41 protein-coding genes and 1 pseudogene (1 of these 42 running past the window's edge) are annotated in these 57,671 nt (G+C 74.4%); 12 read left to right on the forward strand and 30 right to left on the reverse strand.

What is annotated here, in order from left to right; translation table 11 throughout:
* The 3 genes from ACZ407_RS18425 to ACZ407_RS18435 all read right to left on the reverse strand — a co-directional run.
* Positions 1 to 140, reverse strand: a 140-nt coding sequence (locus ACZ407_RS18425; RefSeq protein ID WP_208785519.1) for a biotin carboxylase N-terminal domain-containing protein, incomplete at its 3' end; no start/stop codon positions are given.
* A 244-nt stretch (positions 141 to 384) separates the two neighbouring features.
* Positions 385 to 1,320, reverse strand: a complete 936-nt coding sequence (locus tag ACZ407_RS18430; protein WP_468129347.1) for an NAD-dependent epimerase/dehydratase family protein — start codon at positions 1,318 to 1,320, stop codon at positions 385 to 387.
* A gap of 26 nt (positions 1,321 to 1,346) precedes the next feature.
* A complete protein-coding gene (locus ACZ407_RS18435; protein WP_468129349.1) occupies positions 1,347 to 2,378 on the reverse strand; it encodes a ScbA/BarX family gamma-butyrolactone biosynthesis protein in 1,032 nt (343 codons plus the stop codon).
* A 554-nt stretch (positions 2,379 to 2,932) separates the two neighbouring features.
* Here ACZ407_RS18435 and ACZ407_RS18440 point away from each other — a divergent pair.
* Both ACZ407_RS18440 and ACZ407_RS18445 read left to right on the forward strand, forming a co-directional pair.
* Positions 2,933 to 3,721: a response regulator transcription factor gene (locus ACZ407_RS18440; protein ID WP_468129351.1), complete on the forward strand. Its 789-nt coding sequence runs from the start codon at positions 2,933 to 2,935 to the stop codon at positions 3,719 to 3,721.
* A 137-nt stretch (positions 3,722 to 3,858) separates the two neighbouring features.
* Entirely contained in the window at positions 3,859 to 4,530 is a 672-nt protein-coding gene (locus ACZ407_RS18445) for a ScbR family autoregulator-binding transcription factor (protein ID WP_468129353.1), read from the forward strand.
* A gap of 47 nt (positions 4,531 to 4,577) precedes the next feature.
* On the opposite strand, the gene ACZ407_RS18450 is transcribed toward ACZ407_RS18445, so the two are convergent.
* A complete protein-coding gene (locus ACZ407_RS18450; RefSeq protein WP_468129355.1) occupies positions 4,578 to 5,207 on the reverse strand; it encodes a TetR family transcriptional regulator in 630 nt (209 codons plus the stop codon).
* Positions 5,208 to 5,496: 289 nt separating this feature from the next.
* Between ACZ407_RS18450 and ACZ407_RS18455 the strand changes: the two genes are divergently transcribed.
* On the forward strand, positions 5,497 to 6,744 hold the full coding sequence (locus ACZ407_RS18455) for a sensor histidine kinase (protein WP_468129357.1): 1,248 nt from the start codon (positions 5,497 to 5,499) through the stop codon (positions 6,742 to 6,744).
* A 397-nt stretch (positions 6,745 to 7,141) separates the two neighbouring features.
* Here ACZ407_RS18455 and ACZ407_RS18460 read toward each other — a convergent pair whose 3' ends face one another.
* On the reverse strand, positions 7,142 to 7,606 hold the full coding sequence (locus tag ACZ407_RS18460) for a MarR family winged helix-turn-helix transcriptional regulator (protein WP_468129359.1): 465 nt from the start codon (positions 7,604 to 7,606) through the stop codon (positions 7,142 to 7,144).
* A gap of 154 nt (positions 7,607 to 7,760) precedes the next feature.
* Between ACZ407_RS18460 and ACZ407_RS18465 the strand changes: the two genes are divergently transcribed.
* Positions 7,761 to 8,627, forward strand: a complete 867-nt coding sequence (locus ACZ407_RS18465; RefSeq protein WP_468129361.1) for an SDR family oxidoreductase — start codon at positions 7,761 to 7,763, stop codon at positions 8,625 to 8,627.
* Positions 8,628 to 8,655: 28 nt separating this feature from the next.
* Here the strand turns inward: ACZ407_RS18465 and ACZ407_RS18470 are convergent, their stop codons facing one another.
* Entirely contained in the window at positions 8,656 to 9,198 is a 543-nt protein-coding gene (locus ACZ407_RS18470; protein ID WP_468129363.1) for a hypothetical protein, read from the reverse strand.
* A gap of 88 nt (positions 9,199 to 9,286) precedes the next feature.
* Between ACZ407_RS18470 and ACZ407_RS18475 the strand changes: the two genes are divergently transcribed.
* The 4 genes from ACZ407_RS18475 (at position 9,287) to ACZ407_RS18490 (ending at position 11,505) form a co-directional block, all read left to right on the forward strand.
* Entirely contained in the window at positions 9,287 to 9,697 is a 411-nt protein-coding gene (locus ACZ407_RS18475) for a VOC family protein (protein WP_468129365.1), read from the forward strand.
* Between the two features lie 28 nt (positions 9,698 to 9,725).
* A complete protein-coding gene (locus tag ACZ407_RS18480) occupies positions 9,726 to 10,268 on the forward strand; it encodes a helix-turn-helix transcriptional regulator (protein WP_468129367.1) in 543 nt (180 codons plus the stop codon).
* Between the two features lie 5 nt (positions 10,269 to 10,273).
* Entirely contained in the window at positions 10,274 to 10,924 is a 651-nt protein-coding gene (locus tag ACZ407_RS18485; protein ID WP_468129369.1) for a VOC family protein, read from the forward strand.
* Between the two features lie 98 nt (positions 10,925 to 11,022).
* Positions 11,023 to 11,505, forward strand: coding sequence for an iron chaperone (locus tag ACZ407_RS18490; RefSeq protein ID WP_468129371.1), 483 nt, complete (start codon positions 11,023 to 11,025; stop codon positions 11,503 to 11,505).
* Positions 11,506 to 11,664: 159 nt separating this feature from the next.
* On the opposite strand, the gene ACZ407_RS18495 is transcribed toward ACZ407_RS18490, so the two are convergent.
* The 3 genes from ACZ407_RS18495 to ACZ407_RS18505 all read right to left on the reverse strand — a co-directional run bounded on the left by ACZ407_RS18495 (position 11,665) and on the right by ACZ407_RS18505 (position 15,864).
* Complete coding sequence (locus ACZ407_RS18495; protein ID WP_468129373.1) at positions 11,665 to 13,944, reverse strand: MMPL family transporter; 2,280 nt, start codon at positions 13,942 to 13,944, stop codon at positions 11,665 to 11,667.
* A gap of 242 nt (positions 13,945 to 14,186) precedes the next feature.
* Positions 14,187 to 14,954 carry a thioesterase II family protein gene (locus ACZ407_RS18500; protein ID WP_468129375.1) on the reverse strand — a complete coding sequence of 256 codons (768 nt, stop codon included), beginning with the start codon at positions 14,952 to 14,954 and terminating at the stop codon, positions 14,187 to 14,189.
* 46 nt (positions 14,955 to 15,000) lie between these two features.
* Positions 15,001 to 15,864 (reverse strand): AfsR/SARP family transcriptional regulator, encoded by an 864-nt coding sequence (locus ACZ407_RS18505; RefSeq protein ID WP_468129377.1) that lies wholly within the window; start codon positions 15,862 to 15,864, stop codon positions 15,001 to 15,003.
* A 248-nt stretch (positions 15,865 to 16,112) separates the two neighbouring features.
* Here ACZ407_RS18505 and ACZ407_RS18510 point away from each other — a divergent pair, with 248 nt between their 5' ends.
* Complete coding sequence (locus ACZ407_RS18510; RefSeq protein ID WP_468129379.1) at positions 16,113 to 17,189, forward strand: AfsR/SARP family transcriptional regulator; 1,077 nt, start codon at positions 16,113 to 16,115, stop codon at positions 17,187 to 17,189.
* Between the two features lie 89 nt (positions 17,190 to 17,278).
* Here ACZ407_RS18510 and ACZ407_RS18515 read toward each other — a convergent pair whose 3' ends face one another.
* The 7 genes from ACZ407_RS18515 to ACZ407_RS18545 form a co-directional block, all read right to left on the reverse strand.
* Entirely contained in the window at positions 17,279 to 18,205 is a 927-nt protein-coding gene (locus ACZ407_RS18515) for an MBL fold metallo-hydrolase (RefSeq protein ID WP_468129381.1), read from the reverse strand.
* Positions 18,206 to 18,442: 237 nt separating this feature from the next.
* On the reverse strand, positions 18,443 to 19,264 hold the full coding sequence (locus ACZ407_RS18520) for a 4'-phosphopantetheinyl transferase family protein (RefSeq protein ID WP_468129383.1): 822 nt from the start codon (positions 19,262 to 19,264) through the stop codon (positions 18,443 to 18,445).
* A complete protein-coding gene (locus ACZ407_RS18525; protein ID WP_468129385.1) occupies positions 19,261 to 21,210 on the reverse strand; it encodes a beta-ketoacyl [acyl carrier protein] synthase domain-containing protein in 1,950 nt (649 codons plus the stop codon). Before ACZ407_RS18525 ends, ACZ407_RS18520 begins: the two co-directional genes overlap by 4 nt.
* A gap of 32 nt (positions 21,211 to 21,242) precedes the next feature.
* Positions 21,243 to 22,121: a phosphopantetheine-binding protein gene (locus ACZ407_RS18530; protein WP_468129387.1), complete on the reverse strand. Its 879-nt coding sequence runs from the start codon at positions 22,119 to 22,121 to the stop codon at positions 21,243 to 21,245.
* 32 nt (positions 22,122 to 22,153) lie between these two features.
* Positions 22,154 to 22,864, reverse strand: coding sequence for a ScbR family autoregulator-binding transcription factor (locus tag ACZ407_RS18535; protein WP_468129389.1), 711 nt, complete (start codon positions 22,862 to 22,864; stop codon positions 22,154 to 22,156).
* 87 nt (positions 22,865 to 22,951) lie between these two features.
* A complete protein-coding gene (locus ACZ407_RS18540) occupies positions 22,952 to 23,791 on the reverse strand; it encodes an AfsR/SARP family transcriptional regulator (RefSeq protein ID WP_468129391.1) in 840 nt (279 codons plus the stop codon).
* A 331-nt stretch (positions 23,792 to 24,122) separates the two neighbouring features.
* The gene (locus ACZ407_RS18545; RefSeq protein WP_468129393.1) at positions 24,123 to 24,749 is read right to left on the reverse strand and encodes a ScbR family autoregulator-binding transcription factor; all 627 of its coding nucleotides are present in this window, start codon (positions 24,747 to 24,749) and stop codon (positions 24,123 to 24,125) included.
* Between the two features lie 202 nt (positions 24,750 to 24,951).
* Here ACZ407_RS18545 and ACZ407_RS18550 point away from each other — a divergent pair, with 202 nt between their 5' ends.
* Together ACZ407_RS18550 and ACZ407_RS18555 are read left to right on the forward strand one after the other, a co-directional pair.
* Positions 24,952 to 25,155 (forward strand): hypothetical protein, encoded by a 204-nt coding sequence (locus ACZ407_RS18550; protein ID WP_468129395.1) that lies wholly within the window; start codon positions 24,952 to 24,954, stop codon positions 25,153 to 25,155.
* 4 nt (positions 25,156 to 25,159) lie between these two features.
* Positions 25,160 to 25,936, forward strand: coding sequence for a MerR family transcriptional regulator (locus ACZ407_RS18555; RefSeq protein WP_468129397.1), 777 nt, complete (start codon positions 25,160 to 25,162; stop codon positions 25,934 to 25,936).
* Between the two features lie 27 nt (positions 25,937 to 25,963).
* On the opposite strand, the gene ACZ407_RS18560 is transcribed toward ACZ407_RS18555, so the two are convergent.
* The 11 genes and pseudogenes from ACZ407_RS18560 to ACZ407_RS18610 form a co-directional block, all read right to left on the reverse strand.
* On the reverse strand, positions 25,964 to 26,848 hold the full coding sequence (locus ACZ407_RS18560; protein WP_468129399.1) for a 3-hydroxybutyryl-CoA dehydrogenase: 885 nt from the start codon (positions 26,846 to 26,848) through the stop codon (positions 25,964 to 25,966).
* Positions 26,845 to 27,834, reverse strand: a complete 990-nt coding sequence (locus tag ACZ407_RS18565; RefSeq protein ID WP_468129401.1) for a 3-oxoacyl-ACP synthase III family protein — start codon at positions 27,832 to 27,834, stop codon at positions 26,845 to 26,847. Before ACZ407_RS18565 ends, ACZ407_RS18560 begins: the two co-directional genes overlap by 4 nt.
* Before the next feature lies 1 nt (position 27,835).
* On the reverse strand, positions 27,836 to 29,194 hold the full coding sequence (ccrA, locus tag ACZ407_RS18570) for a crotonyl-CoA carboxylase/reductase (RefSeq protein ID WP_468129403.1): 1,359 nt from the start codon (positions 29,192 to 29,194) through the stop codon (positions 27,836 to 27,838).
* 104 nt (positions 29,195 to 29,298) lie between these two features.
* Positions 29,299 to 32,568 (reverse strand): AMP-binding protein, encoded by a 3,270-nt coding sequence (locus tag ACZ407_RS18575; protein ID WP_468129405.1) that lies wholly within the window; start codon positions 32,566 to 32,568, stop codon positions 29,299 to 29,301.
* A 143-nt stretch (positions 32,569 to 32,711) separates the two neighbouring features.
* Positions 32,712 to 35,822, reverse strand: a complete 3,111-nt coding sequence (locus ACZ407_RS18580; protein ID WP_468129407.1) for a type I polyketide synthase — start codon at positions 35,820 to 35,822, stop codon at positions 32,712 to 32,714.
* Between the two features lie 5 nt (positions 35,823 to 35,827).
* Positions 35,828 to 42,397: a type I polyketide synthase gene (locus tag ACZ407_RS18585; RefSeq protein ID WP_468129409.1), complete on the reverse strand. Its 6,570-nt coding sequence runs from the start codon at positions 42,395 to 42,397 to the stop codon at positions 35,828 to 35,830.
* 13 nt (positions 42,398 to 42,410) lie between these two features.
* Positions 42,411 to 47,912: pseudogene (locus tag ACZ407_RS18590) on the reverse strand (type I polyketide synthase); the annotation flags it as partial.
* 81 nt (positions 47,913 to 47,993) lie between these two features.
* Positions 47,994 to 51,098, reverse strand: a complete 3,105-nt coding sequence (locus ACZ407_RS18595) for a type I polyketide synthase (RefSeq protein WP_468129411.1) — start codon at positions 51,096 to 51,098, stop codon at positions 47,994 to 47,996.
* A gap of 52 nt (positions 51,099 to 51,150) precedes the next feature.
* The gene (locus ACZ407_RS18600) at positions 51,151 to 51,888 is read right to left on the reverse strand and encodes a thioesterase II family protein (protein ID WP_468129413.1); all 738 of its coding nucleotides are present in this window, start codon (positions 51,886 to 51,888) and stop codon (positions 51,151 to 51,153) included.
* Positions 51,885 to 53,135 (reverse strand): cytochrome P450, encoded by a 1,251-nt coding sequence (locus tag ACZ407_RS18605; RefSeq protein WP_468129415.1) that lies wholly within the window; start codon positions 53,133 to 53,135, stop codon positions 51,885 to 51,887. The genes ACZ407_RS18600 and ACZ407_RS18605 overlap by 4 nt, the downstream gene beginning before the upstream one ends.
* On the reverse strand, positions 53,132 to 53,377 hold the full coding sequence (locus ACZ407_RS18610) for a phosphopantetheine-binding protein (protein WP_468129417.1): 246 nt from the start codon (positions 53,375 to 53,377) through the stop codon (positions 53,132 to 53,134). Before ACZ407_RS18610 ends, ACZ407_RS18605 begins: the two co-directional genes overlap by 4 nt.
* A gap of 401 nt (positions 53,378 to 53,778) precedes the next feature.
* Between ACZ407_RS18610 and ACZ407_RS18615 the strand changes: the two genes are divergently transcribed.
* Entirely contained in the window at positions 53,779 to 55,299 is a 1,521-nt protein-coding gene (locus ACZ407_RS18615; RefSeq protein ID WP_468129419.1) for an FAD-dependent monooxygenase, read from the forward strand.
* 298 nt (positions 55,300 to 55,597) lie between these two features.
* Here ACZ407_RS18615 and ACZ407_RS18620 read toward each other — a convergent pair whose 3' ends face one another.
* The 3 genes from ACZ407_RS18620 to ACZ407_RS18630 form a co-directional block, all read right to left on the reverse strand.
* The gene (locus ACZ407_RS18620; RefSeq protein WP_468129421.1) at positions 55,598 to 56,359 is read right to left on the reverse strand and encodes an ABC transporter permease; all 762 of its coding nucleotides are present in this window, start codon (positions 56,357 to 56,359) and stop codon (positions 55,598 to 55,600) included.
* Positions 56,356 to 57,303 carry an ATP-binding cassette domain-containing protein gene (locus ACZ407_RS18625; protein WP_468129423.1) on the reverse strand — a complete coding sequence of 316 codons (948 nt, stop codon included), beginning with the start codon at positions 57,301 to 57,303 and terminating at the stop codon, positions 56,356 to 56,358. The genes ACZ407_RS18620 and ACZ407_RS18625 overlap by 4 nt, the downstream gene beginning before the upstream one ends.
* Positions 57,304 to 57,413: 110 nt before the next feature.
* Positions 57,414 to 57,671, reverse strand: partial view of a thioesterase II family protein gene (locus tag ACZ407_RS18630; RefSeq protein WP_468129425.1) — the 3' portion only. The gene runs 477 nt beyond the window's last position; the window shows 258 of its 735 coding nt (coding positions 478-735); the start codon falls outside the window, past its right edge — the gene reads right to left on this strand; its stop codon occupies positions 57,414 to 57,416.

Raw genomic sequence — 57,671 nt, forward strand, 5'->3', positions numbered from 1 at the left:
GCTTCATCGGCCGCACGGACATGCAGAGCATCCCGGTCCGGATCCGCGTAAACGGCAACGCTCGCGATCCCCGCATCCCGGCAGGCCCGCGCAACGCGGACAGCAATTTCGCCTCGGTTGGCGATGAGCACCTTGCGCACGTGAGCCTCTCCCCCGTGACTTTCTCGGAGTCACCAGGGTGTTCGATTCACGGGCACGCATTCAACACGACCGGATTCAGGAGTAGGTCAGAATTTCCAGGCCGCCGCCGGAACGTCCGGGGGAAGTGAGCGGCGGGTCAGGAATACGTCAGAGGGCGGACCCGGCGGAAAAGGGGCTGCATCATGGCGTGTGCGCCGGCAGCCGGTTCCGCCGGACCCGCCCGGGGCCTGCGGGCGGGGGGATTCAGGCGGCGCGGACCGCACCCGCGTACCAGGACCGGTTCGAGGCGAAATCCTCCTCGAAGGCGGGGCCGGGCTCCTCCCCCAGGTCGGCCCACAGCGGGGAGCCGTCGAACCAGTGGTCGGTGGCCAGCATGTCCAGACCGCGCGCGGACTGCCCGCGGGCTTCGAGCAGGGCGCGCGCCTGCGCCTGCGTCAGCTGCCGCCGGGGGCCCGGCAGGTCCGCGCAGCCGGCGACCGTCCGCAGCAGCCGGGCCGCGCTCACCGGCTCCGGGTGGGCGGCGTGGTACACCCGGGCGCTCAGGGTGCCGGCCGGGGCGAGGGCCGCACCGAGCAGCAGGCGGCCCAGGTCGGACGCGGAGATCAGCGATAACAGGGCCTCGCCGCCGAGGAGTTCGCCCTGGAGGAGGCGCATCAGCCCGAGGAGTCCCGGTACCACCCAGGCATCGCCCTCGCCGTAGACGAGGTGGGGGCGCAGCACGACGCCCCCGGCGGCGAGGACGGCGTCCTCGGCGGCCGCGCGGGTCGAAGAGGTGGGCGAGCCCGGTTGCCGGGTGAGGCCTTCGGGACGGACCCCGGTGAAGGTGCCGCGGCCGTACACGGACGCCGTGCTCAGGTAGACGATGCGGGACACCCCGGCGCGGCGGGCCTCGGCGACGAGCGCGGTGGTGCCGCGGTCGTTGACGGCCTCGTTGGCCTCGGGGGTGCCGCCGATCTGCGAGGCGCAGTGGACCAGTACGTCCACTCCCTCGCAGACGCCGTGCAGGGTGTGCGGGTCGGCGAGGTCGGCGGTGACGGTGCGGACGCCGGCGGTGCGGCCGGGTGCGGCGGGCGGCCGGCGGTGGCCCATCAGGGTGAGGGCGGTGTCCCGTCGGGCGGCGGCCCGGACCACGTGGCCGCCGATGAACCCGGAGGCTCCGGTGATCATGGTGTGAAGCACGCAACACGCTCCTGTCCGATAGGGGTTCAGCGGGTCCGGGGGCGCAGCACCAGGTCGGCGGCGAAGACGGCGCGGTCCTCCTGGAACCCGCAGACCTGTACGAGGGTGTCGCCGGCGGCGTCGGGCAGGCCGGGCATGGCCTCGATCCGGCAGGGGGCGTCGAGTTCGGCGTACCGGGCGAAGGTGCTGTCGAGGCCGACGACGAGGGCGTCCGGGAGGCCGGTGGAGGCGTGCGCGGCCTGCCGGGCCGCCTCCAGGAGCATCATGCCGGGCACGTGGTCCACGGGGTGGTCGAAGAAGATCGGGTGGTCGGTGTCCACGTGCAGCAGCCAGCGGTGTTCCAGCGGCCCGGCGCCGGGGTCGGCGGCGAGCACGACGTGCTCGGGGTCGGTACGGCCGACCCGGGCGGGGGCGATGGGTCCGCGGGTGTACGGGGTGGCGGTGGTGGGGCGGCTGCCGCGCAGCCGCCGGTGGACCGCCGGGCTGGTGCAGCTGAGGGCGGCGCCCGCGGTGGCGAGGGCGACACCGCCGACGGAGGCGGTGACGTCGTAGCGCATGCTCGCCAGGTTACGGCCGCGGCGGACCACTTCGCTGCACACGGTGCTCAGTTCGAGCTCGGTGGGGACCGGGCCGGCGACGAGCAGGTCCGGGGTGGTCGCGAAGGAGATGTCCCACATCAGGAACTGGTGGCCGAAGGGGACGCCGAACTCGGCGTGGGAGAGCAGGGCCCCGATCTGGCGGACGGACTCGATCAGCAGCATCGGGTCCTGGAAGCCGGCGGCCCGGGAGAAGACGGAGTGGCCCCGGGGCCACTGGGCGCGGACCACGAAGGACTCGGGGTACCCCTCGGGGCCGGCCGGGGCGGCTTCCCAGCCGGTGAGCAGGACTTCGGAGACGGCCGCCCGGTGCACGTACTCGCGCGGCACGGTGGTGGTCAGGCGGGATGCGGAGCCGGCTGCGGCCGGGAGGCCGGCTCCGCCCGCCGGGCCTAAGCCGGCGGCCGGGGACAGGACGTCCGTGCTGCTGGACGGGTGCGGTGCGGAGGCGGAGAAGGTCATGTTCGGCACTCCCTGAGACTGGTCCGGGCAGGGGTGTGCACGCCGAACGCCTGCAGCCACCCCCCGTGGCAGACGACTTTCAGGCCCCAAGATACAGACATGTCGGTTCGGTTACTCAAGTAAAGGTTTGGTCTAGCACGGAAAGAGTTGCGCGGACGACTGCCGGCACCGCCCGGCTTCGCAACGGGCGGCGCGGCGCAGCGCGTTCGGCCCCCGCAGAGGAGGGCCCTGACGTGCGCCGCTTCCGGATTCAGGGCTTCCATACCGGGTGACCTGGGACGTTGCGAGAAAAACATACAACCCTGCCTGCTAAGAGACGGCGAACTCATCCCGAGCCTGAGGCCCACCCGGGCCCGAAGGAAGCCGACACGCCGCCCAACTCCCCTTTGAAACCCGGCTATTACCGGGCAAGACTGACCTGGCGGGTCATCGTTGCCGCCACGCGCCGCCACTCAAGGATCCATTGACAATCAGACAAGTCTGTTTGCTATCTTCGGCAAGCGTGAGCATCGCCCGCAGTCCGCGATGCCACGCCCGCGCCTCAGGAGGAGCAGATGAACCGGCAGGCCGTAGATCTTCTCGAACCCCGGACCGAGCGGTACCGCCCCCTCATCCCGCAGCACCGGCCCGTGCCCGTGCGCACCGCTCCCCCGGCGGCCGCCGCCCCGGAGCGCGAGGTGCTCCGCGTCCTGGTCGTGGAGCCCGAGGCGCGGGCCGCCGACGCCCTGGTCCAGGGGCTGCTGCGGCAGGGCCACCTGGCCGAGAGCGTGGCCACGGGCGGAAAGGCGCTCCAGGCGCATGCGCAGGCGGATCTCGTCCTGCTCGACCTGGACCTGCCCGATCTGGACGGGCTGGAGGTCTGCCGGGGCATCAGGGCGATGGGCAGCACGCCGGTCATCGCCGTCACCGCCCGCGGCAGCGAACTCGACCGGGTGCTGGGCTTACAGGCCGGCGCGGACGACTACATGGTCAAGCCGTACGGCTTCCGCGAGCTGCTGGCCCGTATCGAGGCGGTGATGCGCCGGTCCCGGCCGCAGCAGGCCGCGGCGGCCCGCACCATCGAGCACGGGCCGCTGGTCATCGACCCCACCACCCGCGAGACCACCCTCGACGGCCGGTCCGTGGACCTCACCCGCAAGGAGTTCGACCTGCTGCACCTGCTGGCCTCGCAGCCCGGTGCGGTCATCTCCCGGCGCCAGCTGATGACCCAGGTCTGGGATGATGCCTGGTCACACCGTGGGCGCACGATCGACACCCACGTCAGCAGCCTGCGCGGCAAGCTCGGTTCGAGCAGCTGGATCATCACCGTCCGGGGAGTCGGCTTCCGTCTCGGCCACCCCTGACCCGGGCGGTGGTGCTCCGGTCCGCCGCCGCCGGACCGCAGCCCGGGGAATCCCGGCCTTCGGTGCTGACGTTGCGTCTACCCGCCCCATAGGATGCAGACAAGTCGGTTCGATTCAGCTGAGTGCAAGGACTCGGGATGGCACAACAGGAACGCGGTACACGCTCGAAGCGCTCGATCCTCGAGGCGGCCGCACGCGTCTTCGACCTCCGCGGCTACGACGCCGCGAGCACCAACGAGATCCTCGCGAGCACCGGGCTGACCAGAGGGGCTCTGTACCACCACTTCCCCTCCAAGGAGGCCATCGCGGTGGCCCTGGTGGCCGCGCACAGCGAAGCGCTGGTCATCCCGGAGCAGCCGGTGAAGCTCCAGGCGGTCATCGACCTCACGATGGGCTTCGCCTTCCGCCTCCAGCGCGACCCGGTGCTGCGCGCCGCGGTCCGGCTGGCCGTGGAGCAGACCTCGTTCCCGCGCCCGGTGACCACTCCGTACGAGCAGTCCACGGCAGCCATCCACGGGCTGCTCAAGCAGGCCCAGGAGCAGGGCGAGATCCTGCCCGGCGTGGACCTGGACGCGGCGACGTCCATCATCATCGGCTCGTTCACGGGCATGCAGGTGATGTCGCAGGTGTACACCAACCGCCGGGACCTGCCCGAGCGCATCAGCATGCTCTGGCGCTTCCTGCTGCCCGGGCTGACCAGCCCCGGCATGATCGGCCACCTGCGGATCGCCCCGCCGCCGGCCCCTCCCGAGGAGGAGGACGCGGCCCTGGTGCCGTCCGCGGCCGGGGGGCAGCCGGTCGCGCACTGACCCCCGGGGGCTGCGGGTCCCGTACCCCGCCGGGGGCCGGGCCGGGCTCAGGCCGCCGGGCCGGCGGTGGTGAACAGCGGCCGCAGGGTGTCCCAGATCCGGCCGCTGGTCTTGGGGTCCCACCAGGTGGCGTCGGCGTGGCCCAGCGTTTCCAGACCCGCCGTCACCACCACCGCCAGGTCGGCGAGATCGGCGCGGTGCGCGGGGTCGGCGGGAGTGCCGGGCTCCGCGTCCGCCGCGGCCCCGGCCGGGGTCCGGTCGGCACCGGCACCGGCACCGGCGTCGGCTGCGGCGATCCGGTCGTGCACCAGCGCCAGGAGTTCCTCGCGCAGCCGTGACGGACCCTCGGTGCCGTCGGCCCCGATCCGCATGCCCGCCCGGACCAGGGGCTCCTCGCGCATCGCCCGGCCCAGCGCGATGCCGAAGCGGGCCGCGGCCGTGTCCGCCGGGCCGGCCAGCGCCTCTTCCGCGAGGACCAGGGCCCGGGCCCTGGCCTGCGCCAGGACCTCCGCCAGCAGCTCGGCCACGGAGGGGAAATGGTGGTAGAGGGCGCCGCGGCTCACGTCGGCCAGCCGGCAGATGCTCACGAGTCCGGCGTCGGAGAACGAGCCGTTCGCAATGAGTTCCGCGGCCGCGCGGACGAGAGCCTGGCGGGTCTGCTCGGACCGCTTCTGCATCAGGACTGCACCTGTCTTCTCCTGCTGGGGGCACACAGAGGCGAGGGCACGGCCAACCGGCCTCCCTCCAAGTGGAATCGTACAACCCTGCCTGTTTCATTCAACAGCCCTCGGTGCGGATCCTTTGGTCTTTCAGCTGCACGATGCTGCAACTTCCGGCCATAACGGCCTCTTCAGCGGCACCACCCCATCAACTCGCCGTCAATAGCGACTGCTTGACAATCAGACAGGTCTGTTTGTTAGGTTCGGCGAAGTCATCAGCGCCACCCCGAAGTCGAGGAGATTCCCGATGGACAGCGCGACCGCCGGTGTGGTGGCGAGCGGCTTCAGCGAGGCCCTGAACGAGGGGCTGCTGCGCGCCGCCACCCGGCTGACCCGGCCGCGGAGCGCCGCCGCGGCCGCCGCCCGGCGCGCCCCCGCGCTGCCGGGCGGGCACGGGCCCGCCGCGACCGGCCCGGTGCTGTGGACCTGGGAGACCGAAGCGGTCCTGGAGCGGTTCGCCGAGCGGCTGCCCTCGGTGCTGTCGCCCGCGGAGGCCGAGGCCCCGGGGGTGCGGCCCGCCCTGGAGGCCTTCGCCCGCGGGGTCCTCCAGCAGGTGGCCACCGCCGGCGCGGCGGGCGCCGGGGCGGCGGGCGCCGGGGCGGCGGGCGCCGGGGCGGCGGGCGCCGGGGCGGCGGCAGACGGGGCGGCGGCAGACGGGGACGGGGCACCCGGCTCCCCCGGACCGGCCGGCTCCCCCGTCCCGGCCGCCCCGCCCGCCGCCGCCCCGCACCAGCTGGTGGCCGCCGCCTCGCTGCTCTACGAGTGCGGACTGCTGCACGTACTGGAGTACGGGATCGCCCACAACGGGACCGGGCTGCTGCGGGCGGTGGCCGTGGTGCAGCACCTCGGCGAGGCCATGCGGGAGGCGGGCGCGGGCTTCTGGGAGGGCGACGGCGGCCGCGGGGACTGCCGGCGGCTGGCCCGGCAGCTGCACGACGAGCTCGGCGGGTCCCTGGCCGCCGCCCGGCGCAGCATAGGGCTGGCCGGACGCGAGGGTGCGGACGGCGCCGCCCGCACGGCCCACCTGGCGGACGCGCGGCGGGCCCTGGACGAGGCGGCCGAGGAGAGCCGGGCGCTGGCCGACGGCCTGCGGCGGCGCTCCCAGCTGCCGCCGCTCGCCGAGGCCCTGGACGCCTTCCTGGCGCTGGCCCGCCCGGCCGCGCAGGTCACCGTGCGGATCGCGGGGGACGAGCGGGCCGCCCCCGAGCGCCACCGGCAGGAGGTCTTCCTCGTCCTGCGCGAGGCGCTGCGCAACTGCATCGCCCACTCCGGGGCCCAGCGGATCGAGGTCGGGGTGCGCACCACCCGGCGCTGGCTGTACGCGAAGGTGGAGGACGACGGGGCCGGCCTGCCCGCGGACGGCGGGGCGCGCGGCCGGGGCCTGCAGTCGATGACGGAGCGCCTGGAGGACCTGGGCGGCCGGCTGCGCCTCTCCCCCGGCCCCGGGACCGGCACCTGCGTGGAGATCCACCTGCCGCTCGGACCGCGCGGCTAGTGGTGGCCGCGGTCGCGTCGCGGACGGTCGGGCAGGTCACCCGCGGGCCGGCCGGGGTCGGTGATCGTGATGCGCTCAAGGGCCGTCGGATCGCCGGCGCAGCCATCCGCCCGCCGGTCTAGGTCGTGTCTTTCGGATAGTGCCGGTCAAGCCCGCGGCGTCTGGTGCCACTGCGTTCGCTGCGCTCACTCCGTCTCGGCTCTCTGAGCCTTCCTTCGGATGCCGAGCGCATCGCAAGGCGGAGGGTGGACCGCCGTACTGGACGTACTTGGTCTGCCCGACAGCTCGGCATCCAAGGGCCTTCAAGAAGAGCCGAGACGAAGCGAGCGGAGCGAGCGCAGTGCGGCGAGGCGCGGTGCCAGGCGTCGCGGGTCAGGCAAGATCCGGAAGACACGGCCTAGTGCGGGGACCCCTTGGCGGCCTTCAGCTTGTGCCAGACGCGGCTCAGGGCCTCCAGGTCCTCCGGGTCGAGGAGGTCGGTGAAGGGCGCGGCGAGGGCCTCGCGGCGGGTCGCGTCCGCGGCGGCGAAGAGGGCGCGCCCCGCCTCCGTGAGGGAGACCTCGACCGAGCGGGCGTCGCGCGCCGAGGGGGTGCGCACCACCAGGCCGCGGCTCTGGAGGGTGTCCAGGACCCGGGAGACCTGGCTGCGGCTGAGCAGGGTGCTGTTGCCGAGGGTGGAGGCGGGGACCGGCTCGGGGCTGGCCGCCAGCCACAGCATCACCTCGAACCAGGACACGGGGAGGTCGTGGGCCTTGGTGAGGGCCTTGTCCACGCGGTCGGTCAGCGTCGCCCCGGCCCAGACGAGCCCGTAGAAGGCGTGGTCGGCCGTGGGCATCTCGGCTGCGGTGAGCTTCTTCGGCATGGCTCCCAGTCTAGGGGTTGCGTGTGCACGCACATGAATTTAAAGTGTGTGTACACGCACATAGTTTCTGCTCCGTGCGGCCCGCGCCCTCCGCGGGATCCGCGCCCTCCCGAGACTCCCGGAACCCCCGGAACCCCCCGAAAAGAGGCCCCCCATGTCCGCCCAGCCCACCGCCTCCGGCGCCCCCACCGTCCTGATCACCGGCACCTCCTCCGGCATCGGCCTGGCCGCCGCCGTGGCCGCCGCCCGCGCCGGCTGGCGCACCGTGGCCACCCTGCGCGACCCGGCCCGGGCCGGCGCCCTGCGCAAGGCCGCCGCCGAGGCGGGCGTGGAGATCGACGTCCGGCAGCTGGACGTCGTCGACGAGGCCTCCGTGGCCGCCGCCGTGGACGGGGTCCTCGCCGACTACGGGCGCCTGGACGCGGTCGTGAACAACGCGGGCGCCGGGCACGTCGGCACCCTCGAACTCGAAACCGTCGCCGAGGTCCGCGAGGTCATGGAGGTCAACTTCTTCGGCGTGCTGAACGTCTCCAAGGCGGCCCTGCCCCACCTGCGCGCCTCCGGCGGCCGCCTGATCACCGTCACCAGCGTGGGCGGGGTCGTCGGCCAGCCCTTCAACGAGGCCTACTGCGCCGCGAAGTTCGCGGTCGAGGGCTACATGGAGAGCCTGGCCCCCGTCGCGGCCGCCCTCGGCGTGAGCGTGTCCGTGGTCGAGCCGGGCGCGGTGGCCACCGAGTTCGTCAACAACATCGGGCTCGACCTGGAGGCCGAGATCGCGGCCGCCGGCCCGTACGCGGACGCCCTGAGCCACTACGTCGAGCGCACCGTCGCCCAGTTCACCGCGGACGCCGCGCAGACCCCGGCCGGTGCGGCCGAGGCGGTCATGGAGGCGCTGACCGCCGAGCGCCCCGCCTTCCGCATCCAGACCTCCGAGTGGGCCCGGGCGTTCACCGCGACGAAGCTGGCCGACGGGGACGGCTCGGCGGTCCTCGGCATGACGGGTGCCTGGGTCGCCGCCTGACCCGGGGGCCGCGTCCCCGCGGGCCGGATCAGAGCCGGGTGGTCGGGGGCAGGTCCCCCGGCCCCGCGTGGGGGCGGTCGCCGGACAGCCGCCAGCGGCCGTCCGCCCCGCGCGCGAAGGTGAGCGTGTGGGTGAGCGCGTACCCCTCGTACGGGGGTGCGCCCGCCGCCCGGCCCTCGTGGAACAGCCGGGCGCTCTCCTCGGCCACCAGGGTGGCGGTGTCCCCGGTCACCTCGGCCACCCCGGCCACCGGGTCCACCTCCGCGCGCGCGTAGCCGGAGCCGCTCGCGTGCAGGGCCCGGCCGCGCGCGGCCAGGGCGTCGAACTCGCCGCGCGCGGCGGCGGCCAGGGGCGCGGTGAGCACCTCGGCGGGCACCCGGCCGCGGGCCGCGGTGACGGCGGCCGCCCGCTGCCCGAGGTAGGTGCGGGCGACGCTCCGCAGCTCCCGGAGGTCCGCCGCGTCAGGCCGCTCCGGCCCGCCGCGGGCCTGCCCGGCGAGCGCGGTGCCGCCGGCCGCGGCGAGGGCCGCGGCGGCCAGGACCGCCAGGCCGGGTCCGGTGGGGATGCGCATCGTCTCTCCTCGGGGTGCGGGGCCGGGGGTACAGGATCTCCCCCGTGAATACGCCACGACGCGGTCGCGCGGTTCTAGCCTGCTGTCCATGGACATCACCATTCACACCACGGTCCTTCCGCACGACGACCCGGACGCCTCGGTCGCCTTCTACCGCGACGTGCTCGGCTTCGAGGTCCGCAGCGACGTCGGTCAGGGCACCATGCGCTGGATCACGGTCGGTCCGGCCGGGCAGCCGGGCACCTCGATCCTCCTGGCGCCGCCCGCCGCCGACCCCGGCATCACCGAGGCCGAGCGCCGCACGATCACCGAGATGATGGCCAAGGGCACCTACGGCTGGATCCTGCTGGCCACCCCGGACCTCGACGCCGTCTTCGAGAAGGTGCAGGCCCGGGACGCGGAGGTGGTCCAGGAGCCCACCGACCAGCCGTACGGGGTCCGCGACTGCGCGTTCCGCGACCCCGCGGGCAACCTGGTCCGCATCCAGGAACTGCGCTGACACCGGACGAAGGGGAGGGAGGCTTGCGATGTGCCAGGCCGAATGGCGGCGTGCGCGGGTCGAGGCCCAGCGCCTGGCCGATCTCGCACGGCTGCGCCGCGTACGCGACCGGATCGACCGGGAGTACGCGCAGCCGCTGAACGTGGAGGCGCTCGCCCACGAGGTGAACATGTCCGCCGGGCACCTGAGCCGGCAGTTCCGGGCCGCGTACGGGGAGTCCCCGTACTCCTACCTGATGACGCGCCGCATCGAGCGGGCCACGGCGCTGCTGCGGCGGGGCGACCTGAGCGTCACGGAGGTCTGCTTCGAGGTCGGCTGCGCCTCGCTGGGCACGTTCACCACGCGCTTCACCGAGCTGGTCGGCATGCCCCCCGGGGCCTTCCGGCGCCAGGCGGCGGAGGCGGAGGGGGCGGCGGACGACCCCTCCGGCGGTGACGGCGCCGGCGCCGGGGCGGCCCCCGGGGCGGGTCCGGCGATCAGGGTGGAGGGGATGCCGGCGTGCGTGGCGAAGCAGGTCTCCAGACCGGTCAGGAATCGAGAAGCCCCGGAAGGCGCCCGGCCCCTAGCGTGAGGGACATGGCAACCACCGCTTCCCCCGCAGCCCGCGCCTCGCTCTCCTCGGTCACCCTGGAGGTGGCCGACCCCGAGGCCGCCCTCCGCTTCCACCGCGCCCTCGGCGTGGACGGCCTCGTCCGCGTGCGGGCGTCCGAGGCGCCCACCACCGGCTTCCGCGGCTTCACGCTGGGGCTCACGGTGTCCGGCCCGGCCACCGTGGACGCCTTCTTCGGCGCCGCCGTCGCGGCCGGCGCCACGGTCCTGAAGCCCGCCGCGAAGTCCCTCTGGGGCTACAGCGGCGTGGTGCAGGCCCCGGACGGCACGATCTGGAAGATCGCGACCTCGGCGAAGAAGGACACCGGTCCCGCGACCCGCGAGATCGACGAGATCGTCCTGCTGATCGGCGTCGAGAGCGTGAAGGCCACCCGGGAGTTCTACGTCGGCCGGGGCCTGACCGTGGCCAGGAGCTTCGGCGGCAAGTACGCCGAGTTCGCCGCCGCCCCGGACGCCTCCGGGCCGGCCGCCCCCAAGCTGGCGCTGTACAAGCGCCGGGCCCTGGCCAAGGACCTCGGCGTCCCCGTCGACGGCAGCGGCTCGCACCGGGTCGTCCTCGGCGGCACCGCCGGCAGCTTCACCGACCCGGACGGCTTCGCCTGGGAGGCCGCCGCGTAGCGCCCGCGCCGCCCCGGCCCGGCCCCCGGCCCCCGGCCCCCGGCCCCCCGGATCATCCCCACTCCCGCCGCTCGACCCCGTACGAAAGGAAACGTGCCATGTCCGCCACGAAGCCCTCCGCCGAGTCCGCCCGGGCCGCGGAGAAGTACGACGGATTCACCGCCGAGGAGCGCGCCGCGATGAAGGCGCACGCCCAGGACGAGAAGAAGGCGGCCGCGCGGCGCGGACTGTCCCGGGCGGAGAAGGAGGCGGCGGCGGAGCAGGACGTGCTCGCGAAGATCGCCGAGATGCCGGAGGCGGACCGCGTCCTCGCCGGGCGGATCCACGAGATCGTCAGGGCCGCCGCTCCGGACCTCGCGCCCAGGCTCTGGTACGGGATGCCCGCGTACGCCAGGGACGGCAAGATCGTCTGCCACTTCCAGTGCGCGGACAAGTTCAAGACCCGGTACGCCACGCTGGGCTTCAGCGACCGGGCGGCGCTCGACGAGGGCGCCCTGTGGCCGACCTCCTTCGCCGTGGCGGAGCTGACCGCGGCCGTGGAGGAGCAGATCGAGGCGCTGGTACGGAAGGCGGCGGGCTGAGGGCCGAGGGGACGGCCGCGGCGCAGGCCGGTCCGGGCGCCGCCGGAACCGCCGCGGCGGCCGGGACACGGCACCGGCCCGGGTGCGCTGTGCGCCACCGGGCCGGGCCGTCCTGAGGCCTGCCGGGCCCAGGGGGACGGGCGCCGGCAGCCGTGCGGGTCAGTCCACGAGCTGGTGCTCGCGGGCCGGGGTGCGGCCGGCCGGGACGGCTCCGGCCGGGGTCAGGCGGTTCAGCTTCTCGCCCTCGACGTCGACGTTCGGCAGGGCCTTGTCGAGCCAGCGCGGCAGCCACCAGGCGGCGTTGCCCAGGAGGGCGAACAGCGCGGGGACTATGGCCATGCGGACCACGAAGGCGTCGAAGAGGACGGCCGTGGCCAGGCCGAAGCCGATCATCTGGATCATGTCGTTCGAGTCCAGGATGAAGCCGGAGAACACGCTGATCATGATGGCCGCGGCGGCGGTGACCACCCGGCCGCTGTAGCGGAAGCCGGTGACGACGGCCTCGTCCGGGCCGGCGCCGTGGGCGTACGCCTCGCGCATCCGGGAGACCAGGAACACCTCGTAGTCCATGGCGAGGCCGAAGACGATGCCGATCATGAAGATGGGCATGGTGCTCATGATCGGACCGGTCTGGTCGATGCCGAACACGTCCTTGAGCCAGCCCCACTGGAAGACCGCGACGACGGCACCGAGGGAGGCGCTGACCGACAGGAGGAAGCCGAGGGCCGCCTTCAGCGGGACGAGCAGCGAGCGGAAGACCAGGACCAGCAGGATGAAGGCGAGGCCCACGACCAGCGCCAGGTAGGGCACGAACGCGTCGTCCAGCGTCTTCGAGAAGTCGATGAGCATCGCGGTCTGACCGGTGATCAGCACCTCGCCGCCGGTCTGCTTCTCCAGGCCGCCCGCGAGCGCGCGCAGCTCGTGGACGAGGTCCTCGGTCTTCTTGTCGGCCGGGCCGGTGGCCGGGACCACGGTGACGATGGCGGCGTCGCCGGCCTGGTTGGCGACGGCCGGGGAGACCGAGGCCACCCCGTCCTGCCCGGCGAAGGCCTTGCCGACCTGCTCGCCCGCGGACTTGGCGTCCTTGGCGCTGACCGTGACCGTCAGCGGGCCGTTGAAGCCGGCGCCGAAGGACTCGGACAGCATGTCGTACGCCTTGCGCTGGGTGGTCTCCTCCGCCATGGTGCCCTCGCCCGGCAGGCCGAGCTCCAGGCTCGCGGCGGGCACCGCGAGGGCGCCGAGGCTCACGACGCCGACCAGCAGGACGGCGATCGGGTGGCGCAGGACGTAACCGGCCCAGCGGGAGCCGAGGTTCGGCCGGTTCGGGTCCTTCTTCCCGGCGCGCTTGGCGGCCTTGGCGCTGCGCTTGGCGGCCGCGCGCTCCTTGCGGGGCTTGAGCGGCTGGGGCCAGAACAGGTGGCGCTCGCGGCGGCTGAGGACCTTGAACGGGGCGAAGCCGATCAGGGCCGGGACCAGGGTGAGCGCGATGAGGACGGCGATGGCGACCGTGCCGGAGGCGGCGAGGCCCATCTTGGTGAGCAGCGGGACGTTCACCACGGACAGGCCGGCCAGGGCCACGATGACGGTGAGGCCGGCGAAGACCACGGCCGAGCCAGCGGTGCCGACGGCGCGTCCGACCGCCTCCTCGCGGGTGCGGCCCTCGGCCATCTCGGAGCGGTAGCGCGAGACGATGAACAGGGCGTAGTCGATGCCGACGGCGAGGCCGAGCATCATGGCCAGCGACGAGGTGGTGGTGGAGAGTCCGAGCGTGCTGCCCAGCGCGGTGATGGCGGTGACGCCGACCGAGACGCCGAACAGGGCGGTGAGGAGCGGCATGCCGGCCGCGAGCATCGACCCGAAGGTGAGCAGCAGGACGATGGCCGAGATCAGGATGCCGATGCCCTCGGCGGAACCGCTCTTGGCGGCCTCGATCTTGACGGCGTCGCCGCCGGCCTCGACGGTCAGGCCGCCCTTGCGGGCCTTGGCGGTGATCGCGTCGAAGGCGTCGTGGGCCTTCTCGCTCACCTCGGGTCCGGTGACCTTGTACGTGACGACGGCGTAGGCCGTGGTCCCGTCCTTGCTGATGGTCCGGGTCTGGTACGGGTCGGTCGCGCCGACCACCTCGGGAGCCTTCGACAGCTCGCCCAGCAGCGTGCCGACGGCGGCCTTCGGGCCCTCGTCGGCGATCTTCGCGCCCTGGGGGGCGCGCACCACGACGCGGGCGGTGGCGCCGGTGGCACCGGCGGCCGGGAACTTCTCCTTGAGCAGGTCGAAGGCCTTCTGGGACTCCGTACCGGGCATGGAGAACTGGTCGGAGGGGGGCGGCGGAGCGGAGGATGCCGCGACGGAGACGCCGGCCATGATCAGCACCCACAGGAGGACCATCAGGCCCCGGCGCCGGAAGGCCAGGCGGCCAAGTTTGTAAAGGAAGGTGGCCACGGCGAGTGGACTCCCATCGGATCGGCCAGCAGAAAGGGCAGGACGCGAGGAGAATAACAAACCGCTTGGACGGTTTAATTGGGCGGCGAACGATTCGCGCCACCGGTCCCGGGCCGCACTCCTCCTGGACGTGGAGAGTCAACAGGAGGCGGCTGGAGACCTGCTCGAACACCGCTTGAGCCCGGCGGCGGTACGCGCCTGCGGCCCCTGGCGGGGGGCCGCGGGCGGGCCCGGACGGCCGGTCAGGAGGCGGCGGCGCCCGCGAGCAGCCCCTCGGTGACGGCCTCGCAGACCCCGCCGACGTGGTCGGCCAGGTAGAAGTGCCCGCCGGAGAACACCTTCAGCGCGAAGTCCCCGGTGGTGTGCCCGCGCCAGGTCCCGGCCTCGCCGACCGTCACCATCGGGTCCGCGTCACCGGTCAGGGCCGTGATCGGGGTGGCGAGCGGCTCGCCGCCCTGCCAGCGGTACGAGGCGAGGACCTGGTAGTCGGAGCGCAGCGGCGGCAGGATCATGTCCTGCACGTCGGGGTCTTCGAGCATGGCCTGATCCGTGCCTCCCAGCCGCACGACGTCGGCGAGGAGGGCGGCGTCGTCCCAGTTCCGGTAGTGGGAGTTGTCCTCCAGGGCGTGCGGCGCGCCGCGGCCGGAAAGGAACAGCCGCTGCGGGGCGGGCAGCCGCCCCTGCCGGTCGAGCAGCCGGGCGGTCTCGTACGCGACGAGCGCGCCCATGCTGTGGCCGAACAGGGCGTACGGCCGCTCCGGCTCGGCGGCGAGCTCGCGGGTCAGCTCCTCCGCCGCCGCCGCGACGAGCGCGGCCAGGTCCGTGAACGGCTCGTCCCGGTAGCGCTCCTGGCGCCCCGGGTACTGCACGGCCACCACGTCGAGGCCGGCGGGCAGGGTGCGCGCCAGCTGGGTGTACGCCGTCGCGGAGCCCCCCGCGTGCGGGAAGCACACGAGCCGCGGCCCGTTCTCCGCGGCCGCGGTGTAGCGCCGGAACCACGTGCTTTTCACTTCTGATCCGTCCCTTCTTCGGTGCGGGCGAACCGGTGGGCGGCCGTCACGAAGCCTCCGACCAGCCCGTGTAGCGGTTGGCCGCGGGCGCGGCGGCGTACAGGTCGAACGTCGAGCCGCGGCGCGGGCCCGCCACCACGTCCAGGGCCGGGTCCACCGCGAGCATCGCCTGGTGCAGGCGCTGCAGCTGCGGGGACGGCTCCACGCCGAGTTCGTCGATCAGGCGGTTGCGCAGCCTGCGGTAGACGTCCAGGGCGGAGGCCTGGCGGCCGGAGCGGTAGAGCGCGACCATGGCCTGCGAGTGCAGGCCCTCGTGCTGCGGGTGCCGGGCGATCAGCTCGGCCAGTTCGGCGATGACCTCGGCATGGCGGCCCAGCCGCAGGTCCGCGTCGATGCGCCGCTCCACGGTGACGAGCCGGCTCTCCTCCAGGCGCATGACCTCGATCTCCAGGATCGGGCCCACCCGAACGTCGACCAGCGCCGGTCCGTTCCACAGGGCCAGCGCCTTGCGGAGCAGGTCGGCGGCGCGCTCGTCGTCGCCTTCCTCGAACGCCTGCTGGCCGCCCGCCACGAGCGTCTCGTACTCGTGCACGTCCACCGCACCCGGCGGGATCTGCAGCAGGTATCCGCCGTGCCTGGTCGCGAGCACGTCCTTGGCGCTGCCCGGAACCCCCGGTCCCATGGCAGTGCCCAGCCGCCGGCGCAGCTGCAGGATGTACGTCTGCAGCGTCGTGAGCGCGCTCTGCGGGAGTTCGGTGCCCCAGATCTCCTCCATGAGGGTCTGTACGGGGATCACCCGCCCCGGAGAGAGCGCGAGCAGCGCCAGAATCTGGCGCGGCTTGCCAGCCGTCGGAACAATCGAGCCCCCGTTGACCTCGGCACTCAACGGACCCAGAACCTGAATCTTCACGGTCTCCTCCGTTATTTCGTCGAGTTCCCATCGATTTACAGACTTCGACTCCGGCACGGTAGCCGGGTCCAGTACGGTGCCCCGGAATTCTCGAGCCGGTGTCGAGCCGCCCTCCGGCCCGCACGGTTGTGGGTTGAAAACAAGATGGTAGATTCCATTCCGGGGATTGGAACCGGCATCTTTTTCTTTGCATCCGCCGGTCTTCGTGTCTTTCCGTAGATCCCGCCAGTCCGCCGGGAGGAGGCACCATGGATTTCGTCGCGCACGGCGCATCGGGCGCCCGGGGCGCGGACGGCGACACCGAGGTGGACTTCCGCGTCCTGGGCCCGGTGGAGGTGTTCGACCGCAGCACGGGGGCGTACATCGCGCCCGCCGGGCCGAAGCAGCGGGCGCTGCTCGGCGCCCTGGTGGTCCGGGCCGGCCACGTGCTGTCCGCGGAGCGGCTCATCCACGAGCTGTGGGGCGACCGCCCGCCCGTGAGCGCCGCCAACGCCCTGCAGGCCCATGTGGCCCGGCTGCGCCGGCTGCTGCAGGGCGGGGCCGTGGACGCGGACGGCCGCGAATGGATCGCGACCCGCTCGACCGGCTACCTGCTGCGGCCCGGCCGGGCCACCACCGACGCCCAGCGCTTCCACCGGCTCTCCGCCGAGGGCCGGGCGGCGCTCGGCGCCGATCCGGTGCACGCGGCCGAACTGCTGCGCGGGGCACTGGCCCTGTGGCGCGGCCCGGCACTCGACGGGAGCACGCACGGCCCGGTCTGCTCGGTGGAGGCCGACCGGCTGGAGGAGCTGCGGCTGACCACCCTGGAGACGCTGTACGACGCGAACCTGCGCAGCGGGCGGCACGCCGAGGTGGTCCGGGAGCTGGAGCGCCTGACGGCCAGCCATCCCATGCGCGAGCGGCTGTACGACCTCCAGATGCTCGCCCTGTACCGGTGCGGCCGCCAGACGGAGGCCCTGGGGGTCTACGAGCGGGCCCGTCGGCGCCTGGTGGACGAGCTGGGCATCGAGCCCGGCCCGGCCCTGCGCGAGCGGATGGAGGCGATCTTGCACCATGCGCCCTCGCTGACGACCCCGCTGCCCGCGCCGCCCGTCCTGAGCGTCCCGCCCGTGGCGGGGGGCGCCGGGTTCCCGGTGGCCCCCGGCCTCGCCCGGGTCCCGGCCGGCCGGCCGTCCCCGGAGGCGGACCTGCTCGAACTCGGCCGGGAGATCGCCCGCCTGGGCGACCGGATCGAGGCGCTGCGCCGGGAGCAGGAGGAGCTGATCAGGCGGTTCGGCCTGCTGGCCCCGGGGGCCGCGGCGGGCTCCGGCGACCGGCTGGGCTGAGCCCCGCCCGCGCCCGTACGTACGAAAGGACCCCCTGCTGCGGCTGCGGCAGGGGGTCCTTTCGTACGTACGGGCGCGGTGCCGCCGGCTCAGGCGCGGCACTCCGGCGGGCGGCCGTGGAAGGCGGTCATCTCCCGGAAGAGGGCGCCGACGTCCAGCGGGGAGCCCTCGGGCAGGCCCCGGGCCTCGGCGTACCCGCGGTGCAGGTTGGGCAGCAGGCGCTCGCCGTCCAGCAGCCCGGCGTGCGGGCCGGGGTCGGTGGCGCGGGCCAGTTCCAGCGGGGTGAGCCCGGCCGCGAGGCCCTCGGCGGCCAGCTCCTGGATCCAGCGCAGGTAGGCCTCGTTGGCGTCGAAGAGCTCAGGGCCGCCCACCGGGCCGTGGCCGGGGACGACGGTGGTGGCGCCGAGGGCGCGCAGCCGGCCGAGGGCGCGCAGGGAGCCCGCCACGGACCCCATGACGCAGAACGGCGTGACCCCGTTCATGACGAGGTCGCCGGTGAAGAGCACGCCCCGGTCGGGCAGCCAGACCACGGTGTCGTCGGTGGTGTGGGCGGCCGGGCCGATGTGGATCAGCTCGGCGCGCAGGTCGCCCACGTGGAGGGTGGTGCGGTCCCGGTAGGTCAGCTCGGGCGGGGTGACCTCGATGTCCCCCCAGCAGACGTCCGGCCACAGCCCGGCCATGTGCAGGCCGGCCGTCCGCACCATCTCCCGGGTGCGCTCGTGGCCGATGGCCAGGGCCTCGGGGAAGACGAAGTTGCCGTACGTGTGGTCCCCGTGGAAGTGGGTGTTGACCACGGCCCGCGGGGGCTGGGGGGCCAGGCGCAGGGCGGCCCGGCGCAGCTCCCGGGCGCGGCGCTCGGTGGCGGCGGTGTCGACGAGCGCACTGCGGCGGCCGTCGGTGAGGATGCCGGCGTTGTTCAGGCACCAGCCGCCGTCGGGCTGGACGTACGCGTGGACCCCGTCGGCCACTTCGGTGAGCACGGCGGCGCCGGCCGGCGCCATGGTCGTGGCGGACACGGAATACCTCTTTTCTGGGCAGGGCCCGGCCCGCGGCCCGGGCCCCTTCCCGATGTATCACACGAATTCGGGAACCCGTGCCGCGGGGCCGGGCCGATTTCCTGCCGATTTACCGGTCGTTCCCGAATCCACCGCATGCGGGATATCTGGTCCGGACCTTTTTCACGGGTGTTCTCCGCCGGAATTCGAGCGCTTTTCCGGGCGGCCTGGTGCGATGTTCTTCCGGCCGGTCGGGCATCAGGCTCCGACGGCTTCGGGCAGGACCAGGCGGCGGGGTGCGGCGCGTCCCCACGGGAATCCGTGGTGCAGGTGGACGGCCGGCGGGCGGTCCTCGTCCACCTCGACCGCGGCCGCGGCCAGCACCTCGGGCACGGGCTCGACCTCCAGGAACCGCCAGCGGACCGCCGCGTCGTCGGCCGGCGGCCGGAAGGCGAGCACCCCGCGGTCCTCGGCGAGGGTGAACGCGAAGGAGTCGAAGGGCAGGCCGAGTCCGAGTCCGCGGGCCTTGGAGTACGCCTCCTTGAGCGTCCACAGGCGCAGGGCGCGCCGGTTGCGCGGCCGCCCGGGGGCGGCGGCGGCGATCCAGGCCTGCTCCTCGGCGGCGAAGGTGGCGATGATGTTGTCCAGGCCGCGTTCGCCGCGGTCCAGCCGCTCCACGTCCACCCCGATGCGCAGGCCGCGGGAGACGCCCAGCAGGTTGTACGCGTTGGCGTGCGAGAGGTTGAAGTCCAGGCTGTCCGCCCCGCGGGGCAGTCCGCCGGCGGGGGTCTGGAGGAAGGGCCGCCCGCGCGAGGACCGCCAGATGACGGCCTCGGCCTCGGGGATGCCGGTCTCCAGGGCCAGCACCCGGCGCACCAGGGCGTGGGCGACGAGGTACTGGCGGCGGTCGCGCTCGAAGAGGAAGCGGTTGGCCACCTCCTGCTCGTTCTCGTCCAGCCAGTACGAGGCCAGGGTGGCGGCGATGCCGGGCGCGAGGTCCTCGTTGGGGCAGAACCACAGGTTGACCGGGGCGGGTTCGTGCTCCCCCGGGGCAACCGGGTCGAGCGGCAGCGTGGTCATGCCGCCCCCTCCTCGCCGTCCAGCCACAGCGGTACGCGCAGGAACGCGGACGCGGGCAGCGGCACGGCCGCGGCGGCCGCGCCCCGGGCCGCCTCCAGTGCGGTCCAGTCCACGTCGAGCCCGGACAGCCACAGGCCGCGGAGCTGGTGCAGGCGCCCGGACTCCCAGAGCGCGGCGAGGTAGCCGGCCGTCTCGGGTACGCCGCCCAGGTCCAGCGGGTCGGCCCCGCCCTCGCGCAGGTCGGCGCAGGGCGCGCCGCCCTCCAGGAACCGCTCCAGCTCCCGCAGCAGTTCGGCGGTGTCGCCGACGACGGCCGCGAAGCGGCAGTCCATGGCGGCCCGGCCGGTGCGCAGGGCGCGGGCGAGCACCCCGAGCGGGGGCACCGGTCCCGGCCCGCCGAGCAGGTCGGCGAACCGCCGGGCAGTGGCGGCCAGGTGGGCGGGGGTGGGGGCGGACAGCACGAACAGCTCGGGGGCCGGTCCGGCGGCGGGGTCGGCGGCGGGGCCGGGCTCGTGGTCCGGGCCGGGGGCGGGGGGCACGTACTCCTCCAGGACCACCTGCGCGTCCACGCCGCCGGCCCCGCGCACGCCGACGCATATCCGGCGGGGCGCGCCGGGCGCCCGCTCGCCGTCCCAGGGCTGTGCCTCGGGGCGGTCCGGACCGGGGGCCAGGATGCGGTGGCGCAGCTGGAGCACGGCGCGGGTCAGGGCGGCGGCCCCGGTCGCGGGACCGGCCTCGCCGACGAGGGCGCGTACGGATGCGGCGTCCTCGCGGACGGCTGCGGCGGGTGCGTCCAGTCCGGCCGCGCGCAGGGCCTCGCGCAGCACCCGCCCGTCCGCGGCGGGCGCGGCGCCGGCGGGCGGCGCGGCGGGGGCGGCGCAGGCCTCGCGCAGGGAGGCGGCGGCGCGGGCGGCGGCCTGCGGGCGCCCGAGGGCGGCCCGGGACCGGCGGCCGGGTCCGGCGGGTGCGGGCTCGGGGGCGGTGTGGCCGACGGCGCTGCCGCGGATCACGCAGTGGATGCCGTCCCCGTCGGCCAGGGCCCGGGCCAGGGGCTTGAGCAGGAGGGCGCCGACCCCTTCGCCCGCGCCGGGGCGCCGGGCGGCGGGGTGCAGCAGCAGCCGGACCCCGCCGACGAGGGCGGCGGCGCACTCGCCGCGGTGCAGGGCGGTGACGGCCTGGTGGAGGGCGACGAGCACGGAGGACTCGGCGGTGTCGACGGCCTGGCTCGGGCCGGTGAGGCCGAGGAGGGCGGAGAGCCGGTTGGGCAGGCTCCACTGGCCGCCGCGGGGCAGCGGCCGGGGCTGCTCGCGCCGCCAGGTGCGGGCCGCGAGCAGCACGTAGTCGCCGCTTCCGGCGCCGGTGAACACCCCGAGGCTGCGCGGGGTTCCGTCGGCGGCGGTCAGGGCGTCGAGGCGGCCGCCGGTGCAGCCGGCGTCTTCGAGGGCCTCCCAGGCGGTCTCCAGGAACAGCCGCTCCTGGGGGTCGATGAGGGCGGCCTCGCGCGGGTCGATGCCGAAGAACTCCGGGTCGAAGTCCTGTACCCGCTCCAGGTAGTGGCCCGGTTCGTCGCCCGGCCGGCCGGCGGGCGGCACGGCGGCGCTGTCGTGGCCGCCGCGGGCCAGCCGCCAGAAGGAGGCGAGGTCGGGGGCGCCGGGGTAGCGCCCGGCCATGCCGACCACCGCGACCGGGCCGGTGTCCGCGCCGGCCTCGGGGGCGGGTGCGGGTGCGGCGGCACCGGTGGCGGTGCGCGCGGGGGCGGGGAGGGCGGGGGCCGGGGCGGGCCGCCCGGCCGCGTCCTGCTCGGGCGGGATGCCGGGCAGGCGCAGGACGACGGGGGCCGGGAGGGCCGGGTCGGCGGCACCGGCGGTGCCGGTCAGCAGCGCGGCCACCTGGGCCCGGTCCAGATGGCCGTTCTTGAACCGGGTCAGGACTTCCTTCTCGTCCATCTGGACGCGCTCCTTCTCAGGGTGGAAACAGCTCAGCCGCGGCGGGCGAGCAGGACGAGTGCCTCGTCCACGGTGAGCCGGTCGTCGCGGATCGCGTCCAGCAGGACGTCGAGGTCCGCACCGGGCTGCGGCGGTACGGCGGCGGCCGAGGCGGGGGCGGCAGCGGGGGCGGGTGCTGCGGGGGCGGGGCGGAGCGGGGCGGCGGCCGGGCGGAGGGCCGGCTGCGCCACCGGGGCGGCGGGGGCCGCGGCCGCGGCGGGGGCGAGGTCCTGCGCGGCGGCACCGGTGCGGGCCGCGATGTACGCGGCCATGGCGGCCAGGTTGGGGTGCTCGTACAGCAGTACGGACCGCTCCTGGAGGCCGAAGGCGCTGTTGACGAGGGCGATGTACTCCGCGCCCACGATGGAGTCCACGCCGAGCACGTTGAACTCGGCGGTGGTGCTGATCTCCCAGGGGTCGCAGGCGAGGATCCCGGCGAGCTGCTCGCGCAGCACCTCCGCGATACGGGTCGCCGCGGCGGGGGCGGGGGCCTGCCGTACGGGGGCGGGGCCGGGGGCCGCGGAGCCTGCGGCCGCGGTCCCGAAGGCGGCGGGCGCCGCGAAGGCGGCCGGGGCGGCGGCCGGGACCGGGGCGGGGACGGCCGCGGGGGCGGGGGCGGCCGCGCTGCCCGCCGCCCGGGCCACCTCGCGCGCGAAGGACGCCGGGGTCGGGAAGTCGTACAGGTCGGTCGCCAGCACCCGCAGTCCGTACCGGGTGTTGACGACGGCCACGAACTCCACCGTCAGCAGGGAGTCGAGCCCCAGGGACTGGAAGGTCTGCTCGGGGTCGATCTTGTCCGGCTTGACCCGCAGGACGTCGCCGAGCACCCCGATGAGGTCCGTCAGTACGTCCGCAGAATGGTCATTCGTCATCGCAGGCTCCTCCAAGCCGTCGGGTAACGCAGTCACGCGGTGCTGCCCGAGAACACCGCCCGGGACCGGCCGTCCGCGGGCGCGGGCCGCCGGGTACGGGTCCCGCCCGGGCGGGGTGCGGGTCCGGTGCCGGGCGTCCCGGTCCGGAAGTCCTTCTCCGCGCCCTCGGGGACCAGGCTCGGCAGCAGCAGCGACCACAGCCCGGACACCCGGCGCTGCAGCTCGTCGTCCGGCATGCCGGTGGCGGCCAGTGCCTCGATGCCGCAGGAGGCCGCGACGACCAGCGATTCGATGCTCTCCCAGCAGGCCCCGGGGCGGAGTTCGCCCGCCTGACGGGCCTGGCCCAGCAGGGCGCACACCGCGCCCAGCCAGACCCGGTGGAAGTCGGTGGGCAGCTCGGGGAGCCCCGCACGCTCCGCGGTGATGCGGAATCCGGCCGGGATCGCCGGCTGGTCGCGCAGGCTCCGGGCGAGCCAGTGGGTCGTGTCGACCAGGGTCTGGAGCGGCGAGCGCCCGGCGGCGCGCAGGTCGCGCACCGCGGCGTGCAGCAGGCCGCAGGCGTGCTGCTGGACCGCCTCGGCCAGGTCGTCCTTGGAGCTGAAGTGGAAGTACAGCGCTCCCTTGGTCACTCCGGCGTACGCGGCGATGTCGACGAGCTTGGCGTGCGCGTACCCGTTGCGGTGGAACATCTCTGCCCCCGCCTCGACGAGCCCCTTGCGGGTCCGCTCCGACCTGTCCTGCATGGCACTGCCTCCTGGGCCCGCGGTCCGGGCGTACGTCCGGCCCGGCGGGGCGGGACGCCGCCGCATTGATGGTGTGGCGAACGGCCGTCAGGCGACGCGTACGAGCTGGTCGTTGGCGGGTTCCGCCACCACCGGGTTCTCGGGGCTGGCCATGAGGATCGAGCGCTGGAGCCGGCGCAGGGCGGCCGAGGGCTCCAGGCCGAGCTCGCGCACCAGGGTGGCGCGCAGCCGCTGGTAGACGTCGAGCGCCTCGCCCCGGCGGCCGGAGCGGTGCAGGGCCAGCATGAACTGGCCGTGCAGGTTCTCGTGGGTGCGGTAGCGGCTGGCCAGCACGGTGAGTTCGGCGAGCAGTTCGCGGTGCCGGCCGAGCCGCAGGTCGGCCTCGATGCGCTGGTCGAGCGCGCAGAGCCGGGTCTCTTCGAGCCGCCGGGTCTCCATGTCGAGCTGGATGCCGCCCTGCACGTCGGCGAAGGCGGGTCCGGACCACAGGGCGAGCGCCTCGCGGAGCATCCGGGCCGCGCCCGGGAAGTCGCCGCCGTCCATCGCCCGGTAGCCCATGCCGGCCATCCGGTCGAACTCGCGGACGTCGCTGGTGCCGCCGTTGCTGTTCAGCATGTAGCCGCCGGGCAGCGTGACCAGCACGTCCTTGGCGGTGCGCTGCTCGCCGGTGCCGTCGCCCTCGGCCGCGCCCTTCTCCAGCGCGGTCGCGATGAGGGCCCGCAGCTGCAGCACGTACGTCTGCAGCGTGGTGCGGGCGCTGCGCGGCGGGGTGCCCGCCCACAGCTCCTCGATCAGCGCCGACACCGGAACGACCTGGTCGGCGTGGAGCGCCAGCAGAGCCAGCACCTGTCGCGGCTTGGGGGCCGTCGGCGTGATGGAGACTCCGTGCTCCCGAACCGCCAGTGTGCCCAGTACTTCGATGTCCACGCCTACTCCCCTGTCCGTGGATGAGCCAGAGCAAGTAAAAAACAGGACCGGCGGTTTGTCAATATGAAACCGACCGGATGCGCTGTTTGATTCGCAAGCACGTCCGAGCCCTCTTGAATACCGCCTCTGACCTGCGGATATACCCTCTTTCAAGGGATGCTGGGGCGGTGCCGCCCGGGGCGCGAGGGGCCTGCGGGACCCCGGAAAATCCCCGAACTAAGCAAACCGGGTGGTCTCTATCTGACCTTGGGCTGTCTCTCGTCTGACCCCCGCCGGACATGCGAAGGCCCCGGCCGCGCGCCTTCGCGCACGGCCGGGGCCCGTCCCGCCCTCACTGCTGCCGCCGGCTCCCCGCCGCCTGCAGGCCGCCGAGGGCGGCCGCCGGGACCAGGGTCGGCAGCAGCAGCCGCCAGAACCGGGTCACCGTGGAGGCCGAGAGCCAGGCCCGGTCCCGGATCCCGAGCACCTCGAAGCCCACGGTCGCGGCCACCACCGCGGCCGCCACGTCCCCGACCGCCACCCCGGGGCTCAACTCCCCCTCCCCCGCGGCCTTCTCCAGGGTCTCCCCGACCCAGCAGCGCCAGCAGTCCCGCAGCCCGCCCCGCCGGGGCCGGGAGGCCTCGCCGCTCAGCGCGAAGCCGGCCCGCAGCACCACGTCCGCGCGCTGCGCGGCGGCGAGCCCGTGGGTGACGTCGACCAGGCCCTGGACGCGCCCGCCCGGGCCGGCCCCGCCGGCCCCGGCCGTGACCGCCGAGAGCCGGTCCAGCGCCGCCTCCTCGACGGCGTCCGCCAGGGCGGCCTTGTTGGCGAAGTGGAAGTGGAGGGCGCCGGCGCTCACCCCGGCCAGTGAACTGATCGCGGCGAGCGAGGCGCTGGGAAGTCCCTCTCGGTCGAGCACCTCGGCCGCGGACCGGATCAGGGCGTCGCGCGTACGCGCTGCGCGTTCCTGCCTCACCATCGACTCCTCCGTCGTCCGGGGGCCGCCCGCCCGCCGGAGGCAGGCCGGAGCGCTCGCCCCTACCGGGTACTGTAACAAACCGCCCGTGCGGTTTTACGAAAAACCCCTGGTGGTACGCGGGAGGAGGGCGGTGCTGCGGCCGGGAGTCCGCAGTGCGGTACGGAGTTGACCCTGACCCGAGGTCAGGGTGGAACCTCGGGGCATGACCCTTTCGACCCCTTCGGCCGCCCCGGCGCGGACCGCCGCGATCCCGGCCGGGCACCCGGCCCCGTCCACCGTCCGGGCCCTCACGGCCGCCGCGCCCGCCGCGCCCGGAGCCCCCGCCGCGCTCGACAGCGGCTGGCGGCGCGCCTCCCGCGGCGTGCGGCCCTGCGGCGTGCGGTCCCGCGGCCGGATGGCAGCCTGACACCATGGCGTACGGGCTCACGATCGGTCAGGCGGCGGCGTTCGCAGGCGTCACGGTGAAGACCGTGCGCCACTACCACCGGCTCGGTCTGGTCGAGGAACCGGAACGGGACCTCTCCGGCTACCGCCGCTACGGGTCGCACGACATGCTGCGGCTCGTACAGGTCCGCACCCTCGCCGGCGCAGGCGTGCCGCTGGCCGAGATCCCCGATCTGCTCGACGCCGACCCCGAGCGGTTCGCCCGTGCCCTGGACGACGTGGAACGGCGGCTCACCGAGCGGATAGAGGAGCTGAAGGCCAGGCGCGCGGTGCTGCACCGGCTCGCCTCCGGTGACCGCCTGCTGCTCCCCGAGCGCGCCTGCGAGGTCCTCGACAAGCTCGCCGGTCTGGGCTTCAGCGCCGACTACGTGGCCCTCCAGCAGGAGGCCCTGGTCCTGGCCAGGGCCCTGGTGCCGGAGGTCTTCGAGACCTTCCTCGCCCAGCTCGAACAGCAGCTCGGCGACCCCGAGTACGCCGAGCTGGTGAAACGCTGCCGGGACGCCGAGTCGTGGGATCCGCAGGACCCACGGCTCGACGCCCTCGCGTCCGCCCTCGCCGCCAAGGTGCTCGCGCACCGCGAACTCCTGTCGATGCCGGCCGAGTTCCGCGCCCGGCCGGACGCCGCCGCCCGCTACGGCCTGATCAACCACCACCGGGAGGACCAGGCGCCGGCCGCCGCCCGGATGAACGAGCTGCTGGAGGCGCACCTGCGCGCGGCGGGCGTGGACATCCCGCACCGCTGACGGGCGCGGGTACGGCCCGTGCGGCCCCTACGCGTACGTGTAGAAGCCGCGGCCGGACTTCTTGCCCAGCAGCCCGCTCTCGACCATGCGCAGCAGCAGCGGCGGCGGCGCGTAGCCCGGGTCCTTGAACTCCTCGTACATGGCCCGGGCGATGGACACGGTCGTGTCCAGGCCGATCAGGTCGGCCAGGCGCAGCGGACCCATCGGGTGCGAGCAGCCCTGCACCATGCCCTGGTCGAGCACCTCGGCCGTGGCCAGGCCCGATTCGACCATCCGGATCGCGGACAGCAGGTACGGGAACAGCAGGGCGTTGACGAGGAAGCCCGCCCGGTCCGGGGAGGCGATCGGGCTCTTGCCCAGCACCTCGCGGACGAACACCTCGGCCCGTGCGGCCACCGCCCCGTCCGTCAGCACCGTGGAGACGATCTCGACGAGCGGCAGGACCGGCACCGGGTTGAAGAAGTGCAGGCCGAGCACCCGGCCCGGGCGGCGGGTGGCGGCGGCGATCCGGGCGACCGGGATCGACGAGGTGTTGGTGGCCAGGATCGCGTCCGGGTCCTCGACGATCTTGTCGAGGGTGGCGAACACCTCCAGCTTCAGGTGCTCGTCCTCCTTGGCGGCCTCGACGACCAGCCCGCGGTCCGCCAGCTCGCCGAAGTCGCGCGTGAACGAGACCCGCGCCAGGGCCGCGTCCCGCTCCTGCGCGGTCAGCTTGCCCCGGGACACGCCCCGGTCGAGGGAGGCGGCCAGCCGCTGCGGGGCCGTCACCAGCGAGGATTCGGAGAAGACCGCGACGGTGACGTCCAGGCCGGCCTTCGCGCAGAGCTCCGCGATGCCGGTGCCCATGATGCCGCTGCCGACGACACCCACCCGCTCGATGCCCGCGGCGGCGGGCTGTGTGGACGCGGTCACGGGCGGGCTCCCCAGGTCAGAAGTGATGCGCCGATGGACATGCCGCCGCCGAACCCGGCGAGCAGGACCAGGTCGCCGGTCTTCAGTGCGCCGGTGCGGTTGGCCTCGTCGAGGGCGACGGGCACCGAGGCGCTGCCGACGTTGCCGTACCGGATGAGCGTGCGGTGGGTCTGCGCGCGCTCCAGGCCGGTGCGCTCGACCACCTCGCCGAGCATCACGCCGTTGGCCTGGTGCGGGACGAAGTGGTCCACGTCGCGGATGTCCACCCCGGCCCGCTCCGCCAGGGCGAGCAGCGCCGGCGGGACGTGCTCGGCGACGAAGTCCCGGACCCCGCGGCCGTCCATCTTGAAGAAGTGGCCGCCCTCGGCGACGGTCTGCGCCGAGGCGGGGTTGCGGCTGCCGCCGGCCTCCACGCGGATCAGGTGGTGCGCGTCCCCGCGGCTGGACAGGTCGGTCGCGATGACCCCGTAGGGCTCCGGCACGGAGCCGACGACGGCGGCGCCGGCCCCGTCGGCGAACAGGATCGCCGTCTTGCGGTCGGTGAAGTCCAGGATGCGCGAGTACACGTCCGCGCCGATGACCAGGGCGCGGGCGTCGGGGCGTACGGCCACCAGGCTGCGGGCCACCTCCAGCGCGTAGACGAAGCCGCTGCACACGACGTTGACGTCGAAGCAGGCGGCGCCGTACGCGCCCAGCCCGTGCTGGACCAGGTGGGCCGTGGGGGGCTGGGGGAAGTCGCCGGTGGAGGTGGAGACGATGATGTAGTCGATCTCCTCCGGGCTCAGGCCCGCCTGTTCCAGGGCCCGTTCGGCGGCCTTCACGGCCAGGTCGGAGGTCGCCTCGTGGGGCGCCGCGTAGCGCCGCGACCGGATCTGCGTCTTGCGCTCGATCCACTCCGCGGTGACGCCGACGCGCTCGGCGACCTCCTCGTTGCCCACCTCGTCCTTGGGGAGGTAGGAGCCGGTGGAGAGAATTCCGATGCCCATGTCAGGACACCCCTGCCGGGGCGGTGCCGGGGAGCTCGCGCAGCGGGTTGAGCCGGGCCGCGCCGATCTTCTCGCGCAGGACCGGGTCGGTGACGCCGAGCCCCTCCTCGGGTGCCAGGCAGAGCACGCCGACCTTGCCGGTGTGCCTGTTGAGCTGCACCAGGCGGGCGGCCTCGCCGACCTCCTTGAGGGGGAAGACCTCGGAGAGGATCGGGGAGAGGTGGCCCAGCTGGAACAGCCGGTTGCACTCCGCCTGCTCCTGGAGGTTGGCCGCATGGCTGCCGATGATCTTCTTGAGGTTCATCCAGAGGTAGCGGTTGTCGAAGTGGTGGTCGTAGCCGGTGCTCGAACCGCAGGTGATGACCGCGCCGCCCTTGCGGACGACGAAGACGGAGATGCCGAAGGTGGCCCGGCCGACGTAGTCGAACACGAAGTGCGGGTCCTCGCCCACCGCCGCCCGGATGGCCCGGCCGAGCCGCTTGCCCAGCTCGATGGTCCGCTCGGGGGTGAGGGCCTCGTCCCCGCCCATGCCGATCTCGTTGCGGTTGATCACCACGTCGCAGCCGAGCCGGCGCAGCACCTCGGCCTTGCGCTCGGAGCTGACCACGCCGATGGGGATGCCGCCCGCGTTCTTGACCATCTGCACCGCGAACGCGCCGAGCCCGCCGGTCGCGCCCCAGATGAGGACGATGTCGCCCTGCTTGATGCGCGCGCCGTTGGCGCCGACCAGCATCCGGTACGAGGTGGCGGCGGTGAGCAGCACGCCCGCCGACTCCTCCCACGTGAGGTGGGCGGGCTTGGGGAGCAGCTGGCTGGCGCGGACCACCGAGTAGTGGGCGAGCCCGCCGAAGTTGGTCTCGTAGCCCCAGATGCGCTGGCCCGAGCCGAGCATGGCGTCGCCGTGGGTGGCCGGCTCCTGCTCGTCGACCTGCACGCAGCTGGCGACGACGTGGTCGCCGACCTTCCAGCGCCGTACGCCGGCGCCGACGCGCACGACCACGCCGGACGCGTCCGAGCCGACCACGTGGTGGGGCAGGTCGTGGCGGGCGGCCCAGCCGCCCTCGCGGGCGTTGCGCTTGAGGAACTCGAAGGTGGGCACCGGCTCGAAGGTGGCCGACCACACCGTGTTGTAGTTGATGGAGCTCGCCATGACGGCGACGACCACCTCGTCCGGCGCGATCTCCGGCATCGGGACCTTGCCGACGTGGAGGGACTTGCGGACGTCCTTGTCCTCCACTCCGGTGAACATCCCGACGTCCGAGGCGAGGGTGTACGCGGCCTCGTATTCCGCCGGGAGTTCGTGCTTCCCGATTTCCTCCGGACCGGCCCCGGCCAGCACCGCTTCGGTCAATGAATCCATGATTCCCTTTCCCCCTTCGCCGCGGCCGCGGCGGAATGCGCTCGAATGAGGTCTGCGCGGAAAGGGGCGGCCCTTTTTCCGAAAGGGCCGCCCCCTTCCTCGTTTCAGAGGACCGCGCCGGCCTTGGTACGGCGCTTGAGACCCGGCCGGCTGGACTTGGCGAGGTCCTTCCACATGTCGGAAAGGCCGATGATGGTGCGTGCCGCGAACAGGCGGCGGATGGAGACCTCCTGCTGGAGTTCCGTGCGGATCAGCCCGGTCAGGCGGATCGCGCGCAGCGAGTTGCCGCCGAGGTCGAAGAAGTCCTCGTCGATGCCGACCTGGTCGATCTCCAGCACCTCGGCGAAGAGGCGGGCGAGGACCTGCTCGGTCTCGTTGCGCGGGGCCTGGTGCTTCTTGTCGTCGAACCCGGGCTCCGGCAGCGCGGCCCGGTCCAGCCGGCCGCCGGCCGCGACCGGCAGGGCCGCGACGGTCTGGAAGACCGACGGGAGCAGGGACTCGGGCAGGCGGGCGGCGGCGAACTTGCGCAGTTCCTCGGCGTCGACGGCGCGGCCGCCCGCGGTGACCACGTAGGCCACGAGCTTCTGCTGGCCGGCGGGGTCGGTGCGGAAGGCGGTGGCCGCCTGCGCGATCCCGTCGAACCCGGCGAGCGCCTCCTCGGCCTCGGTGAGCTCGACGCGGACCCCGCGCACGTCCGCGCGGGTGGCGTCCTGGCCCACGTACTCCAGGCCGTCGGCGGTCCGGCGGACGCGGTCCCCGGTGCGGAACAGCACCGAGCCGGCCGGGCCGAAGGGGCTGGGGACGAAGCGCTCGGCGGTCTGCGCGGGGCGGCCGGCGTAGCCGCGGGCCACGCCGGGCCCGGCCACGTACAGCTCGCCGGTCACGCCGGCGGGCACGGGGGCGAGGCCGGGGCCGAGGACGTACAGGGCGGTGGGGGCGAGCGGGGCGCCGAGCTCGGCGGCGCGGTCCGCGGGGGCGTCCGCGGCGAGGCGGCGGGCGGCGGCGGAGCCGGCCGTCTCCGCGGGGCCGTGGGCGTGTACGAGGACCAGGCCGGGGCAGGCCTCGCGGACCCGGCGCAGGGCGGCGGCGGGGACGCGGTCGCCGGCGGTCCACACCTCGCGCAGGGCGGCGAGGCTCGCGGGGCGCTCGGCCGCGACGGCGGCGAACTCCGCGGCGGACAGGCGTACGGCGGTGATGCCGTGGGTCTCGGCCAGGGCGGCGAGGTCGGGGGTGCCCGCGGGGGCGAGGACCACGCGGCCGCCGTTCAGGAGCGGCGCCCACAGGTCGAGGGCGAGGGCGTCGGAGGTGTGCGGGGCGTGCCAGAGCACGGTGCCGCGGGCGGCCTCCTGCCACGGGCCGGCGAGGGCGGGCAGCTCCACGTTGCGGTGGGTCAGGGCCACGCCGGCGACCGCGCCGGCCGGGCCGGCGGCGGGCACCACGGCCAGCAGGCCGTCCGGGTGCGCCGGGACGGAGTCCGCAGGGTCCGCGGAGCCCGCGGCGGGGCCCGCGGCGGGGCCCGCGGCGAGGTCGGCGAAGAGGAGCGCGGTCAGGCCCAGGGCCTCGGCGAGCGGGCCGGCGGTGGCCGCGTCGGCGCCGAGCAGGGTGCCGGCGGCGGCCTCGCGGACCACGGAGGCGGCCTGCGCGGCGGGGGCCGCGGGGTCCACCGGCAGGTAGGCGGCGCCGGCCTTGGCCACGCCGAGCAGGGCGGTGACGAGGTCCGCCGAGCGGGGCAGGGCCACCGCGACGACCGACCCGGCGCCGATGCCCCGGCTGCGCAGCGCCCCGGCCACGAGGTCCGCGCGCTCGTCGAGCTCGCGGTACGAGACCTCGGCCGTGCCGGACACCAGCGCGACGGCGTCGGGGGTCTGCGCGGCCTGGCGGGCGAAGAGGGCGGGGACGGTGAGACCCGGCAGCCCGGAGGCGGCGGGCGCGCTCAGCACCCGGTCGCGGGCGGCGCCGGCCACCACGTCGAGGGCGCCGACCGGCGTCTCGGGGTCGGCCACCAGGGCGCGGATGTGGGCGATCAGCTCCTCGCCGATGAAGCGGAGCTCGGAGCGGGAGTACAGGTTCGAGGGGGCGTCGAGGCGGATGTACAGGTCGCTGTCGGGGGTGCCGTCGTTGTAGACGCCGATCGCCAGCTCCTCGAAGGCGCCGGTGGTGCCGCCGAGGTAGCGGGCCTTGAGCTCGCCGAACTGGAGCTGCTCCACGAAGTCGACGACGTTCATGACGGCGCCGAAGCTGGCGCGCTCGCTCAGGACGGTGCCGCTCGCGCGCTGGATGTCCGAGTAGTGGCAGGCGGTGTGGTCGAAGAGGTCGTACGTCTCGTCGACCATCGTCTCGGCGATCTCGGCGAAGGTGGCCGAGAGGGGGACCTTCACGCGCACCGGGGCCACGTTCACCGCGAGGCCGGGGGTGCGGCTCGCCACGCCGATGCGGTTGCCGACGGCGAGCGAGATGAGGAACTCGGGGCGCTCGCAGCGGTGCCGGAAGTAGACGGCCGCGGCGGCGGACAGCAGCTGGGAGGTCCACACGCCCAGGGACTTCGCGGTCTCGGTCCACGCGTCGGCCTCGGCGCGCGGCACGGTGAGGGTGCGGCTGGTCATGCCGATGGGCTCGGTGAGCTCGCCCCAGCGGTCGGCGCTGTTCAGCGGCTCGGAGAGGACGGCCTGCTCGGCCTCGGAGAGGGCGACGCCGGGGACCTGCGCGGGCGCCGGGGCGTCCGCCAGGTAGGTGCGCCAGAACTCCTTGTCCTCGGTGAACTGCTCGGAGGCCAGGTACTGCTCGGACTCGGCCGCGACCGGACCGACGTGCCACGGGTGCGGCAGCTCGGGGACCTGCTCGCCGCGGGCCAGCGCGGTGTAGACCTCGGCGAAGCGGCGCGAGAGCAGGCCGCCGGTGCCGAAGCCGTCGGAGATGAGGTGGTGGTAGGCCATCACCACGAGGGTGCGCTCGGCCGACAGCCTGACCACGCCCATGCGGAACAGCAGGTCCTGCTTGAGGTCGAACGGCTGCCGCAGCAGGTCGGCGAGGGCTGCGCGGGCCGCCTGCTCGGGGTCGGCCTCGGCGCTGAAGTCCAGGGAGAACGGACGCCAGTCACCGAGCTCCCGGGGGATCTGCTTCAGTCCGCTGCCGTCGTCGTGGAACGTGACGCGCAGGACCTCCGCCTCGTCCAGGACGTGCAGGAACACGGACTCCATGAGCTCCGCGTCCAGTGCACCGTCCACGTCCCACATGGTCAGCGCATGGTTCAGCGTGTCGGAAGAGACGGCCTCCGCCAGCCACAGCCCTTTATGCGCAGGTGACGCACCGAACGAACGCACAGGATCAACCCCTAAGGAAAACAGGTCCGAGAATCGGAGGAATTCGCAGATCACCCCACCTTCACGGGAGGGGAATAAGCCGGTCAATACAACTGGGTGCCGGCGGGACAAGCGGCCGCGGCCCTTGTGCCTGTCCCGCCGGCGGGACTTCTCTCACCGGGCGGAGAACCGCTCGGAATGCGCTGGAACCCGCGGGCTCAGGCCTTGACCAGCAAGGACGTGATGTGCCCGGCGATCTGCCGCGGGGACGGGTGCTTCAGGACCAGGTTCGCCCGCAGCTTGTGGCCCGTGGAAGCGGTGAGGCGCTTGCTGAGTTCGACGGAAAGCAGCGAGTCGAAGCCGATTTCCTTGAACTCCTGGTCGGGGTCGACCGAGGCGCTGGACGGGTGTCCGAGCACGACGGCGACCTTGTCGAGGACGTGGTCGAGGACGAGCGCCTGCGCCTCCTCGCCGGAGGCGGCGGCGACCCGGTCCGCCAGGGAGGCGGACTGCTCGCCGGCCGCGGGCTGCTCCTGCGCCGGCACCTCGGCGGCCGCCGCGGTGTGCACGGAGTTGAGCCAGTACCGCTGCCGCCGGAACGCGTACGTCGGCAGGTCCACCCGGCGGCGCTCGCCGATCAGGGCGTCCCAGTCGACGGTCCCGCCCCGGGTGTGGAGCTGGGCCAGCGAGCCGACCACGGTCTCCACCTCCTCGCGGTCGCGGCGGGTGGAGGACAGCACCACCGCGTCGTCGAGGTCCTCCAGGATCTCCTGCACCGGGGCGTTCAGCACCGGGTGCGGGCTCATCTCGACGAACGCCCGGACCCCGTCCGCGGCCAGCCGCCGGACGGTGGACTCGAAGAGGACCTTCTCGCGCAGGTTGGCGTACCAGTACTCGGCGTCCAGGCGGGTGCCCTCGACGGGCTCGCCGTACACGGTCGAGTAGAACGGCACCGTCGTGGCCTTCGGGCTGACGTCGCCCAGGACCTCCAGGAGCTTCTCGCGGTACGGGGTGACGTAGTGCGAGTGGGAGGCGTACGCGGCGGCGAGCTTGCGCACCTGGACCTCGTCGGCCTTCATCTTCTCGACGAACTCGTCGAGTGCGGCCGGGTCGCCGGTGACGGCCACCGAGCGGGGGCCGTTGACCACGCCGACGCTCAGCAGGCTGCCCCACGGGGCGAGCCGCTCCTCGACGACCTCGGCGGACTCGGCGACCAGGGCCATCGCCCCGTGGCCGAGCAGGTCCATCATGACCTTGCAGCGCAGGGCCACGGTCTTGGCGGCGTCCCGCAGCGAGAGCGCGCCGGCCACGTACGCGGCGGCCACCTCGCCCTGGCTGTGGCCCACCACCGCGGCGGGCTCCACGCCCCAGGACCGCCACAGGGCGGCCATCGACACCATGACCGAGAACAGGGTCGGCTGGATGACCTCGACCCGGTCCAGGGAGGGCGCGCCCTCCGCCTGGCGGATCACGTCGAGGACCGAGAAGTCGATCCACTCGGACAGTGCGGCCGCGCACGCGTCCATGCTCTGCGCGAAGGCCGGGAAGGCCTCGTACAGGCCGCGCCCCATGCCGACCCACTGCGAGCCCTGGCCGGGGAAGACGAACACCGGGCCGCCGGGCTGCCCGGCCGCGCCGCGCACCACCGCGGGGGACTCGGCCCCCTGGGCGAGGGCGTCGAGGGCGTCCAGCAGTTCTGCGCGGCCGCGGCCGAGGACCACCGCGCGGTGCGCGAAGCGGGAGCGGCTCGACAGCAGCGAGGCGGCGATCGCGGCGGGGTCCGCCTGCGGGTCGTCGGCCACGAACGCGCGCAGCCGGGCGGCCTGCTGCTCCACGACGGCCGCGCTCTTGCCGGACAGCACCCACGGCACCACGCCGCCGACGACGCCCGGGGCGGTGCCGTCCGCGGCCGCCGACTCCTCCTGCGGGGCCTCTTCGAGGATGACGTGCGCGTTGGTGCCGCTGACGCCGAACGAGGAGACGCCGGCCCGGCGGGGGCCGCTGCCGCGGGTCCACTCGCGGCCCTCGGTCAGGATCTCGACCCCGCCGGAGGACCAGTCCACGTGCCGCGAGGGGGTGTCCACGTGCAGGGTCTTCGGGAGGTGGCCGTGGCGCATGGCCATGACGGTCTTGATGACCCCGCCGACGCCGGCGGCGGCCTGGGAGTGGCCGATGTTCGACTTCAGGGAGCCGAGCCACAGCGGCCGGCCCTCGGCGCGGTCCTTGCCGTACGTCGCGAGCAGGGCGCCGGCCTCGATGGGGTCGCCCAGCTTGGTGCCGGTGCCGTGGGCCTCGACGAGGTCCACCTCGGAGGGCGCGACCCCGGCGTTGGCGAGGGCGCGCCGGATCACCTTCTCCTGGGCGCGGCCGTTGGGGGCGGTGAGGCCGTTGCTGGCGCCGTCCTGGTTGACCGCGGAGCCGCGGATGACGGCGAGCACCGGGTGGCCGTTGCGGCGGGCGTCGGACAGGCGCTCCAGGAGCACCACGCCCACGCCCTCGGCCCAGCCGGTGCCGTCGGCGGCGTCCGAGAAGGCCTTGCAGCGGCCGTCGGGCGACAGGGCGCCCTGGCGGGCGAACTCCACGAGGGCGGCGGGCGTCGAGAGGATCAGCGCGCCGCCGGCCAGGGCGAGCGAGGACTCGCCGGAGCGCAGCGACTGCACGGCCTGGTGGATGGCGACGAGCGAGGACGAGCAGGCGGTGTCCAGGGACACCGAGGGCCCGGTCAGGCCCAGTTCGTACGAGACGCGGCCGGAGGCGACGCTCAGGGAGCTGCCGTAGAGCAGGTAGCCCTCCAGCTCGCTCTGGGCCGCTTCCAGGAAGCGCCAGCCGTACTCGGTGGAGCTGATGCCGGCGAACACGCCGACGTCGGTGCCGCGGACGTCGGCGGGGACGATCCCGGCCCGCTCGAAGGCCTCCCAGGAGGTCTCCAGCAGCAGGCGGTGCTGCGGGTCGGTGGCCAGCGCCTCGCGCGGGCTGATGCCGAAGAACTCCGGGTCGAAGTCGCCGACGCCCTCCAGGAACCCGGCGTGCCTGGTGTACGTGCGGCCGGTGGCGTCGGGGTCCGCGTCGTACACGTCCTTCCAGCCGCGGTCCGTCGGGAACTCGCCCACCACGTCCCGGCCTTCGCGGACGATGTCCCACAGCTGCTCGGGCGAGGTCACGCCGCCGGGGTAGCGGCAGGCCATGGACACGATGGCGATCGGCTCGCCGTGGCCGGCCTTCAGCGCGTCGTTCTCCTGGCGGAGGCGGTCGCGCTCCTCCAGCAGCTGCCGCAGCGCCCGCTGGACCCGGTCCGCGCCCTCCGCCGTCTGATCTGCGGAGTTGGTCATGTCACTTACCTCTTCTCATCCAGAGCCAGGTCGAGCAGCGCGTCCAGGTCCAAGTCGGACAGTCCGTCCACACCGGAGTCCGCGTCCGCCCCGTCCCCGTCGGCGGCGGCCGGCCGGTCCGGGCCGGCGCACGCCAGGATCAGGTCCAGGAGGCCCGCGCTCCGCAGGCTCTCGATCGAGACGGTCCGCAGCGCTTCACGGATTTCAGTCTCCTCGGCGGCACTCGCGTCCTGCTCGGGGCGCAGCAGGCCGAGGAGGTGCTCGCTCAGCTCCCGGGGGGTCGGGTAGCTGAAGACGAGGGTGGAGGCCAGGCGCAGGCCGGTGGCGGCCGCCAGCCGGTTGCACAGTTCGACGGCGGTCAGCGAGTCGAATCCGAGCTGGGTGAACGCGGTGTCGGCGTCCACGGCCGCGCCGGACGGGTGGCCGAGGACCACCGCGACCTGGTCGCGGACCCATTCCAGGGCCGCGGCCTGCGCCTCGTCGGCCGGCAGGCCGGCCAGGCGGTCGGTGATGGCGGCGGCGCCGTCCTTGGCCGCGCCCGCCTTGGCGCGGCGGCTGCGGCCGGTGTCGGCGAGGCCGCGCAGGAGCAGCGGCAGCTCGTCGGCGGGCCGGCCGCGCAGCCCGGCGAGGTCCACGCGGGCCGGGACGAGGACGGCCCGCTCGCTCGCGCAGGCCGCGTCGAACAGGGCCAGGGCCTCGTCCGTCGGCATCGGGGCGATGCCCATGCGCCGCAGCCGGGTGAAGTCGGCCTGGTCCAGGTCTCCGGTCATGCCGCTGCTCTGCTCCCACCAGCCCCAGGCCAGCGAGTGGCCGGGCAGGCCGGCCGCCGTGCGCTGGGCCGCGAGGCCGTCGAGGAAGCCGTTGGCGGCGGCGTAGTTGGCCTGTCCCGCGGTGCCGATGGTGCCGGCGAGGGCGGAGAACTGGACGAACGCCGACAGGGGCAGGCCGCGGGTCAGCTCGTGCAGGGCGATCGCGCCGCCGGCCTTGGCCTGCAGGACGTGGTCGATGCTCTGCGGGGTCAGCGACTCGACGGTGCCGTCCGCCAGGACGCCGGCCGCGTGCACGACCGCCGTCAGGGGGTACCGGCCGGGCAGGTCGGCGATCAGGTCCGCCAGGGCGGCCCGGTCCGACACGTCGCAGGCGGCGACGCGGACGGTTGCGCCCGCGCCCTCCAGTTCCGCGACGAGTGCGGCGGCCCCTTCGGCCGCGGGGCCGCGGCGGCTGGCCAGCACGAGGCTGCGCACGCCGTGCTCGGCGACGAGGTGGCGGGCCACGAGGGAGCCGACGCCGCCGGTGCCGCCGGTGACGAGCACGGTGCCGCCGCCGAAGCCGCCGAGGTCGAAGACGAGCTTGCCGACGTGGCGGCCCTGGCTCATCTCGCGGAAGGTGGCGCGGGCGTCGGCGATGCTGCGCACGGAGATCGGGCTGAGCTGCACCCGTCCGTCCGCGAACAGCTCCATGACCTCGCCGAACATCGCCCGGATGGTGTCCGGGCCGGCGGTGCCGTAGAGGTCGAAGGCCTGGTACGTGACGCCCGGGTGCTCGGCCGCGACCACGGCGGCGTCGCGGATGTCGGTCTTGCCCATCTCGATGAAGTCGCCGCCGCCCGGCAGCAGCTTCAGCGAGGCGTCGACGAAGGTGTGCGCGAGGGAGTTGAGGACCACGTCGACACCGCGGCCGCCGGTGGCGCCGAGGAACTTGTCCACGAACTCCAGGTCGCGCGAGGAGGCCAGGTGGGCGTCGTCGAGGCCCATGGCGCGCAGCGCCGGCCACTTGGCCGGGCTGGCGGTGGCGTAGACCTCGGCGCCGACGTGCCGGGCCAGCTGGACGGCGGCGGTTCCGACGCCGCCGGCCGCGGCGTGGATGAGGATGCGCTGCCCCTTGCGGAGCTGCATCACGTGGAAGAGGGCGTAGTAGGCGGTGAGGAAGGTGCTCGGCATGGAGGCCGCCTCGGCGTGGCTCCAGCCGTCGGGGACGTGCGCGAGCAGCCGGTGGTCGGCCACGGCCACGCGGCCGAAGGAGCCGTTGAAGATGCCGGTGACCCGGTCGCCGGGCGCGATGCCGGTGACGTCCTCGGCCACTTCGAGCACGGTGCCGGAGCCCTCGCTGCCGAGTCCGGCGTCGAAGGCCGTCCGGTCGATGAGGCCGAGGGCGATGGTGACGTCGCGGAAGTTGAGGCCGGCGGCCTGCACGGCGATGCGGACCTGTCCGGGCTCCAGGGGGGCTTCCACCTCGGGGCACGGGATCCAGGTCAGGTTCTCCAGGGTGCCCTTCTTCGGGATGCCCAGGCGGTACGCGCCCTCCGCCGGGAGCTCCAGCCGCCGGTCCGCGGGCGCGGCCGGGGCCAGGCGCGGGACGAGGGGGGCGCCGGCGCGCAGCGCGAGCTGGTCCTCGTCGAGGGCGAGCGCCTGGGCGAAGGCGGCCAGGGAGCTCTCCTCCCCGTCGATGTCGACCAGGCGGAAGCGGCCGGGGTGCTCGGTCTGCGCGGAGCGGATCAGGCCCCAGACGGAGGCGCCGGGCAGGCTTGCGACCTCGTCGCCCGCCGCGGCGGCCTGGGCCAGGCCGGTGAGCACGACCAGGGTGGAGCCGGCGAGCCGCTCCTCGGCGAGGAACTTCTGTACGAGCTCCAGCACGTGCTTGCCGGCCCCGGCGACGGCGGCGAGCAGGTCCTCGCCGGCGGGCAGGACGTCGTCGAGGGCGAGGACGAGGTGGCGGGGGGCGTCCCCGGCGAGGACCTCGCCGAGGGAGGCGTACAGGGCGGCCGTGCCGTCGCCGGCGGCGAGCAGCCGGGCGGCGAGGCCGGTCTCGGCGCCGATGACGCCCCACGGGCCGTTGCCGGTCTCCGGCGCGCCGTCCCGGCCGGCCTCGGGGGCCGGGCGCCAGTCGAGTGCGTACAGCGACTCCTCGCGGCCGCCGCGGGCGGCGCGGACCTGCTCGGCGCTGGCCGGGCGGAAGGTGAGCGCGTCGACGCCGGCGACCGCGCGGCCCTGCTCGTCGGCGATGACCAGGGACACGACGCCCTCGGCGGCCGGGGTGAGCCGGACGCGGACGGTCGGGCCGCAGGTGCCGGCCAGGTGCACGCCGGACCAGGCGAAGGGCATCCAGCCCTGGTCGCCGGTGACGGTGATGACCCCGCCGGCGACCACCGCGTGCAGCACGGTGTCGATCAGCGCCGGGTGCAGGGCGAAGCCGCCGCCCGCGCCCTCCGGCAGGGTGGCGAGGGCGTACAGGTCCTCGCCCTTGCGCCAGACCTCGCGCAGGCCGCGGAAGAGCGGACCGTAGTCGAAGCCGCCGTCCGCGAGGGAGTCGTAGAGGCCGTCGAAGCCGATCCGCTCGGCCCCGGCCGGCGGCCAGGCGGCGAGCGCGCGGGCCTCCTCGGCCAGGGCGCCCTGCGGGGCGCCCGGGGCCAGGCCGCCCATGGCGTGCCGGGTCCAGCCGGCGGCGGAGTCCCCGGCGGGGCGGGAGTACACGTCCAGCGAGCGGCGGCCTCCTTCGTCGGCGGCGCCGACGACCACCCGCACCTGCACCTCGCCCGTCTCGGGGAGGATCAGGGGGACTTCGAGGGAGAGCTCTTCGAGGGTGGTGCAGCCGACGTGCTCGCCCACCGAAAGCGCCAGGTCCATGTAGGCCGTCGCGGGGACGACGACCGAGTCGAACACCCCGTGGTCGGCGATCCACTCGTGGGTCCGCACGGACCACAGGTCGGTGAAGACGAGCTCGTCGGTGCCGGGGTTCTCCACCACGGCGCCGAGCAGCGGGTGTCCGGCGGCCGACAGGCCGGCCGAGGCCACGTCCGCGGACGCCCCGCCGGCGAAGAAGTCCATCCAGTAGCGCTGGTGCTGGAAGGCGTACGTCGGGAGGTCCACGCGCTCCTGCGTGCCGAACAGGGCGGCCCAGTCCACGGGGACGCCCAGGACGTGCAGTTCGGCGAGGGCCCCGGCGAGCCCCTGGGCCACCCCGCGGTCGCGCCGCGCGGAGGCGACGACGGAGGCGTCGTACACGCCCTCGCCGGCGAACGCGTCCTTGGTGAGGCCGGCGAGCGTGGAGCCCGGGCCGACCTCGACGAAGAGGGTGGCGCCGGCCTCGCGGGCGCGGTCCACGGCGTCGTAGAAGCGGACCGGCTCGCGGACGTGGTTGACCCAGTGCGCGACGGAGGTCAGCTCCGCGAGGCCGGCCTCGCGGCCGAGCAGGGTGGAGACGATCGGGACGGACAGCTCGCCGCCGGCCAGGGGCAGCGCGCGCAGCGCGAGTTCGAACTCCTCCAGGACCGGCCCCATCAGCGGGGAGTGGAAGGCGTGGTCCACGGGGAGCAGCTTGGCCGAGCGGCCTTCGGCCACGAGCCGGTCGCGCAGGTCGTGGACCTCCTCGCGCAGGCCCGAGACCACGACCGACTCCGGGCCGTTGACGGCGGCGATGCCGGTGCGGAGGTAGGGGCGCAGCAGGGTGAGGACCTCGGTCTCCGAGGCGCGGACGGCCAGCATGGCGCCCGGCTCGGTGACGGCCTGCATGACGCGGCCGCGGGCGGCCACGATGCGGGTGGCGGTGTCCAGCGGGAAGGCCCCGGACACGTGGGCGGCGGCGATCTCGCCGACGGAGTGGCCGATCAGGCGGTCGGGCTGCGGGGCGTAGCGGGTGAGGAGCCGGTACAGCGCGACCTGGAGGGCGAACAGCGCCGGCTGCATGACGTCGGTGCGCTCGCGGCCCTCCGGCTCCTCGGCGAGGAGCAGCGGCTTGAGGGCGAAGGGGAGGTGGGCGTCGAAGCTCGCGCAGACCTCGTCGAGGGCTTCGGCGAAGACGGGGAACTCCGCGTACAGCTCCCGGGCCACGCCGGTCCACTTGGAGCCCTGGCCGGGGAACATGAAGACGGAGCCGCCGGGCTCGCCGGCCGTGCCGCGCACCACGGCCGGGGACTCGGCCCCGTCGGCCAGCGCGGCGAGGGCGGCCAGCAGCTCGTCGCGGCCGGCGCCGAGGGCGACGGCGCGGTGCTCGAACCGGGCCCGGCTCGACACCAGGGAGGCGCCGATGGCGGCGAGGTCGGCGGCCGGGTCGGCTTCGACGAACGCGCGCAGCTTCGCGGCCTGCGCCCGCAGGGCCTGCTCGGAGCGGCCCGACAGGGCCCACGGCAGCAGGTTCGCGGTGCCGGCCGGGGCTGCGGCCCCGGCTTCGGCGTCGGCCGGCGCCTCGGGGGCCTGCTCCAGGATCAGGTGGGCGTTGGTGCCGCTGGCGCCGAAGCTGGACACGCCGGCCCGGCGGGGGCGGCCCGCGGGGGTGGTCCACGGGCGGGCCTCGGTCAGCAGCTCGACGGCTCCGGCCGTCCAGTCCACGTGCGTGGAGGGCCGGTCCACGTGCAGGGTCTTGGGCAGGACCCCGTGCTGCATCGCCATGATCATCTTGATGATGGCGCCGACCCCGCCCGCGGCCTGGGTGTGGCCGATGTTCGACTTCAGGGAGCCCAGCCACAGCGGGTTGTCCGGCTCGTGCTCCTGGCCGTAGGTGGCCAGCAGGGCCTGGGCCTCGATGGGGTCGCCGAGGGTGGTGCCGGTGCCGTGCGCCTCGACCACGTCCACGTCGGCGGCCTGGACGCGGGCGTTGGCCAGCGCCGCCCGGATGACGCGCTGCTGCGCCGGGCCGCTCGGGGCGGTCAGGCCGTTGGAGGCGCCGTCCTGGTTGATGGCGGAGCCGCGGATGACGGCCCAGATCCGGCGGCCGTTGCGCTGCGCGTCCGAGAGCCGCTCCAGGACGAGCATGCCGACGCCCTCGGCGAAGCCGGTGCCGTCCGCCGCGTCGGCGAACGCCTTGCACCGGCCGTCCGCCGCCAGGCCGCGCTGGCGCGCGAACTCGCGGAGCACCTGCGGCATCGCCATGACGGTGACCCCGCCGGCCAGGGCCAGGCCGCACTCGCCCTGGCGCAGCGACTGCACCGCCTGGTGCACCGTCACCAGCGAGGAGGAGCAGGCGGTGTCGGTGGACACCGCCGGGCCCTCCAGGCCCAGGGCGTACGAGATGCGGCCGGAGGCCACGCTCAGCAGCGAGCCGAGCTGTCCGTAGCCCGAGATGTTCTCGGGGGTGAACTGGTGGTTGCCGTACCCGAAGTACGCGATGCCGGCGAAGACGCCGGTGCTGGTGCCGCGCAGGGAGTGCGGGTCGATGCCGGCGCGCTCCAGGGACTCCCAGGAGGTCTCCAGCAGGAGCCGCTGCTGCGGGTCGGCGGCCAGCGCCTCGCGCGGGTTGATCTCGAAGAAGTCGGCGTCGAAGTCGCCCGCGTCGTACAGGAAGCCGCCCTGCCGGGTGTAGCAGGTGCCCGGCCGCTCGCCCTCGGGGTCGTACAGGTTCTCCAGGTCCCAGTGGCGGTCCTCGGGGAACTCCGACACGACGTCCGCGCCGGCGTCCACCAGGTCCCACAGCTCCTCCGGGGAGGTCACCCCGCCGGGGAAGCGGCAGGCGACGCCCACCACTGCGATGGGCTCCCCGGCGGCGTCCGTCAGCTCCTTCAGGCGCTTGCGCGTTTCGAGCAGCTCGATCGATGTCCGCTTGAGGTAGTCGAGGACATCGGCGTTGTTGTCGTTGGTGGTCATCGGACGGTCTCCCCTAGCCGAGCTCTTTGTCCAGCAGCGACAGAAGATCCGCTGCTGATGCCGAACTGATCTGGTCGGCGATCCCGACCGGAGATCCGGCGCTCGCCATCGAACGGACTCGGCCCTGAAGCTCGCCGAGCAGAGTGGAAATGGTGGTCTGGTCCTCCTGCGCCAGCTGGAGGAACGCTTCCTCCAGCCGGGCCCCCAGCCCCTCGATCTCCTTGGCCAGGTGATCGACGGGGGACTGCGGGGCGGCGGACGCGGGTGCGGCGGACGCGGCCAGGAACTGGGCGAGGGCCGTCGGGTTCGGGTGGTCGAACACGAGGGTGGCGGGCAGCTTGCGGCCGATGACGGCCGACAGCTTGTTGCGCAGCTCCAGCGCCGTGAGCGAGTCGATGCCCAGCTTCTTGAAGGTCGCGGTGGGACCGATCTTCGCGGTGTCGGGGTGGCCGAGCACGAGCGCGGTCTGCGCCCGTACGGCGTCCAGCAGCAGGGCCTCCGCCTCGGCGGGCGAGGCGGACTCCAGCTGCCGGGCCAGGCCGGCCCCGGCGGCCTCCGGGCCCGCCGCGCCGCCGGCGGCCGGGCCGGCCAGCGTGCGCAGGAGCGGCGAACCCGCTCCCGGGGCGGCCGGGTTCAGGCGGGCCGGCACCAGCACGGCCCGGTCCAGGGAGACCGCCAGGTCGAAGAGGGCGAGGCCCTCCTGCGAGGCCATCGGCAGCACGCCCTGGCGCTGGAGGCGCACCACGTCCGTGTCGACGAGGTCGGCGACCATCTCGCTGCGCTCGGCCCAGAAGCCCCAGCACAGCGCGGTGGCGGTCAGGCCCTCGGCCCGGCGGAGCTCCGCGAGGCCGTTGAGGAAGCCGTTGGAGGCCGCGTAGTTGGCCTGGCCCGCCGTGCCGACCACGCTCGCGATCGACGAGAACAGCACGAAGGCGGACAGGTCCAGGTCCCGGGTCAGCTCGTGCAGGTACCAGGCGCCGTTGGCCTTGGCGGCGAGGACCGCGTCCACCTGCTCGCCGGTCAGTGCCTCGACCACGCCGTCGGCCAGGGCGCCCGCGCAGTGGACCACCGCGGTCAGCGGGTGCTCCGCCGGTACGGAGTCCAGCAGGGCGGCGAGGGCCGCGCGGTCCGCCACGTCGCACGCGGCGATCGCGACCTCGGCGCCCGCCGCGGTCAGCTCCTCCTGCAGGGCGGCGGCGGCCGGGGCGGCCTGGCCGCGCCGGCTGGTCAGCAGCAGCCGGCGGACGCCGTGGCGGGTCACGAGGTGGCGGGCCAGCATGGCGCCGAGGCCGCTGGTGCCGCCGGTGATCAGTACGGTGCCCTCGCCGAGCGGGGGCACCGCGTCGGCGGTGTCGGCGCCCTCGGCGCGGACCAGCCCGGGGGTGGCGGCCGTCCCGGCCCGGAGCTTGACCTGGAGCTCGCCGCCGGCCGCGGCGGCGGGCAGGGCGGCCCAGGAGGCGGGGGTGCCGTCCGTGTCCACGAGCGTGAAGCGGCCCGGGTTCTCGGTCTGCGCGGTGCGCACGAAGCCCCAGACGGCGGCCGCCGCGGGGTCGGCGTGGGAGACCGCCTCGTCGCGGACCGCGGCCTCGGTCACGAAGACCAGGCGGGAGTCGGCGAAGGGGTCCCCGGCGAGCCACTGCTGCGTCCACCGCAGCACCCGGTGCAGGGTCTGCGCGACCCGGGCGGGGGTGTCGGCGCCGTCCCCGGACGGAGTGCCGACGGGGGCGATGACGACCGGCGGGACCTCCCCGCCGGCGGCGGCGAGCTCCGCGAGACCGGCGTGGACCTCGACCCCCTCGCCGAGGACCGCGGCGACCTCCGCCGGGTCGCCCAGCACCGCGTACCGGTCGGCGCCGGAGCCGGCGGCCGCGAGGGGGGCCCAGTCCACCTGGAACAGCGATTCCCGGTGGTCGAAGCCGAGCGCGGACAGCGCGTCCGCGTCCGCGGGCCGCAGGGCCAGCGAGGCGACCGTGCCGACGGGGGCGCCGTCCTGGTCCGCGAGGGACAGGGACAGGGCCTCCTCCCCGGCGGGCGCCAGGCGCACGCGCAGGGCGGCCGGCCGGGCGGCGGGGTCCACGCGGACGCCCGTCCAGCGGTACGGCAGCAGGCCTTCGGAGCCGGAGCCCCCGCCCGGCTGCCCGAGTCCGGCCGGGAGCAGCGCGGCGTGCAGCAGCGCCGGGTGGATCCGGTAGCGGCCGCGCTCCGCGCCGTCGAGGGCGGGCAGCTCCACCTCGGCGAACAGGACCCCGTCGCGGCGCCAGACCTTCTGCAGGCCGCGCAGCAGCGGCCCGTGGGCGAACCCGAGCCCGGCCAGCCGGTCGTACTCCTCCTCGGCGGAGACGGCGGCCGCGCCCGCGGGGGGCCAGGCGGCGAGGCTCTCCGCGGCGGGTCCCGCCACGGCGGTCCCAGTGCCGACGACGCCCGCGGCGTTGCGCGTCCACTCGGTCTCGCCCTCGCCGCGCGAGTGCACGGAGACCACGTTCTTGGCATCGACGACGATGCGGATCTCGCGCTCGCCCGTGCGGGACAGCACGAGCGGGGCCTCCAGGGTGAGTTCCTCGACGGCTGCGGCGCCCGCCTTGTCGGCCGCCCACAGGGCCATCTCCAGCAGGGCCGCGGCCGGCACCAGGACGGCGCCGTGCACCACGTGCTCGGCCAGCCAGGGCTGGCGCTCCGGCGACAGCCGGCCGCTCGCGACCACGCCGCCGTGCTCCCCGTCGGCGGGGAGGTCGATCACGGCGTCGAGCAGCGGGTGGTCCGAGGTGCTCAGGGCGGTGGACTCGGCCGGGGTGTCCAGCCAGTAGCGCTGGCGCTGGAAGGCGTACGTGGGCAGCTCGACCTGCCGGCCGTCCGCGCCCGGGAAGGCCTTCGCCCAGTCCACGGCCACGCCCGTCGTGAAGGCCTCGGCTGCCGACCGGTAGAAGCGGGCGAGTCCGCCCTCGCCGCGGCGCAGCGTGCCCACGGCGGCGGCCTCGGCGCCCGCGCCGTCGAGGGTCTGCTCGATGCCGATGGTCAGGACCGGGTGCGGGGAGGACTCGATGAAGAAGCGGAAGCCCTGGGCGGCCAGCGCCCGGGTGGCCTCCTCGAAGCGGACCGTCTGGCGCAGGTTGGTGTACCAGTAGCCGCCGTCCATGACGGTGGTGTCCAGCCAGTCGGCCGTGACGGTCGAGAAGAAGGGCACCTCGGAGGTGCGCGGGCTCAGGCCGGCGAGCACCCGGGCCAGTTCGCCCTCGATGGCCTCCACGTGGCGGGAGTGCGAGGCGTAGTCCACCGGTACGCGGCGGGCCCGCACCTCGTCCGCCTCGCAGGCGGCGAGGAGGGCGTCCAGCTCGGCCACGTCGCCGGAGACGACCACGGCCGAGGGGCCGTTGACCACGGCGATCGACAGCCCGTCCGTCAGGCGGGCGCGGACCTGGTCCACCGGCAGGGCGATGGAGGCCATGCCGCCGAGCCCGGACAGGGCCAGGATCGCCTTGGACCGCAGGGCGACGACCTTCGCGGCGTCCTCGATCGACAGGGCGCCGGCGACGCAGGCGGCGGCGATCTCGCCCTGCGAGTGGCCGACCACGGCCGCGGGCTGCACCCCGTACGAGCGCCAGACCTCGGCGAGCGAGACCATGACGGCCCACAGCACGGGCTGGACCACGTCCACGCGCTGGAGCGCGTCGGCGTCGCCGAGCGCCTCGTGGAGGTCCCAGTCCACGTGCGGGGCCAGTGCGTCGGCGCACTCCTGCATCCGGCGGGCGAACACCGGGGAGGACTCCCACAGTTCCCGGCCCATGCCCACCCACTGGGAGCCCTGGCCGGGGAAGACGAACACGGTCCTGCCGACGGGCCGGGCGGTCCCGGAGACCACGGCGGCCGGGCCGGAGTCCCCGCCGGCGGCCGCCGCGGCCAGGCCGTCGAGCAGCCCGTCGCGGTCGGCGCCGACGACCACCTGGCGGTGGTCGAAGAGCGAGCGGGTGGTCAGCAGGGCGTGGCCCACGCCGGCGAGCGGCAGGTCCGCGTCCGCGGCCAGGTGCGCGTGCAGCCGCCGGGCCTGCTCGCGCAGGGCCTCCGGGGAGCGGGCCGACAGCACGAGCGGCAGGGCGGCGGGGGTCGCGGGCGCGTCGGCCGGCTCGCCCTCGGGTGCCTCGGGGGTCTCGGGGGCCTGCTCCAGGATGACGTGGGCGTTGGTGCCGCTGATGCCGAAGGCGGAGACCCCGGCGCGCCGGGGGCGGCCCGGGGCGGTGGCCCACTCGCGGGCCTCGGTCAGCAGCTCGACGGCCCCGGTCGACCAGTCCACGTGCGTGGACGGGCGGTCCACGTGCAGGGTCTTGGGCAGGACCCCGTGGCGCAGGGCCATGATCGTCTTGATCATGGCGCCGACCCCGGCGGCCGCCTGGGTGTGGCCGATGTTGGACTTCAGGGAGCCCAGCCACAGCGGGCTGCCCGGCTCGCGGTCCTGGCCGTAGGTGGCCAGCAGCGCCTCGGCCTCCAGCGGGTCGCCGAGGCGGGTGCCGGTGCCGTGCGCCTCGACCACGTCCACGTCGGCCGTGCGCAGCCCGGCGTCGGCGAGGGCGGCGCGGATGACCTTGCGCTGGGCGAGTTCGTTCGGGGCGCTCAGGCCGTTGGACGCGCCGTCCTGGTTGGTGGCCGAGCCGCGGATGACGGCCCAGACCCTGTGGCCGTTGCGGACCGCGTCGGAGAGCCGCTCCAGGACGAGGACGCCCGCGCCCTCGGAGAAGCCGGTGCCGTCGGCGGCGTCCGCGAACGCCTTGCAGCGCGCGTCGCCGGACAGGCCGCGCTGGCGGCTCATCTCCACCAGCAGGCCGGGGGTCGGCATGGTGGAGACGCCGCCGGCCAGGGCGAGCGTGCACTCGCCGGAGCGCAGGGAGCGCACGGCCTGGTGGACGGCGACGAGCGAGGAGGAGCAGGCGGTGTCGGTGGACACCGCCGGGCCCTCCAGGCCCAGGGCGTACGAGACCCGGCCCGAGGCCACGCTCGGGAGGGTGCCGGTGAGCTGGAAGCCCTCGGCCTCGCCGGCCGCGGCCCCGCCCATCCGCGGGCCGTAGTCGGTGGTGTAGACGCCGGTGAACACGCCGGTTGCGGTGCCGCGCAGGGCGGCCGGGTCGATGCCCGCCCGCTCCAGCGCCTCCCACGAGGTCTCCAGCATCAGCCGCTGCTGCGGGTCCATCGCCAGCGCCTCGCGCGGGCTGATGCCGAAGAACGGCGCGTCGAACTCCGCGAGGTCGTGGAGGAACCCGCCGGAGCGCGTGGTCACGGTCCCGGGGGTCTCGGGGTCCTCGGAGTACAGGGCCTCCAGGTCCCAGCCGCGGTCCTCCGGGAATCCGGTGATGGCGTCCACCCCGCCGGACACGAGGTCCCACAGGCCTTCGGGGGACGTCACCCCGCCCGGGAAGCGACATCCCGCACCCACGACCGCGATCGGCTCGCGTGCGGCCTCCTCCAGCTCGCGCACCCGCTCGCGCAGGTCCTGCGCGTCGCCGACGGCGCGTCGCAAGTAGGACCGGAGCTTGTCGACTTCCTCCACCAGGGCCTCCCCCAAAGTTGCTTCGAAAAACAGGTGTACGGCGCGGCGCCGGCCGCGGCCGGGCTACATGTAGCCGCGGTCGATCAGTGCGTACAGGTCGTCGTCCGTACGGCTTTCCAGGCTTTCCTCCGCCGCCGGCTCCGGTGCGCCACCGGCCGGCTGCGGCTCCACGAGGGAGAAGATGTGGCGGGCCAGCGCCAGGGGCGTGGGGTGGCTGAACGCGACGGTGGCGGGCAGCCGCACCCCGGCCGCCGCGGCGAGCCGGTTGCGCAGGGCCACGGCCATCGAGGAGTCGAAGCCCAGGACCTTGAAGGTCTCGGCGGCCCGCGCCTCGAGGTCGGTGCCGGTCAGCTTCACGCCGTTGCCGGCCAGCAGGGCCGCGGTCTCGGCGCAGACGAGGGCGACGGCCGCGTCCTCCGAGGGCAGTTCCACGGCGGCGGTGCCCGGCCCGGCCTGCGGCACGGCGGCCTGCTGCCCGGCGGCCGGGTCCCCGGACGCCGTCAGCCAGTACCGCTGCCGCTGGAAGGCGTACGTGGGCAGGGCGGTGCGCTGCGGGCGGTGCCCGGCGAAGACGGCCTGCCAGTTCACCGGCACCCCGCGGACGTGCAGTTCGGCCAGCGAGGCGAGGACCTTGGCCGCGCTGCCGTCGCGCCGGTTGAGGGTGTTGGCCACCACCGGCGGGACGGCCGGCAGCTCGGCGGCCTCCTCCATCGCCACCTGGAGCACGGGGTGCGGGCTGACCTCGACGAAGGCCCCGCCGTGCGCGTGCATGAGGGCTTCGACGACCTCGCCGAAGCGGACCATCGAGCGCAGGTTGTCGTACCAGTACGTGCTGTCGAGCGCGCGGGTGTCGAGCAGCCCGCCGGTGACGGTGGAGTAGAACTTCACCGCCGACTCCCGCGGGGTGATGCCCGCGGTGTCCGCGAGCAGGCGCTCGCGGATGCTCTCGACGTGGTGGGAGTGGGACGCGTAGTCCACCTTGACCCGCCGGACCCGCACGCCCTCGCCGTCCGCCATCGCGGCGAACTCGTCGAGGGCCGCGCCGTCGCCGGCGATGACCACGGAGGCCGGGCCGTTGACCACGGCCACCGACAGCCGCCCGGACCACTGCTCCAGCCGGTCGCGGACCCAGGTGTCGGGGGCGCCCACCGCGCTCATCCCGCCGCCGAGGGGGGTGAGGTCGATCAGGGCCCGGCTGCGCAGGGCGCTGATGCGGGCCGCGTCCTCCAGGGACAGCGCGCCGGAGACGCACGCGGCGGCGATCTCGCCCTGGGAGTGGCCCACGACGGCGTCGGGGACCACGCCGAGCGAGCGCCACAGCTCCGCCAGCGAGACCATCATCGAGAACAGGGCGGGCTGGACCACGTCCACCCGGTCCAGGGAGGGGGCCGACTCCGCACCGGTCAGCACGTCCACCAGGGACCAGTCCACGTACGGGGCGAGTGCCTTCTCGCAGGCGTCGACGGCCCGCGCGAACACCTCGGACTCGGCGTACAGCTGCCGGCCCATGCCCAGCCACTGGGAGCCCTGGCCGGGGAAGACGAAGACGACCGGGCCGGCGGGGCCGGCGGCCGAGCCGCGGACCGCCTGCGCCGAGTCCCCGCCCGCGGCGATCAGTTCGAGGCCGGCGAGCGCCTCCTCGCGGCTGCCGCCCAGCACCACCGCGCGGTGGTCGAACAGCTCGCGGGCGGCGACCAGCGAGTGGCCGATGCCGGCGGCCGGCAGGGCGGGGTCCGCGGCGAGGAACTCGCGCAGCCGGGCCGCCTGCGCGCGCAGGGCCGGCTCGGAGCGCGCCGACAGCACCCAGGGCAGCACGCCGCAGGCTCCGGCGCGGACCGCCTCGGGGCCGGCGGGCGCGGCGGCGCGGGGCTCCGCGGGCTGCTCGGGGGCCTGTTCGAGGATGACGTGGGCGGTGGTGCCGCCCAGGCCGAACGAGGACACTCCGGCGCGGCGCGGCCGCTCGGCCGTGCCCGGCCAGGGCCGCGCGGCCCGGACCACCTCGAAGTCCTCGTGGAAGTCGGGGATGCCGGGGTTGGGGGCGCGGAAGTTCACGCTCGGGACCAGGTGGCCCCGGTCCACGCAGAGCGCGGACTTCACGAAGCCGACGATGCCGGCGGCCGGCTCCAGGTGGCCGACGTTCGCCTTCACCGAGCCGATCACGAGGGGGCGGCTGCGGCCGGTCTCCCGGATCACCTCGCGCAGGCCCGCGGCCTCGGCGGGGTCGCCCATCCGGGTGCCGGTGCCGTGCGCCTCGACGTAGTCGACCTCGTCGAACGGGACTCCGGCGCGGGCCAGGGCGGCCCGGACGGCGGCGGCCTGCCCGGTGGGGCTGGGGTCGGGTATCCGGGCGGAGGCGCCACCGCTGGCGACGCCCCAGCCGCGCACCACGGCGTAGACGTGGTCCCCGTCGGCCAGGGCCCGGTCGAGCCGCTTGAGCAGGACGAACGCCCCGCCCTCACCGCGGACGAAGCCGTTGGCCCGCTCGTCGAAGGGGAAGCAGGTGCCGTCGGGCGAGAGGGCGCCCAGGTTGGCCAGGCCGGCTCCCGACTCCGGGTCGACGACCAGCTCCACGCCGCCCGCCAGCGCCATGTCCACCGATCCGCCGGCGATCCGGTCGCAGGCCAGTGCCAGGGAGACGAGCGAGGAGGACTGGCCCGAGTCGGCGCAGAAGCTCATGCCGCGGACGTCGAACAGGCCGGAGATCCGGTTGGCGATCAGTGCGCCGCTGGAGCCGAGCGCGGCGTAGTGGTCGTCCCGGTCGCTGCCGGAGAGCTTGCGCAGCAGCTCGTACCCGGAGGGGCCGCTGCCGACCACGACGTCGACCTCGCGGCCGGCGAGGCTGCCCGCCGCGATGCCGGCGTCCTCCACGGCCTCCCAGGCGAGTTCCAGCCCGAGCCGCTGCACGGGGTCCATGGCGGCGGCCTCGGCGGCACTCGTGCCGAAGAACTCCGCGTCGAACCCGTCGACGGAGTCGAGGAACGAGCCCGACTTCAGGGTGTCCCCGTCCGGGTGCGCCCGGAAGTCCGAGCCGGTCGGCCGGTCCTCCGGGAAGGTCCCCACGGTCGATTCCCCGTCGAGCAGCAACTGCCAGAACTCACGCACGTTGTGCACACCGGGGAACCGGCACGACATCCCGATGACGGCAATATCGGCGCCTGCGCCACTCATACGAATTCCTTCCGGTTCCCTCGGCAAAATGCTCTTGTGGACGGCAGGGCCGTCACCGCCAGGACGACAGCAGCTCCAGCAGCTCGTCCGGCGCGTCCATGAAGTCGTAGTGGCCGCCCTCGACCACCCGGAACTCGACCGAGTCCGCGTACCTGCGCCAGCCGTCGAGCTCCTCGAGGCTGACGTCGGTGTCGTCCTTCCAGTGCACGACGACGACCGGGCAGTCCACCTTGGCCGGCTCGGACCGCCGGTAGGCGCCCGCGGCGGCGTGGTCGCGGAGCAGCACGAGCATGCCCAGGCCGACCATGTCGGGGCGGGGCTCGATGCCCCGGCCGCGCAGGAACGCCTCCAGCTCGGCGCGCAGCTCGTCCTCGGTGAGGCCGAGCATCCGGTCGAGGTGGGCCTCGTGCGGGGCCGGCTGGGCCGACACGATGAGGCACTGCGGGCCGGGCAGGCCCCGCTCGGCGAGCCGCAGGACCGTCTCGTACGCGGGCATCGCGCCCGCACAGTGCGCGAAGATCGCGTACGGCCGGTCCAGCAGCGGTTCGAGCGGCTCGACGAGGGCGTCGGCCAGGTTCTCGTACGTGCCGTAGTGCGGGTGGCCCAGCCGGTTCTCGCGGCCGGGGAACTGCACGGGCAGCACCTCGGCCCCGCCGATCTCGGCCGGGAAGGCGCTGAACGCCGAGGCCCCGGACCCGGAGAAGGGGAAGCAGAACAGCCGGGCGGCGGGCTCGGCGGACGGCGGCCGGACGAACCACGGCGAAGTGGCGGCGGCGGTTCCGGTGGTCATGGCGTCTGCCGTTTCTTCCCGATGATGGGCAGGTGGGTCATGCCGGCGATGAAGTACGACCGCAGGTGGGTCGGCTCGCCGGCGAGTTCGAGCGACTCGAAGCGCCCGAGCAGTTCCTCGAAGAAGATGCGCAGCGTCATCCGGGCCAGCGGGGCGCCGATGCAGAAGTGCGTGCCGAAGCCGAAGGCGCCGTGGCGCTTGGCACCGGCCCGCGTGATGTCGAAGGTGTGCGGGTCGGGGAACATGGACTCGTCCCGGTTGCCCGAGCCGATCCACGCGACGACCGCGCCGCCGGCCGGGATGGTGCCCCCGGCGATCTCGACGTCCTTGACGGCGTACCGCATGAAGTTGCACGCGGCCGAGGTCCAGCGCAGCCCCTCCTCGACGAGGTTGGGGATGAGCGTCGGGTCGGCCGCCGCCTTCTCGTACTGGACGGGGCGCTCGATGAGCGCCTCGACCGTGCCCGAGACGGTGTGCGGGGTGGTGACGTTGGCGCCCAGCAGGATGCTGTAGCCGTCGAGGGCGATCTCCTCGTCGCCCAGCGGCACGCCGCCGGGGCGGAACGTCATGAGGTGGTGGAGCAGGCTCTCGTCCTCTTCACCGGTGTTCCGGCGCGTCTTGACCCAGTCCCGCACGTAGTTGAGGAGCTCGTGGTGGGAGATGGCCAGGGTCGCGGCCTCGCTGGAGATCTGGAAGTGCGGGTCCGAGGGGGCCGTCACCATCGCGGTCAGCTGGACGAGCTCTTCCCAGTCCTTCTCGGGAAGGCCGAGCAGCGGGCCCGTGACCAGCGCCGGGAGCAGCAGCGCCTTCTCGGCCAGGTCGAAGACCTCGCCGTCGAGCGCGGGCTCCAGGAAGCGCACGATCGTGGCGCGGATCTTGTCCTCCCAGGACTGCACCGCGCGGGCCGTGAGCTTGGAGCCGAGCGGCCGCCGGACCTCGGTGTGCCGCGGCGGGTCGGTGGAGGTCATCAGCACGCCGGCGGCGGGGTCGTCCGTCCCGAGGTGGGTGGGGACCGTGCCGCGCTCGGAGGTGAACTCGCGGTGGTCGCTGAGCACGCGCCGGACGTCCTCGTACCGGGTGACCGACCAGAACTCGCGGCCGTCCGGGAGGTACTGGTGGTGCAGGGGCGCCTGGGCCCGCATGACGTCCCAGACGGGGTGCGGGTCGCCCGAGGTGTAGAGGTCGAGGTCGAACAGGTCGAGGCTGTCGAGGTCGACCTCGCGCGCCGGGCCGGGCGTCAGCCTCACGCCGCGGCCCTCCCCTGCTCGATCAGCTCGGCGACGCGGGCCGGGGTCTGCGCGAGGTAGAAATCGCGCACGGAGAGCTGGACGCCGTAGTCCTGCGCCACCCGCTCGATGATCTTGATGCCGGTCAGCGAGTTGCCGCCGAGCACGAAGAAGTCGTCTTCCACGCCGACCTGGCCGGAGTTGAGGTACTCACCCCAGATATCCGCGATTTCCTGCGCCAGCGACACCTGCACCGATTCCATTGGAACTCTTCCTTTTCTCCACCGACCGGGAGTGCCCGCTCGCGTCGTCTGCGGCCCTGTCTTCCGGACCGTCGCCACCAATTCGGCCACAGGGGCCTGCCGCCGCCGCCCGTCCCGCCGGCGAGACGAATTCGCCGAATGGCCGGACCGAGTCTCGCGTGAATGCGCGGCCGATCACACCGTTCCGGCGATGCGGCCGGCAGTTCGTCCACGGGGGTTGAGCGCCGGGCCGCGGACCTGCGGCGCCGGGGTCCCCGGGGGCGTCCCGCCGGCGGGACAGGGCAAGTTCGGCGGCGGCTTGCCGCGCCCTGGCACCGCGTTTATTGACCGGCCGAATCGCGTTCAGTGAACGTGATGGTGATTCAACGACGTTAGAGGCGCAGTGGAATGAGGGGAACGACGTGGAACACAGGGACATCGATGCGGACGTGGTGATCGCGGGCGCCGGGCCGACGGGCCTGATGCTCGCCTGTGAGCTGCGGCTGGCGGGCGTCGACGTGCTGGTGGTCGACCGGCTCGCCGGGCGCACCGGCGAGTCGCGGGCCGGCGGAATCCACTCCCGCACCCTTGAGGTGCTCGACCAGCGCGGAATCCTGGACCGGTTTCTCGAGGCCGGTGAATTGCAGCCGGTCGGGCATTTCTCCGCCCTGTTTCTAGACTTCGACGAGTCGGAATCGAGGCACCCCTACCCGCTGATGATCCTGCAGTCCGCCATCGAGGAGCTGCTGGAGGAGCGGGCGCTGGAGCTCGGCGTGCGGATCCGCCGCTCCGCCGAGGTGACCGGGCTCTCCCAGGACGAGGACGGGGTCACGGTCGAGCTGGGGGCGGCGGAAGGCGGACCGGCGGCCCTGCGCACCCGCTGGCTCGTGGGCTGCGACGGCGGCCGCAGCGCGGTCCGCAAGCTGGCGGGCATCGACTTCCCCGGCACCGCGCCCACCATGACCTCGCTGATCGGCGACGTGGAGCTGCCCGACCTGCCCGAGGACTACATCTGGGTGCGGCGCGTGGCGGGCGGCGACTACTCGGCCGTCTCCTTCGAGCCGGGCTCGGGCTGGTACCGGGTGATCACCTCCGAGTACGACCGGGTGGTCGACCGCGACGAGCCCACCACCTTCGAGCAGCTGCGCGAGGCGCTGATCCGGCTCGCGGGCACGGACTTCGGCATGCACAGCCCGCGGTGGATCTCCCGCTTCAACGACGCCGCCCGGCAGGCGGCGGAGTACCGCCGGGGCCGGGTGCTGCTCGCGGGAGACGCGGCGCACATCCACTTCCCGGCCGGCGGGCAGGGCCTGAACATGGGCGTGCAGGACGCCGTCAACCTGGGCTGGAAGCTCGCGTCGGTGGTGCTCGGCAAGGCTCCCGAGAGCCTGCTGGACAGCTACCACGACGAGCGCCACCCGGTCGGCGAGCGGGTGCTGCACAACACCCGCGCGCAGGCGGCCCTGGCCCGCCCGGGCGCCCAGACGGACGCCCTGCGCGAGGTCTTCAGCTCGCTGATGGTCTTCGACGAGGTCAACACGAAGCTGCGGCACATGCTCAACGCCCTGGACATCCGCTACCCCGCCGACAGCACCCACCCGCTGGCGGGCCGCCGGGTCCCGGACGCCGACCTCAAGACCTCCGAGGGCGAGACCTTCGTCTACGAGCTGCTGTACGAGGGCCACGCGGTGCTGCTCGACCTGACGGGCACGGCGGAGCTCGCCGGGGTCGCCCGCGGCTGGGCCGGCCGGGTGGACTTCGTCGAGGCGCGCAGCGAGGACGCCGAGTGGCAGATCCCGGGCCTGGGCGGGATCCCCGCCCCCGCGGCGGTCCTGATCCGCCCCGACGGCCACGTGGCGTGGGCGGCCGATGCCGACGCGCCGGACCTCGACGGGCTGGCGGACGCCCTCACCACCTGGTTCGGCCCGGCCGCCCGGGAGTGACGGGGCGCGGTGCGCGCGCGTGCGGCCACGCGGCAGACGGCGGCCGCCGGGACCGGGTTCCTCCGGTCCCGGCGGCCGCCGTCTTGTCCCCGCCGTCGTGGACGTGCGGCCCGCCGCCGGGTGTCGGGGCGCCGCCCCGGACCCCGGTCCTCACCCGCCGGACGGGCCGGGTCCCGCCCCTGCCGGGATCTGCCTGCGGGCCGGATGCGGACAGCACGGAGCCGCCTCGGCGACGGGGGTTCGCCGAGGCGGCTCGGTGGGTGGTGCGGACTTCGCCGGTGTGGGGTTCCGGTCGCGGTCACGCCCGCTTCTTGAACGTGGAGACCGCCCAGGCGTACCCGAGGACGGTGAAGCCCACGCACCAGGCGACGGCCGCGGTGGCGTCACCGCTGGACGGGTTGCCCTCCAGCAGTCCGCGCAGGGTCTCGATGATCGGGGTGAAGGGCTGGTACTCCGCGAACTGGCGCACGCCGGCCCCCATGGAGTCGGCGGGGACGAAGGCGGTGCTCAGGAACGGCAGCATGATGAGCGGCACGGCGCCCATGCCGGCCGACTCCGCGGTCTTCGCGGCGAGGCCCATGGCCACGGTCAGCCAGCCGGTCGCGATGCTGACCAGCACGATGACGCCGACCACGCCGAGCCAGTCGGTGGCGCTCGCCTCGGGCGAGAAGCCCATGGCGAAGGCCACGGCCACGATGGCCACGGAGCCGACCAGGGCGCGCACGGTCGTGATGACGACGTGCCCGGTCAGCATGGCGCCGCGGGAGACGTCCATGACCTTGAAGCGGTTGATGACGCCCTTGGTCATGTCGGAGTTGACGGCCGTGGAGGTGGCCGACAGCCCGTAGCTGATGGCCATGACGAGCAGGCCCGGGGTCACGTAGTCGATGTAGTCGGTGCCGACGCTGAACGCGCCGCCGAACACCTTGACGAACATCAGCATGATCACGATGGGCACGAGGACCGCGTTGAACATCGTGACGGGGTTGCGCACGTTGTGCTTGATGTTGCGGCGCAGCATGATCGCCGCGTCGGCCAGCGGCGTCGAGACGGTGCTCACTGTGCGATCGCCTCCTGGCGCACGGGGCTCGTGTTGTCGGTGAGGGCGAGGAAGACGTCGTCGAGGTCGGGGCGGTGCACCGAGAACTCGTGGGCGTCGATCGCGTGGTGGTCGAGGCGGTCCAGCAGGGCGCGCAGCGACTTCGTCTCGCCGTCGCTCGGCACCTGGAGGGTCAGCTCCTCGTCGTCGCGGGTGGCCTCGACGAGGACCCGCGCCGCCGCGTCCAGTTCGAACTGGTCGGTGAAGCGGAACCGGACGTGGGTGCCCGGGATCTGGCGCTTGAGCTCGTCGGGGGTGCCCTGGGCGGCCAGCCGGCCCTGGTTGAGGACCGCGATCTGGTCGGCCAGCTGGTCGGCCTCTTCCAGGTACTGGGTGGTGAGGAAGATGGTGGTGCCGTCGGCGACCAGTTCGCGGACGATCCCCCACAGGGTGCGCCGGCTGCGCGGGTCGAGGCCCGTCGTCGGCTCGTCCAGGAAGATGATCTCCGGGTCGCCGACCAGGGTCATCGCCAGGTCGAGCTTGCGGCGCATGCCGCCGGAGTAGGTGGCCGACAGCTTGTCCGCCGACTCCACCAGGTCGAAGCGCTCCAGCAGCCGGTCGACCAGCTTTCCGCCGTCGCGCACCCGCTTCAGGTCCGCCATCAGCTGCAGGTTCTCCCGGCCCGACAGCAGGTCGTCCACCGCGGCGAACTGACCGGTCACGCCGATGGCCGCGCGCGCCTGCTTGGTCGCGGTCGCCACGTCGTGGCCCGCGACCCGCACCGTACCGGCATCGGCCTTCATCAGCGTGGTCAGGATGTTGACCGTCGTCGTCTTGCCGGCCCCGTTCGGGCCGAGCAGGGAGAAGACCGAACCCGCGGCGACCTCGAAGTCGACGCCGTCGAGCACGACCTTGTCGCCATATGCCTTGCGCAGCCCTGAAACTGCAATCGCTGAACTTCTCATGCCTCCACTTTCCTCTCCGGGCCTGTCAAGCACCTGTCGCATCCCTGACACGGCGCTCAACTCACCGCCCTGGTCAGAGGACCACTCGTTTCCGCTGCCGGCGCCGCGCGCTAGCGGCCGCGGGCTGACTCCGCTTCGATCACGTCCAGGACCTCGGCGCCGAGGTCGACCAGGTACATGTGGTCGCCCGGGAATTCCACATAGGTGAACTCGGCGGTGGTCGCCGCCTGCCACTGCCGGCCCTCTTCCGCGGTGACCAGGCCGTCCACGTCCCCGCGCAGGGAGGTGATCGGCACCGTGACCGGGTCGTCGGTGCTCGGCAGGTAGTTCTCGTGCATCTCGCAGTCGGCCTGGAGCACCGGGAGGAT

Source organism: Streptomyces sp. NPDC030809, from assembly GCF_055572195.1.

What these genes read in the sequence shown, in the direction of transcription:
- ACZ407_RS18480 (WP_468129367.1), top strand. Translation starts at nt 9,726, where the DNA reads ATGTGCCAGGCCGAATGGCGGCGTGCGCGGGTCGAGGCCCAGCGCCTG.
- ACZ407_RS18625 (WP_468129423.1), bottom strand. Translation starts at nt 57,303, where the DNA reads ATGAGAAGTTCAGCGATTGCAGTTTCAGGGCTGCGCAAGGCATATGGC.
- ACZ407_RS18440 (WP_468129351.1), top strand. Translation starts at nt 2,933, where the DNA reads ATGAACCGGCAGGCCGTAGATCTTCTCGAACCCCGGACCGAGCGGTAC.
- ACZ407_RS18490 (WP_468129371.1), top strand. Translation starts at nt 11,023, where the DNA reads ATGTCCGCCACGAAGCCCTCCGCCGAGTCCGCCCGGGCCGCGGAGAAG.
- ACZ407_RS18470 (WP_468129363.1), bottom strand. Translation starts at nt 9,198, where the DNA reads ATGCGCATCCCCACCGGACCCGGCCTGGCGGTCCTGGCCGCCGCGGCC.
- ACZ407_RS18520 (WP_468129383.1), bottom strand. Translation starts at nt 19,264, where the DNA reads ATGACCACGCTGCCGCTCGACCCGGTTGCCCCGGGGGAGCACGAACCC.
- ACZ407_RS18580 (WP_468129407.1), bottom strand. Translation starts at nt 35,822, where the DNA reads ATGACCAACTCCGCAGATCAGACGGCGGAGGGCGCGGACCGGGTCCAG.
- ACZ407_RS18525 (WP_468129385.1), bottom strand. Translation starts at nt 21,210, where the DNA reads ATGGACGAGAAGGAAGTCCTGACCCGGTTCAAGAACGGCCATCTGGAC.
- ACZ407_RS18550 (WP_468129395.1), top strand. Translation starts at nt 24,952, where the DNA reads ATGACCCTTTCGACCCCTTCGGCCGCCCCGGCGCGGACCGCCGCGATC.
- ACZ407_RS18460 (WP_468129359.1), bottom strand. Translation starts at nt 7,606, where the DNA reads ATGCCGAAGAAGCTCACCGCAGCCGAGATGCCCACGGCCGACCACGCC.
- ACZ407_RS18485 (WP_468129369.1), top strand. Translation starts at nt 10,274, where the DNA reads ATGGCAACCACCGCTTCCCCCGCAGCCCGCGCCTCGCTCTCCTCGGTC.
- ccrA (WP_468129403.1), bottom strand. Translation starts at nt 29,194, where the DNA reads ATGGATTCATTGACCGAAGCGGTGCTGGCCGGGGCCGGTCCGGAGGAA.
- ACZ407_RS18450 (WP_468129355.1), bottom strand. Translation starts at nt 5,207, where the DNA reads ATGCAGAAGCGGTCCGAGCAGACCCGCCAGGCTCTCGTCCGCGCGGCC.
- ACZ407_RS18595 (WP_468129411.1), bottom strand. Translation starts at nt 51,098, where the DNA reads ATGAGTGGCGCAGGCGCCGATATTGCCGTCATCGGGATGTCGTGCCGG.
- ACZ407_RS18465 (WP_468129361.1), top strand. Translation starts at nt 7,761, where the DNA reads ATGTCCGCCCAGCCCACCGCCTCCGGCGCCCCCACCGTCCTGATCACC.
- ACZ407_RS18445 (WP_468129353.1), top strand. Translation starts at nt 3,859, where the DNA reads ATGGCACAACAGGAACGCGGTACACGCTCGAAGCGCTCGATCCTCGAG.
- ACZ407_RS18455 (WP_468129357.1), top strand. Translation starts at nt 5,497, where the DNA reads ATGGACAGCGCGACCGCCGGTGTGGTGGCGAGCGGCTTCAGCGAGGCC.
- ACZ407_RS18555 (WP_468129397.1), top strand. Translation starts at nt 25,160, where the DNA reads ATGGCGTACGGGCTCACGATCGGTCAGGCGGCGGCGTTCGCAGGCGTC.
- ACZ407_RS18565 (WP_468129401.1), bottom strand. Translation starts at nt 27,834, where the DNA reads ATGGGCATCGGAATTCTCTCCACCGGCTCCTACCTCCCCAAGGACGAG.
- ACZ407_RS18610 (WP_468129417.1), bottom strand. Translation starts at nt 53,377, where the DNA reads ATGGAATCGGTGCAGGTGTCGCTGGCGCAGGAAATCGCGGATATCTGG.
- ACZ407_RS18530 (WP_468129387.1), bottom strand. Translation starts at nt 22,121, where the DNA reads ATGACGAATGACCATTCTGCGGACGTACTGACGGACCTCATCGGGGTG.
- ACZ407_RS18600 (WP_468129413.1), bottom strand. Translation starts at nt 51,888, where the DNA reads ATGACCACCGGAACCGCCGCCGCCACTTCGCCGTGGTTCGTCCGGCCG.
- ACZ407_RS18510 (WP_468129379.1), top strand. Translation starts at nt 16,113, where the DNA reads ATGGATTTCGTCGCGCACGGCGCATCGGGCGCCCGGGGCGCGGACGGC.
- ACZ407_RS18435 (WP_468129349.1), bottom strand. Translation starts at nt 2,378, where the DNA reads ATGACCTTCTCCGCCTCCGCACCGCACCCGTCCAGCAGCACGGACGTC.
- ACZ407_RS18475 (WP_468129365.1), top strand. Translation starts at nt 9,287, where the DNA reads ATGGACATCACCATTCACACCACGGTCCTTCCGCACGACGACCCGGAC.
- ACZ407_RS18545 (WP_468129393.1), bottom strand. Translation starts at nt 24,749, where the DNA reads ATGGTGAGGCAGGAACGCGCAGCGCGTACGCGCGACGCCCTGATCCGG.
- ACZ407_RS18535 (WP_468129389.1), bottom strand. Translation starts at nt 22,864, where the DNA reads ATGCAGGACAGGTCGGAGCGGACCCGCAAGGGGCTCGTCGAGGCGGGG.
- ACZ407_RS18585 (WP_468129409.1), bottom strand. Translation starts at nt 42,397, where the DNA reads ATGACCACCAACGACAACAACGCCGATGTCCTCGACTACCTCAAGCGG.